General features: G+C 58.0%; 56 protein-coding genes and 3 tRNA genes (2 of these 59 running past the window's edge). 19 read left to right on the top strand and 40 right to left on the bottom strand.

Annotated features, from left to right (window positions below):
• Positions 1–1,162, top strand: the 3' portion of a protein-coding gene (locus GS630_RS12950; protein ID WP_171712044.1) for a DUF3179 domain-containing protein. It extends 206 nt beyond the left edge of the window; the window shows 1,162 of its 1,368 coding nt (coding positions 207–1,368); the start codon falls outside the window, past its left edge; its stop codon occupies positions 1,160–1,162.
• Positions 1,163–1,165: 3 nt separating this feature from the next.
• On the opposite strand, the gene GS630_RS12945 is transcribed toward GS630_RS12950, so the two are convergent.
• From GS630_RS12945 to ftsW, 16 genes are all read right to left on the bottom strand, one after another.
• On the bottom strand, positions 1,166–2,851 hold the full coding sequence (locus GS630_RS12945) for a chloride channel protein (RefSeq protein ID WP_171175288.1): 1,686 nt from the start codon (positions 2,849–2,851) through the stop codon (positions 1,166–1,168).
• A 100-nt stretch (positions 2,852–2,951) separates the two neighbouring features.
• Positions 2,952–4,601 (bottom strand): DNA repair protein RecN, encoded by a 1,650-nt coding sequence (gene recN / locus GS630_RS12940; RefSeq protein WP_171237250.1) that lies wholly within the window; start codon positions 4,599–4,601, stop codon positions 2,952–2,954.
• A gap of 36 nt (positions 4,602–4,637) precedes the next feature.
• Positions 4,638–5,501, bottom strand: coding sequence for an outer membrane protein assembly factor BamD (locus GS630_RS12935; protein WP_171175292.1), 864 nt, complete (start codon positions 5,499–5,501; stop codon positions 4,638–4,640).
• A gap of 126 nt (positions 5,502–5,627) precedes the next feature.
• A complete protein-coding gene (gene lpxC, locus GS630_RS12930; RefSeq protein ID WP_171175294.1) occupies positions 5,628–6,548 on the bottom strand; it encodes a UDP-3-O-acyl-N-acetylglucosamine deacetylase in 921 nt (306 codons plus the stop codon).
• Positions 6,549–6,761: 213 nt separating this feature from the next.
• On the bottom strand, positions 6,762–8,366 hold the full coding sequence (gene ftsZ / locus GS630_RS12925; RefSeq protein WP_171620623.1) for a cell division protein FtsZ: 1,605 nt from the start codon (positions 8,364–8,366) through the stop codon (positions 6,762–6,764).
• 347 nt (positions 8,367–8,713) lie between these two features.
• Complete coding sequence (locus GS630_RS12920) at positions 8,714–9,133, bottom strand: hypothetical protein (protein ID WP_171175298.1); 420 nt, start codon at positions 9,131–9,133, stop codon at positions 8,714–8,716.
• Positions 9,120–10,454: a cell division protein FtsA gene (ftsA, locus tag GS630_RS12915; RefSeq protein WP_171235604.1), complete on the bottom strand. Its 1,335-nt coding sequence runs from the start codon at positions 10,452–10,454 to the stop codon at positions 9,120–9,122. Before ftsA ends, GS630_RS12920 begins: the two co-directional genes overlap by 14 nt.
• 8 nt (positions 10,455–10,462) lie before the next feature.
• On the bottom strand, positions 10,463–11,470 hold the full coding sequence (locus tag GS630_RS12910; RefSeq protein WP_171235529.1) for a cell division protein FtsQ/DivIB: 1,008 nt from the start codon (positions 11,468–11,470) through the stop codon (positions 10,463–10,465).
• The gene (locus GS630_RS12905) at positions 11,458–12,375 is read right to left on the bottom strand and encodes a D-alanine--D-alanine ligase (protein ID WP_171175301.1); all 918 of its coding nucleotides are present in this window, start codon (positions 12,373–12,375) and stop codon (positions 11,458–11,460) included. Before GS630_RS12905 ends, GS630_RS12910 begins: the two co-directional genes overlap by 13 nt.
• A 109-nt stretch (positions 12,376–12,484) precedes the next feature.
• Positions 12,485–13,411 (bottom strand): UDP-N-acetylmuramate dehydrogenase, encoded by a 927-nt coding sequence (gene murB, locus GS630_RS12900; protein ID WP_171175303.1) that lies wholly within the window; start codon positions 13,409–13,411, stop codon positions 12,485–12,487.
• A complete protein-coding gene (locus GS630_RS12895) occupies positions 13,408–13,701 on the bottom strand; it encodes a hypothetical protein (protein WP_171237248.1) in 294 nt (97 codons plus the stop codon). Before GS630_RS12895 ends, murB begins: the two co-directional genes overlap by 4 nt.
• Positions 13,702–13,722: 21 nt before the next feature.
• A complete protein-coding gene (locus GS630_RS12890; protein ID WP_171175312.1) occupies positions 13,723–13,989 on the bottom strand; it encodes a DUF2484 family protein in 267 nt (88 codons plus the stop codon).
• Positions 13,986–14,234, bottom strand: a complete 249-nt coding sequence (locus tag GS630_RS12885; protein WP_171175314.1) for a DUF2484 family protein — start codon at positions 14,232–14,234, stop codon at positions 13,986–13,988. The genes GS630_RS12890 and GS630_RS12885 overlap by 4 nt, the downstream gene beginning before the upstream one ends.
• A 75-nt stretch (positions 14,235–14,309) precedes the next feature.
• Positions 14,310–15,719, bottom strand: coding sequence for a UDP-N-acetylmuramate--L-alanine ligase (gene murC / locus GS630_RS12880; protein ID WP_171175316.1), 1,410 nt, complete (start codon positions 15,717–15,719; stop codon positions 14,310–14,312).
• Complete coding sequence (locus GS630_RS12875) at positions 15,716–16,813, bottom strand: UDP-N-acetylglucosamine--N-acetylmuramyl-(pentapeptide) pyrophosphoryl-undecaprenol N-acetylglucosamine transferase (RefSeq protein WP_171620621.1); 1,098 nt, start codon at positions 16,811–16,813, stop codon at positions 15,716–15,718. Before GS630_RS12875 ends, murC begins: the two co-directional genes overlap by 4 nt.
• Positions 16,813–17,976: a putative lipid II flippase FtsW gene (ftsW, locus tag GS630_RS12870; protein ID WP_171175320.1), complete on the bottom strand. Its 1,164-nt coding sequence runs from the start codon at positions 17,974–17,976 to the stop codon at positions 16,813–16,815. Before ftsW ends, GS630_RS12875 begins: the two co-directional genes overlap by 1 nt.
• A 300-nt stretch (positions 17,977–18,276) precedes the next feature.
• Here ftsW and GS630_RS12865 point away from each other — a divergent pair, with 300 nt between their 5' ends.
• Positions 18,277–19,458: an NAD(P)/FAD-dependent oxidoreductase gene (locus tag GS630_RS12865; RefSeq protein WP_171620619.1), complete on the top strand. Its 1,182-nt coding sequence runs from the start codon at positions 18,277–18,279 to the stop codon at positions 19,456–19,458.
• Here GS630_RS12865 and GS630_RS12860 read toward each other — a convergent pair.
• The 10 genes from GS630_RS12860 to mraZ all read right to left on the bottom strand — a co-directional run bounded on the left by GS630_RS12860 (position 19,455) and on the right by mraZ (position 29,546).
• Positions 19,455–19,829: a glycine zipper family protein gene (locus GS630_RS12860; RefSeq protein WP_171092324.1), complete on the bottom strand. Its 375-nt coding sequence runs from the start codon at positions 19,827–19,829 to the stop codon at positions 19,455–19,457. The genes GS630_RS12865 and GS630_RS12860 overlap by 4 nt on opposite strands.
• Positions 19,830–19,928: 99 nt before the next feature.
• Positions 19,929–21,326, bottom strand: a complete 1,398-nt coding sequence (gene murD / locus GS630_RS12855; RefSeq protein WP_171620617.1) for a UDP-N-acetylmuramoyl-L-alanine--D-glutamate ligase — start codon at positions 21,324–21,326, stop codon at positions 19,929–19,931.
• The gene (locus GS630_RS12850) at positions 21,323–21,868 is read right to left on the bottom strand and encodes an AAA family ATPase (protein ID WP_171235518.1); all 546 of its coding nucleotides are present in this window, start codon (positions 21,866–21,868) and stop codon (positions 21,323–21,325) included. The genes murD and GS630_RS12850 overlap by 4 nt, the downstream gene beginning before the upstream one ends.
• Positions 21,865–22,947, bottom strand: a complete 1,083-nt coding sequence (mraY, locus tag GS630_RS12845; protein ID WP_171175328.1) for a phospho-N-acetylmuramoyl-pentapeptide-transferase — start codon at positions 22,945–22,947, stop codon at positions 21,865–21,867. The genes GS630_RS12850 and mraY overlap by 4 nt, the downstream gene beginning before the upstream one ends.
• 36 nt (positions 22,948–22,983) lie before the next feature.
• Positions 22,984–24,378: a UDP-N-acetylmuramoyl-tripeptide--D-alanyl-D-alanine ligase gene (gene murF / locus GS630_RS12840; RefSeq protein WP_171175330.1), complete on the bottom strand. Its 1,395-nt coding sequence runs from the start codon at positions 24,376–24,378 to the stop codon at positions 22,984–22,986.
• Entirely contained in the window at positions 24,375–25,874 is a 1,500-nt protein-coding gene (locus tag GS630_RS12835; protein WP_171620615.1) for a UDP-N-acetylmuramoyl-L-alanyl-D-glutamate--2,6-diaminopimelate ligase, read from the bottom strand. The genes murF and GS630_RS12835 overlap by 4 nt, the downstream gene beginning before the upstream one ends.
• 22 nt (positions 25,875–25,896) lie before the next feature.
• A complete protein-coding gene (locus GS630_RS12830) occupies positions 25,897–27,684 on the bottom strand; it encodes a penicillin-binding protein 2 (protein WP_171175334.1) in 1,788 nt (595 codons plus the stop codon).
• Positions 27,681–28,049: a cell division protein FtsL gene (locus tag GS630_RS12825; protein ID WP_171175337.1), complete on the bottom strand. Its 369-nt coding sequence runs from the start codon at positions 28,047–28,049 to the stop codon at positions 27,681–27,683. Before GS630_RS12825 ends, GS630_RS12830 begins: the two co-directional genes overlap by 4 nt.
• Positions 28,046–29,038 (bottom strand): 16S rRNA (cytosine(1402)-N(4))-methyltransferase RsmH, encoded by a 993-nt coding sequence (gene rsmH / locus GS630_RS12820; RefSeq protein WP_171176228.1) that lies wholly within the window; start codon positions 29,036–29,038, stop codon positions 28,046–28,048. Before rsmH ends, GS630_RS12825 begins: the two co-directional genes overlap by 4 nt.
• 4 nt (positions 29,039–29,042) lie before the next feature.
• Positions 29,043–29,546: a division/cell wall cluster transcriptional repressor MraZ gene (gene mraZ, locus GS630_RS12815; protein ID WP_171175340.1), complete on the bottom strand. Its 504-nt coding sequence runs from the start codon at positions 29,544–29,546 to the stop codon at positions 29,043–29,045.
• 992 nt (positions 29,547–30,538) lie between these two features.
• Here mraZ and GS630_RS12810 point away from each other — a divergent pair.
• Both GS630_RS12810 and GS630_RS12805 read left to right on the top strand, forming a co-directional pair.
• Positions 30,539–30,763, top strand: a complete 225-nt coding sequence (locus GS630_RS12810; protein WP_171175342.1) for a DUF1127 domain-containing protein — start codon at positions 30,539–30,541, stop codon at positions 30,761–30,763.
• A 371-nt stretch (positions 30,764–31,134) separates the two neighbouring features.
• Positions 31,135–31,425 (top strand): DUF1330 domain-containing protein, encoded by a 291-nt coding sequence (locus GS630_RS12805; protein WP_171235512.1) that lies wholly within the window; start codon positions 31,135–31,137, stop codon positions 31,423–31,425.
• Between the two features lie 4 nt (positions 31,426–31,429).
• Here the strand turns inward: GS630_RS12805 and GS630_RS12800 are convergent, their stop codons facing one another.
• Positions 31,430–33,832, bottom strand: a complete 2,403-nt coding sequence (locus tag GS630_RS12800) for an ATP-dependent helicase (RefSeq protein ID WP_171620613.1) — start codon at positions 33,830–33,832, stop codon at positions 31,430–31,432.
• Between the two features lie 180 nt (positions 33,833–34,012).
• Here GS630_RS12800 and GS630_RS12795 point away from each other — a divergent pair, with 180 nt between their 5' ends.
• From GS630_RS12795 to GS630_RS12780, 4 genes are all read left to right on the top strand, one after another.
• Positions 34,013–35,788 (top strand): sensor domain-containing diguanylate cyclase, encoded by a 1,776-nt coding sequence (locus tag GS630_RS12795; RefSeq protein WP_171712042.1) that lies wholly within the window; start codon positions 34,013–34,015, stop codon positions 35,786–35,788.
• A 39-nt stretch (positions 35,789–35,827) separates the two neighbouring features.
• Positions 35,828–36,949 carry an alpha-hydroxy acid oxidase gene (locus tag GS630_RS12790; RefSeq protein WP_171620609.1) on the top strand — a complete coding sequence of 374 codons (1,122 nt, stop codon included), beginning with the start codon at positions 35,828–35,830 and terminating at the stop codon, positions 36,947–36,949.
• Between the two features lie 161 nt (positions 36,950–37,110).
• Positions 37,111–40,548 carry a pyruvate carboxylase gene (locus GS630_RS12785; protein WP_171175358.1) on the top strand — a complete coding sequence of 1,146 codons (3,438 nt, stop codon included), beginning with the start codon at positions 37,111–37,113 and terminating at the stop codon, positions 40,546–40,548.
• Positions 40,549–40,626: 78 nt separating this feature from the next.
• Positions 40,627–41,010, top strand: coding sequence for an MAPEG family protein (locus GS630_RS12780; protein ID WP_171175360.1), 384 nt, complete (start codon positions 40,627–40,629; stop codon positions 41,008–41,010).
• A gap of 13 nt (positions 41,011–41,023) precedes the next feature.
• Here GS630_RS12780 and GS630_RS12775 read toward each other — a convergent pair whose 3' ends face one another.
• A complete protein-coding gene (locus tag GS630_RS12775; RefSeq protein WP_171175362.1) occupies positions 41,024–41,176 on the bottom strand; it encodes a hypothetical protein in 153 nt (50 codons plus the stop codon).
• A 148-nt stretch (positions 41,177–41,324) separates the two neighbouring features.
• On the opposite strand from GS630_RS12775, the gene GS630_RS12770 reads away from it, so the two are divergent.
• The 3 genes from GS630_RS12770 (at position 41,325) to GS630_RS12760 (ending at position 42,455) form a co-directional block, all read left to right on the top strand.
• Positions 41,325–41,399: transfer RNA gene (locus tag GS630_RS12770), tRNA-Gly, on the top strand.
• Positions 41,400–41,432: 33 nt separating this feature from the next.
• Positions 41,433–41,507: transfer RNA gene (locus GS630_RS12765), tRNA-Gly, on the top strand.
• An 81-nt stretch (positions 41,508–41,588) separates the two neighbouring features.
• Positions 41,589–42,455, top strand: a complete 867-nt coding sequence (locus GS630_RS12760) for a GNAT family N-acetyltransferase (protein ID WP_216599796.1) — start codon at positions 41,589–41,591, stop codon at positions 42,453–42,455.
• On the opposite strand, the gene GS630_RS12755 is transcribed toward GS630_RS12760, so the two are convergent.
• Complete coding sequence (locus GS630_RS12755; protein ID WP_050602861.1) at positions 42,452–42,691, bottom strand: Lrp/AsnC family transcriptional regulator; 240 nt, start codon at positions 42,689–42,691, stop codon at positions 42,452–42,454. The two genes, GS630_RS12760 and GS630_RS12755, sit on opposite strands and share 4 nt — an antisense overlap.
• Positions 42,692–42,845: 154 nt before the next feature.
• On the opposite strand from GS630_RS12755, the gene hisB reads away from it, so the two are divergent.
• On the top strand, positions 42,846–43,433 hold the full coding sequence (gene hisB / locus GS630_RS12750) for an imidazoleglycerol-phosphate dehydratase HisB (RefSeq protein WP_171175366.1): 588 nt from the start codon (positions 42,846–42,848) through the stop codon (positions 43,431–43,433).
• An 85-nt stretch (positions 43,434–43,518) separates the two neighbouring features.
• The gene (gene hisH / locus GS630_RS12745; RefSeq protein WP_171175368.1) at positions 43,519–44,157 is read left to right on the top strand and encodes an imidazole glycerol phosphate synthase subunit HisH; all 639 of its coding nucleotides are present in this window, start codon (positions 43,519–43,521) and stop codon (positions 44,155–44,157) included.
• A 3-nt stretch (positions 44,158–44,160) separates the two neighbouring features.
• Here the strand turns inward: hisH and GS630_RS12740 are convergent, their stop codons facing one another.
• The gene (locus GS630_RS12740; protein ID WP_171175370.1) at positions 44,161–44,562 is read right to left on the bottom strand and encodes a DUF2147 domain-containing protein; all 402 of its coding nucleotides are present in this window, start codon (positions 44,560–44,562) and stop codon (positions 44,161–44,163) included.
• Between the two features lie 134 nt (positions 44,563–44,696).
• Between GS630_RS12740 and hisA the strand changes: the two genes are divergently transcribed.
• Positions 44,697–45,416, top strand: a complete 720-nt coding sequence (gene hisA / locus GS630_RS12735; RefSeq protein WP_171175372.1) for a 1-(5-phosphoribosyl)-5-[(5-phosphoribosylamino)methylideneamino]imidazole-4-carboxamide isomerase — start codon at positions 44,697–44,699, stop codon at positions 45,414–45,416.
• A gap of 1 nt (position 45,417) precedes the next feature.
• On the opposite strand, the gene GS630_RS12730 is transcribed toward hisA, so the two are convergent.
• A complete protein-coding gene (locus tag GS630_RS12730) occupies positions 45,418–45,864 on the bottom strand; it encodes a DUF302 domain-containing protein (RefSeq protein WP_245223227.1) in 447 nt (148 codons plus the stop codon).
• Between the two features lie 120 nt (positions 45,865–45,984).
• Here GS630_RS12730 and hisF point away from each other — a divergent pair, with 120 nt between their 5' ends.
• The 3 genes from hisF (at position 45,985) to GS630_RS12715 (ending at position 47,701) form a co-directional block, all read left to right on the top strand.
• Complete coding sequence (hisF, locus tag GS630_RS12725) at positions 45,985–46,746, top strand: imidazole glycerol phosphate synthase subunit HisF (protein ID WP_171620605.1); 762 nt, start codon at positions 45,985–45,987, stop codon at positions 46,744–46,746.
• Complete coding sequence (locus GS630_RS12720) at positions 46,743–47,060, top strand: phosphoribosyl-ATP diphosphatase (protein ID WP_171175376.1); 318 nt, start codon at positions 46,743–46,745, stop codon at positions 47,058–47,060. Before hisF ends, GS630_RS12720 begins: the two co-directional genes overlap by 4 nt.
• A 68-nt stretch (positions 47,061–47,128) precedes the next feature.
• On the top strand, positions 47,129–47,701 hold the full coding sequence (locus tag GS630_RS12715) for a hypothetical protein (RefSeq protein ID WP_171175378.1): 573 nt from the start codon (positions 47,129–47,131) through the stop codon (positions 47,699–47,701).
• Here GS630_RS12715 and GS630_RS12710 read toward each other — a convergent pair.
• From GS630_RS12710 to rlmB, 4 genes are all read right to left on the bottom strand, one after another.
• Positions 47,698–48,168: a CoA-binding protein gene (locus GS630_RS12710; protein ID WP_171175380.1), complete on the bottom strand. Its 471-nt coding sequence runs from the start codon at positions 48,166–48,168 to the stop codon at positions 47,698–47,700. The genes GS630_RS12715 and GS630_RS12710 overlap by 4 nt on opposite strands.
• 196 nt (positions 48,169–48,364) lie before the next feature.
• The gene (locus tag GS630_RS12705; protein ID WP_174836676.1) at positions 48,365–48,817 is read right to left on the bottom strand and encodes a YHS domain-containing (seleno)protein; all 453 of its coding nucleotides are present in this window, start codon (positions 48,815–48,817) and stop codon (positions 48,365–48,367) included.
• 103 nt (positions 48,818–48,920) lie between these two features.
• Positions 48,921–49,202 carry a hypothetical protein gene (locus tag GS630_RS12700; protein ID WP_171176233.1) on the bottom strand — a complete coding sequence of 94 codons (282 nt, stop codon included), beginning with the start codon at positions 49,200–49,202 and terminating at the stop codon, positions 48,921–48,923.
• Positions 49,203–49,217: 15 nt separating this feature from the next.
• Complete coding sequence (rlmB, locus tag GS630_RS12695; RefSeq protein WP_171175384.1) at positions 49,218–49,988, bottom strand: 23S rRNA (guanosine(2251)-2'-O)-methyltransferase RlmB; 771 nt, start codon at positions 49,986–49,988, stop codon at positions 49,218–49,220.
• Positions 49,989–50,104: 116 nt separating this feature from the next.
• Between rlmB and GS630_RS12690 the strand changes: the two genes are divergently transcribed.
• Positions 50,105–50,188, top strand: a tRNA-Tyr gene (locus tag GS630_RS12690).
• 319 nt (positions 50,189–50,507) lie between these two features.
• On the opposite strand, the gene GS630_RS12685 is transcribed toward GS630_RS12690, so the two are convergent.
• From GS630_RS12685 to GS630_RS12665, 5 genes are all read right to left on the bottom strand, one after another.
• Positions 50,508–51,029 (bottom strand): DUF2478 domain-containing protein, encoded by a 522-nt coding sequence (locus GS630_RS12685; RefSeq protein WP_171175386.1) that lies wholly within the window; start codon positions 51,027–51,029, stop codon positions 50,508–50,510.
• A 69-nt stretch (positions 51,030–51,098) separates the two neighbouring features.
• A complete protein-coding gene (locus GS630_RS12680) occupies positions 51,099–51,764 on the bottom strand; it encodes an NnrU family protein (RefSeq protein ID WP_171620603.1) in 666 nt (221 codons plus the stop codon).
• 105 nt (positions 51,765–51,869) lie between these two features.
• Complete coding sequence (locus tag GS630_RS12675) at positions 51,870–53,936, bottom strand: proline/glycine betaine ABC transporter permease (RefSeq protein ID WP_171620601.1); 2,067 nt, start codon at positions 53,934–53,936, stop codon at positions 51,870–51,872.
• Entirely contained in the window at positions 53,933–54,982 is a 1,050-nt protein-coding gene (locus tag GS630_RS12670) for a glycine betaine/L-proline ABC transporter ATP-binding protein (RefSeq protein ID WP_171175391.1), read from the bottom strand. The genes GS630_RS12675 and GS630_RS12670 overlap by 4 nt, the downstream gene beginning before the upstream one ends.
• 8 nt (positions 54,983–54,990) lie before the next feature.
• Positions 54,991–55,941, bottom strand: a complete 951-nt coding sequence (locus tag GS630_RS12665) for an ABC transporter substrate-binding protein (protein ID WP_171237229.1) — start codon at positions 55,939–55,941, stop codon at positions 54,991–54,993.
• A 417-nt stretch (positions 55,942–56,358) separates the two neighbouring features.
• Between GS630_RS12665 and GS630_RS12660 the strand changes: the two genes are divergently transcribed.
• A protein-coding gene (locus GS630_RS12660; RefSeq protein WP_171175397.1) for a DNA-3-methyladenine glycosylase I crosses the window boundary here: on the top strand, positions 56,359–56,671 show its 5' portion. The gene runs 350 nt beyond the window's last position; 313 of the gene's 663 nt are visible here — the first part of the coding sequence; it begins with the start codon at positions 56,359–56,361; its stop codon lies off the right edge, out of view.

Raw genomic sequence — 56,671 nt, 5'->3', positions numbered from 1 at the left:
TGCAGATCGACGACGGGACGAGATTGTCGAGGTGATAGAGGCCCTGACCGGGCAGCGATATGGGAATGACTGGTTCGAGTGGATGCTGTGGCAAGAACGAAACCCGCAGATTGTCCCCCACCCTTCGCTGATCCCATTCAAACGCGAGGTTCTGCTGCGGATCGATCCGAATTTCGATGTGTTCCTACAGCCAGAATACCTGCAACGCGACCGGATGAAGATTCGGTTGGAAGAAATCGCATGGGGCGGGGTGCATAAGGATGGCATCCCATCTTTGGACAACCCTACCCTGATCTCGCCATCGAATGCCGGTTATCTGAAGGGCGACGATCTTGTGTTTGGCGTGGCCATCAACGGAGATGAACGCGCCTATCCGTTGCGGATCATGGGCTGGCACGAGATGTTTAACGAAGTGATCGGTGGCGTACCCGTAGCGCTGGCATATTGCACGCTCTGCGGGTCCGGCATTCTTTTTGAAACGCAAGTGGCGGGATGGCGAAAGCCGTTCATTTTCGGTTCGTCAGGGTTCCTCTATCGGTCGAACAAGCTGATGTTTGACCGCGAGACACATTCGCTGTGGAACCAATATACCGGCAAACCTGTTGTGGGTTACTTGGTAAATAGCGGGATCACATTGAAACAGCGCCCGGTTGTGATCACTACGTGGGACAGCTGGAAGACCTCGCACCCTAAAACGCGCGTCCTTTCGCTGAACACCGGGCATCGGCGCAACTATGGGTCGGGCGTTGTCTATCGAGACTACTTCGCCTCAAGCGAGTTGATGTTCCCGGCTGTGGTGGACCAGTCCAGACATCGGCAAAAGGACTACATTTTTGCCGTCCGTCAGTTCGGGGCAGCGCGGGCCTGGCCGCTGAGTGCGTTCAAGAGCAAACCGGTGATCAACGACGCCATCGCCCAAACGCGGCTGGTTCTGATCGGAGATCCAAAGGAACGCAGCGTGCGCGCCTATGAGCGTAAAAGCCATGCTTTCAAAGCAACGCAAAGCGGTTTGCAGGATAGCGCAGGACAAAGCTGGACCGTGACTGAAGACGCGTTGATCGGACCAGATGGCACGCGCCTGTCTCGTGTTGCAGGCCATATCTCGTACTGGTTTGCATGGGACAACTACCTGGGCGATGCTGCCAGTATTTATGGCGGGTAACGCCTAGGAGTGCTCCTCGGCGGCCGTGGCGGCAAGCGCTCTGTTGTAAGCCTTGAGCGCGTCAACGTGATACAGCGCCCCGACGGGTGTTTCAGTGCCATCGTCTTCCAGAACAATGACTGGAATGCAGGGGATGTCGTCGCGGTCGAAATAAGGCATTGCAGCTTCCAGCGTTGCGCTTGCCTGAACGCACAAGCCTTGTTCAATCAGCCCTTGGGCCTCTTCCTTGGTGATCGAGCGCGGGTCGCCTATGGGGCGCATCACGACCCCGGCGCGTAACATTGCCAAAAGATACGCCTGCGGTCCGGCGGCAAGGTGGACATCACGGCGCTCTAACTGTGTAAGGAAGAAAGACCGGTCCACCAGACGCGAGGCCAATGCCGTGGACATGGACACAGTTACCATAACTGCAAGACCAATCTGCCAGTCCCCGGTCAGTTCAAAGACGATCAAGGTGGTCGAGATCGGCGCGCCCAATACCGCCGCGGCCACGGCCCCCATTCCCGCAAAGGCATAAAGCGTGTGTGTACCGGACACATCCGGCAGCAACCCGGTGGCAATCAGACCAAAAGCCAGCCCGGTCAGCGCCCCAATCATCAACGAAGGTGAGAACACGCCCCCACCCATACGACCACCCATCGTGATCGCGACGGCCACCGTTTTCAGGACGGCGAACAGTATCGCGGTGGTCAGAACCAAATCACCAGTCAGCGCGCGGATCGTGGTTTCGTACCCCACGCCGATGATGTGCGGAAACCAAATCGCCAAAAGACCCAGCATCGCACCAGATACTGCTGGGCGCAGCCAACCGGGAATGGAAAGACGGTTCTGAATATGGCTGCCGATATCCTCGGCAAAAAAGATCGACCGCATCAGCAACAATGCGACAAAGCCGCAGATAAGGCCCAGGATCAGGAAAGCCGGAAGCTCGACATAAAATTGCAGCGACCCCGGCGTATCCAGAGTGAACTCTGTAACATCGCCATATTCCAACCGGTTGATCACAGTCCCCGCGACCGAGGCGATGACGATCGGAGCAAACGCGTGCACGGCGAAATGGCGCAACACAACCTCAAGCGCGAACAAAGCACCGGCGATGGGGGCGTTAAAGCTGGCTGAAACAGCGGCGGCAACGGCACAGCCCAACAGGTCGCGACCCGTGATCCCATCGGCGTGGATGCGATTGCTGACCCATGTGGAAATCACCCCGGCCATATGCACCACCGGACCTTCGCGGCCCGTTGATCCGCCCGAGCTGAGCGTGATCAGCGACGCGAAGAACGAGGCGATGCCCGCCTTGACCTCGACCCGTCCGTCGGTGACCGCAGAGCCTTCGATCACATCGGCCACCGACCTTACACGCCCGTCATTGGTGAACCGGTTCAGGATAACACCCACAACCAGACCACCGATGATGGGAATAATCAGAACCATGAACCACGGCAGTTTCTCGGCATGACTGTGCAGCAGCAGAATGTCATCGGTGTCATAGAGGTAAGCCTGCAAAGCCCGGATGGCTTTACGGAAGCCAAGCGCCATGAACCCTGCCGCGATACCGATGGCCAGTGCGATGAACCAAAACTGGATCTGGCTTGGCCCCCGGCGCAGCATCACCCGCCACGCATCCTTGATCGCGGCCAGAGCCTGATTGAACTGGTTGCGCAGAACGGTGCGGGTCGATTGGGTCATTGGCCCTCGGGGATCATCTCTTAACCCTTAGTAAGCCACGGAGCGTCCATATAAAAGTGAGATAGCGACAGTGTGAGCACCGTTTCGCGCCATAGGCGTGTTAAGCCTGCAGCAAAGCCCGGGCAGCGGCGCGGGCTTCCTCGGTGATTGTATCGCCTGCCACCATGCGCGCGATCTCATCCACTCGGTCCGGTTCGGCCAAGGGAATAACAGTGGATAGTGTTTGTCCCTCTGTCACCTGTTTCTGCACGCGCCAATGATGCGCGGCACGGGCGGCGACCTGGGGGGAATGGGTGACAACCAGCACCTGCCCGCCCTGCGCCAAGGACGCCAGCCTGCGCCCGACCGCATCGGCTGTGGCGCCGCCAACACCCCTGTCAATCTCGTCAAAGATCATCGTGCGCGCGCTGTCATCGCCAGTTAGACAAACCTTGAGCGCCAGCAAAAAGCGGCTGAGTTCACCGCCCGATGCAATCTTGTTCAAAGGACCGGCCGGAGCGCCGGGATTGGTGGCCACAGTGAACGCCACTGCGTCAGTTCCTTCGGGGCCCGGCTCTGCCAAAGTGAGCTCGGTTTGGAACACGGCGCGTTCCATCTTGAGCGGGGCCAGCTCAGTCATGACGGCAGCATCAAGCCGCCCGGCAGCCGCCTTGCGGGCTGCGCTCAGCTCGGCAGCGGCGGTGTCATAAGCGTCCTGCGCCGCGTTCACGGCTACACGTTTGTCCGCCAGATCGGCGTCACCCGCCTCCAGCCGATTCAACCGGTCGCGCAAAGTGTCGGCAAATGTTCCAAGATCATCCGGCGATACATCATGCTTTCGCGCCTGTGCGCGGATGGCGAACAGGCGTTCTTCAGCCCGCTCCAGTTCCGCCGGGTTGAAATCCAGCGCCTGAAGGCAGGCATTCACACCATCCTGAGCCTCGCCCAGTTCGATCATTGCCCGCCCCAGTGCCGCAATCGGATTCTCCAATTGACCACCCGCGTTGTCGGAAACGCCCTCCAGCCAGCGGATAGCGTCGGACATCGCCCCTTCGGCCCCATCGCTGGACAGCAATTCAAAGGCGCGGGCGACATCATCACGGATACGCTCGGCCCCTTGCATCATCCGTCGACGGGCATCCAGTTCGGCGTCCTCGCCCGGTTGCGGATCAAGCTGGTCCAATTCGGCCACGGCATGGCGGAGGAATTCTTCTTCGCTGCGGACAGCGGCCAGTGCGGCCTCGGTTTCGGCTAGTGCCTTGCGTGTGCGTGACATCTCGGTCCAGGCCGCACGCACTTTGGCCAGTTGAACCGAAACCCCTGCGAAGTCGTCCAGCATCGCCCGATGGCCGCGCGGATTCAGCAACCCACGATCGTCATGCTGGCCGTGCAATTCGATCAGGGTTTCGGACAATGCGCGCAGTACTTCGCCTGAACATCGCCGATCATTGACCCAAGCTGTCTTGCGCCCTTCAGCAGTGTTTACCCGGCGCAAGATCAGGTCTTCGCCGCCCGGCAAACCAGCTTCGGCCAGAATCGCATGAGCGGGATGGTCGGCGGATAGTTCAAACTCGGCGACGACCTCGCCCTGTGCCGCACCCTGCCGCACCAATTCGGCCCGTCCGCGCCAGCCCAACACGAAACCCAACGAGTCCAGAAGGATCGACTTGCCCGCCCCGGTTTCCCCCGTCAATGCATTCAGGCCCGGCTGGAATGTCAGTTCCAACCGGTCAATGATCAGCATGTCGCGGATATCTAGGGCGCGCAGCATCGGGTCTTTAACATCCCACGCCAGAAGCCATGGCGATTACAACCACTCACCCTTGATGGTTTGACGATAGATCGTGCTGAGCCAGTTGTTACCACGGCTCTTGAGATCGAGACCGCGAGACGTCAGCAGCTTATATGCGTCGTCATACCATTCCGAAGACTGGTAGTTGTATCCAAGAATGGCACCAGCCGTCTGCGCTTCGTCCAACAGACCAAGGGACAGGTAGGCTTCGACTAGACGATAGAGTGCTTCGGCAGTGTGAGAGGTGGTCTGGAAGTCTTCAACGACCACACGGAATCGGTTGATTGCCGCGATGTAATGATCCTGACGCAGGTAATAGCGTCCGATCTCCATTTCTTTGCCTGCCAGATGGTCGAAGGCAAGGTCAAACTTCAGAACGGCCGATGTGGCGTATTCGCTGTCAGGATAAACCTCGATCACAGTGCGCAAGGATTGCAGCGCCTGGAACGTCAAACCCTGATCGCGGCCAACCTCATCGATTTGGTCATAATAGCTGAGCGCCAGCAGGTATTGCGCGTAGGCTGCATCTTCATCCGTGGGGTAGAAGTCGATATATCGCTGCGCAGCGGCCCGGCTTTCTTCATAGTTCTTATCCGTATGGAAGGAAAACGCCTGCATGATCAGCGCGCGTTTGGCCCAATCGGAATAAGGATACAGGCGTTCGACTTCCGAGAAATACCACGCGGCATCGTCCGAGCGATTCTGCGACAGTTCATATTCACCACGGGTGTAGATCTGTTCCGGCGTGAACCCTTCAAGGTTCTGGCTCCGGTCAGCGCCCCTGTTGCCGAAAAGGCCGCCCCCGTTACCACACGCCGCCAAAACTGCTGTCAGAAGAATCGCGCCTGCGAATCTGACTGCCGCTTTGCTGCCAACCATACCGCCCATCCTTGTCGTCTTACTTAATGGGGATCGCCCCGAATTGAGCCATGGTCTAGCACAGAAAATTCCGGTGCAAAACGCCTTATGCAACATCTGGCGCAAATGTCGTCAGAGTTGATCAGCCTAGGCGACTTCGGGAATTTCGTTTACGATCAACCCCTGCCCTGGCAAACGCGCGGCTTGTTGCGGTGTACACAGCACCGGACGCACCGCACCCGGCGTTTCGAACAGGTTGCGCAGCAAGGTGTTGGTCAAAGAATGGCCTGACTTGTTACCAGTGAAGTGGCCCAGAATCGGACCACCTGCCAGATAGAGATCGCCCAGAGCATCCAGCATCTTGTGACGCACAGCTTCGTCGGCGCGGCGGAAACCACCCGGGGTCAGAACTTCGTCGCCCTGAACTACAACGGCATTGTCCAGCGTACCGCCCAAGGCCAGCCCGTTGGCACGCATGGCTTCGACATCCGTGCGGCGGCAGAATGTACGGCAATCGCTGAGCTCGCGTGCAAAAGAACCGTTGCGCATATCCAGCGTTTTTGTCTGGCTTCCGATAGCGGTGTCTTCAAAATCGATATGGAAGTCGATGATCAGGCCGTCCGCAGGTACGATGCTGGCATCCGCGCCTTCGCGCGACGCGGTCACGGGCTTTAGAACCTCATAGGCCAGAACCGGGCTGGCCTGACGGCGCACGCCTTTTGCCATTATGCCGCGCACGAAGTCGATCGAAGACCCGTCCATGATCGGCACTTCGGGACCGTCAATCTCGATCAACGCGTTATGAACACCACATCCGGCCAATGCGGCCATGATATGTTCGATAGTCGAGACTGATACGCCTGAGTCATTCACAAGGCGAGTGCAAAGCGGGGAACGCTCGACTGCATGGTAGATTGCAGGGATCATTGCATCGCCCAGATGAATATCCGTCCGCTTGAACCAAATTCCATGCCCCGCCGCAGCAGGTTTGAGAACCATGGTTGCAGGTTGGCCGCCATGCAGTCCAACGCCTTTGAACGTGACCGGAGATTTGAGCGTATGTTGCAAAATGGGCCTCAGTGAGCAGTGTCCAGCCTGCGAGGGCTGTGTTGGACACTCAGTTAAGGAAGCCTGCGTCAAGGCTCAACTCACTCTTTGCAACCGAATGAAACATGTATGTAACAGATCGGCAAAACCCTGCTTACATATTCGTAAACCACTATTTTTAAACGATAAAGGGCCGCTAAGAAGCGGCCCTGTGAGTGGATTTTGTTACCGCGATCAGTTGGCTTGACGGCGCAGGAAGGCAGGAATTTCAATGCGATCCTGTTCCGGGTCGGCCTCATCCTGGGCCAGTGCGGTGGCTTCGGACTGACGCATAACGGGCTGCTGACGCGCTGCTTGCGCCGGTGTATCCGAGGCATGGCCAGTCATTCGGTCGATCAGGCGATTGAAGCCAAAACGCGAGCGTTCTTCAGTTTCAGGCTGCGAAACAGCCTCGGGCTGACGCGGTGCAGCCGGACGCTGCGGTGCGGATGGAACCTTTTGTACAGCCGCCTGTAGACGCTGCAGCGCCTCGGGCGACGGAGTACCAGCGGCATGGCCACGCGGGGCGACAAAGCTTTCGGGTGCGGGTTCGACATGTTCGGGCTGCGGCTCGAACTCAGCGACGCGCGGCTGGTAGGCTGGCGGCGGCAAGTCGTCCTCCTCGCGTTCGTCACGCGGTTGGAACTGAGGTTGCGCAGGCTCTTCTGCGGCCTCGAACAGCGAAGGTTCGCGGGTTTCTTCCATCTGAGGTGCGGCGTCCGCTACTTCGGCTGCAACAGGCGCTTCTTCCTGAACGTGCTCTTCCGCCGAAACGGTGCGGGTCAGCGGCTCGGACATAGAGCGGCGCGCAACCGGGACATCTGCGGACTTTTCGCTGGCGTCGATGCCGGTGGCAACAACCGATACGCGCATTCCACCTTCCATCGCAGTGTCCAAAGTCGACCCGACGATGATGTTCGCTTCGGGGTCCACCTCTTCGCGAATGCGGTTGGCCGCTTCGTCCAGTTCGAAGAGGGTCAGGTCGTGGCTGCCGGTAATGTTGATCAGCACGCCCTTTGCACCTTTGAGGCTGATTTCGTCCAGCAGCGGGTTTGCAATGGCTTTTTCTGCCGCTTGAACCGCACGATCTTCGCCGGTTGCCTCGCCGGTTCCCATCATCGCCTTGCCCATTTCGTCCATCACGGCGCGAACGTCGGCAAAATCGAGGTTGATTAGGCCGGGACGAACCATCAGGTCCGTCACGCCCTTAACACCTTGATACAGTACGTCGTCTGCCATCGAGAAAGCCTCGGTAAAGGTGGTTTTCTCATTGGCCAGGCGAAACAGGTTCTGGTTGGGGATAATGATCAGCGTGTCGACAACCTGCTGCAGCGCTTCAACACCGTCTTCGGCCTGACGCATCCGCTTCGCCCCTTCGAACTGGAAGGGTTTGGTGACAACACCCACCGTCAGCACGCCCAGCTCTCGGGCGGCTTGTGCGATGATCGGTGCGGCGCCGGTGCCAGTGCCCCCGCCCATGCCGGCGGTGATAAAGCACATATGCGCGCCCGCCAGATGATCGACGATTTGTTCGATGCTTTCTTCGGCGGCTGCGGCCCCTACAGTCGGTCGAGCCCCTGCCCCCAGACCTTCGGTGACCTTTACGCCCAATTGTACGCGTGCCGACGATTGGCTTTGCTGCAGCGCTTGCGCGTCGGTGTTGGCTACCACAAAGTCGACACCGTCCAGCTGTTTCTCAATCATGTTATTTACGGCGTTCCCGCCTGCGCCGCCAACGCCAAATACTGTAATCCGAGGCTTCAGTTCGTCGTGCCCGGGCATCGAAAGATTCAATGTCATGCTCTGTCCGCCTGTATTTATGTCCCGCCAAAGCGGTGTTTTTCTTACCTATCCTTTGTCGATTCTAGCCGGATGATGCGAAAAGGTCACGTCAAAAATCGCGTTTTGCCACAAAATATGGAGAAAATAAGGCATCAACCGGCGGCATTTCGCAGGCTGTGCCAGATATAGCGAAAACGTTGGCGACCATCACAAGACACCCAGCAGGCCGCGAAGGTTTATTCCCCCTTCACGCTCTGACTAGCCGTCAATTACACTGCGGAAAACTGCTCAGGTCCTGCCGCAAGACCTCTGACGGGCCCTGTGGATATCTTGAGGGATAAATCAGCGCACCGCAACCGGATTTTTCAACTGGTCGGGGCATTTGGACAGTTCAGGCTGCTTTCCGTGATGCTGCCCACCTCTTGGATTTCTCCGTCAGCGAACGAGGCGAGCCTGACCATCAGGCGACCTTCGTGCAAAAAGGGCCACCAACACACAGGAATCCCATCCGGGTCGTTGTCATAGAGAAAACAGATTTGACCGTGTGGCGTGGTAATCTGTCCATAGACACAGCCCTGCCCTTCTTCACGCCAGACCGAGACGCGGCGGTTCAGAAATTGCTCGGTCCCGACAAGATCACCGCTGCGAATCTCGTAGAATGTAAGCGTTTTGCCGACTGCAGCGTCCAGAAACGCGTCCGGTGTGATGATGTTTTGGGCCATGACCCCACCGGGCAGCAGGGCAGCGCACAGCGCGGCCCTTCGCAAGTGCTTACCAGTTGTCACGGAACCACCGCACTGCGCGTTTGAACGGGCGCGCGGCATAGGTGTCGACAGGGATCTCGAAATCCCACCACTCATCCTGAGGATGGGCCGCAAACAGGCTGAGACCCACAGCAGAAGAGAAAGCAGGGCCTGTCGCTGATTGCGGCAAGCCATGCACACGCAAAGGCCGTCCCAGGCGCACGCGCTGCCCAAGAATGCGGGTGGCAAGCCCGTCCAGCCCCATGATCTGGCTACCGCCCCCGGTCAGAACAATCTGTTGGCTTGGCATATGATCGAACCCGGCGGCGTCTAGACGAACGCGGACCTCTTCCAGAATCTCTTCGACGCGCGGGCGCATGATACCGATCAGTTCGGCCCGGCTGACAGTGCGACGGTCATGTTCCCAGTCGCCCGTATCGCCACCGATATCAATCATATCACGGTCATCGGCCCCGGTTGCATGCACGCCCCCATTAAAGGTCTTGATCCGTTCAGCCACGGCTGCTGGAACGCCCAGACCCATCGAGATATCGCTGGTTACATGATCTCCACCCATACCGACGCAATCCGCGTAGATCATGTGCTTCTTCATGAAGATCGACACGCTGGTTGTACCACCGCCCATGTCGATACAAGCCGCGCCCAGTTCCTGCTCATCCTCAACCAATGCCGAGATGCCCGAGACATAGGCTGAGTTGGCAATACCCGCCAGCTCCAAATCACAGCGCTTGATACAACGCACAATGTTCTGGATCGCCATCGCGTCGACGGTCAGCATATGCATATCGACCGCAAGGCTCTGGCCCAGTTGCCCACGCGGATCAATCAGGCCCGAACGGTTGTCCAGCGCAAAGTTCACCGGTTGCGCGTGCAGCACCTCGCGCCCTTCGCCGTAATCGGGCACGTCACAGGCATTCAAAACGCGGCCGACCTCGGCTTCGGTCACAAGCTGACCGTCAAGGTCTACCTGCGCGTCCAACCCGTAAGACCGTGGGTTGGCCCCCGAGAAACACGCAATGACGTGATCGACACGAATATCCGCCATCTTCTGCGCTGCCTGCAGTGCGGTACGGATGGCGCGTTCAGTTTCCTGCATGGCGGTGACTTCACCGAATTGCACACCGCGAGAGCGCGTGGTCGCCGCGCCAATGACGCGGAACCCGGTTTGACCGGCCATCGAGCCGATAGTGTTGTCTTCACTCAGCCGACCCGTGCCATCAAAACGCAAAACAAGGCAAGCAATCTTGGAGCTGCCTACATCCAGAATTGCGATGACACCGCGTTGCAATGCCTGCCGCCGCATCTGACGCATGGCGCGTTGGGACTGATAAAGATCGGTCATCATGGTCGTTACTGCCCGTTACTCACGTTCACTTTTGTATTCCACCAGTCTTCGCTGGCGGCTTTGCTCATTCGTATGGTTGGACGCTGGCCAAGGCGCATATCGACCACGGCCACGTCGCGCTCCAGAAGGTCCTGCACTTCGTTGACAGCCAGCACGCGTTCCAGCGCACGCACCGGCCGGTCGGTCGGCAGCATGATGCGCTGGCCGCGGTCCAGAACCAGATCCCAGCGCCGCTCGCCCACGCGCACAAGCCCGCGCACGCGATTGCCCAGACTGCGCGAGGTTTGGAAAAGCTCAAGCGCTTCCGCCACATGAACATCAGCGCCCTTGCCCGCGATCAGCGGAAGACCGATATGGTCCTTGCGCGATGGCGTTTCCTTGACATGAGCGCCGGTCTCATCAAGCAGCTCCAGCCCATCACGGGTGCGCCAAACGATCACGGGTTGTCGTTCGACCACATCCACCTGCAAAATGCCGCCCGGTCGGATACGCACGGTTGCGGATTTCACCGGGTCCAATCCGGTAATCGTGTCGCGCATGTGTTCGACATCCAGATCCCAGGAACTGATCGGGAAATCCAAAGGTACGACCTCGCGAATATCCTCGGACAAACTGGTGCCCGCTCCATCAATGGCCATCAGGTTGACCATGAACTCGGGGCGTTCCTGAATAGAAGTTCGAATGTCAGCGACAAAGGCAGTGACAGCCTCGCGCCGATCTTCCGAGGCGAAGTAAAGCCCAACAGCTGCTGCCGCGGCGCAGATTGGCAGACCCACCTTGACACCCATGCGAATGCCCGGCGTGAGCATCCAGCGCTGAAGCCGGTAGCTCAGGCGCGACGGTGCAGGATCGCTGCGGCGCGCGGTGCGCGAAAACACCCGCGCCCCACGCAGCCGCAAAAGCGGCTCTGCTTCATGTGTTTCGGTGTCAGCCGATGCGAAATCAGCATCAGGCCCCGCAAGGGGTTTACTGCGATGGATTTCCAGCGAACGGCTGGCGGTCAACGGTCGCATGAGGCGTCCTCCACCATCCAGGCACAAAGCTGGCCGAATGTCATGCCTAGATGGGCGGCCTGTTCGGGGGCCAGCGAGGTTGGCGTCATGCCAGGCTGGGTGTTGGTTTCCAACAGAAAAAGCCCGTCGGGTCCCTTGCTGTCATCCCAGCGAAAATCCGTACGGCTGACGCCCTTGCAACCCAAAACATCATGCGCGCGCAGAGCGTGATCCATGCAGCGGTCAAAGATGTCCTGCGGGATGTCAGCAGGTAGCACGTGCCACGATCCGCCCGGCTTGTACTTGGCGTCATAGTCGTACCAGCCATCGTCGGTCATGATCTCGGTCACGGTCAGGGCGCGGTCGCCCATCACCGTTACCGTCAACTCGCGCCCTGGCACATATTTCTCGATCATCACATGGTCGGGCATCGCCTCGTCCAGCTGCGGCGGACCATTGGCGTCTTCATGGACGATATAGATACCAACACTGGAGCCTTCGTTGTTGGGCTTGGCAACGTAAGGCGGCTCCATCACGTGAACCTCAATCACCTCGACCTTGGGTGCGATCACGCTGGGCACAACAGGCAGGCCTTCGGACTGGTAAATCTCTTTGCTGCGTTGTTTGTCCATCGCAAGGGCCGAGGCCAGAACGCCGGAATGCGTGTACGGAATCCGCATCCATTCCAGCAGGCCCTGCACACAGCCATCTTCACCCCAGCGGCCATGCAGGGCGTTGAAAACCACATCCGGCTTAATATCCAAAAGGCGCGCATAAAGGTCGGGACCTGCGTCCAGTTCGACCACTTCAAAGCCTTCTCCCACAAGGGCGGCTGCGCATTCGCGCCCAGAGCTGAGAGACACCTCGCGTTCCGCCGAGGGTCCACCCATCAATACCGCCACTTTGGGGTTTGTCCTGCTCGACATTCCCAACGTGCGCCTCAATGTCCCCGGACCTTATGTGGTGGTCCGTACTGCGTTTATGCCTTTGATCCGTCGCCTGAATTAGCCTGTTATTGGTCTGACGGTTGGGGCTTTATTCTTTCAGCGGATCACCGACCCGCATGATTTCCCACTCTAGCGTGATGCCGCTTGTTTCGTAAACCTTTTTTCGCACCTCTTCGCCCAACCCTTCAAGGTCAGCAGCGGTGGCCGCACCGGTATTGATCAGGAAATTCGAGTGCTTGGGGCTCATCTGTGCACCCCCCAGCGTCGCGCCACGCATTCCGGCGTCATCGATCACTTTCCACGCCTTGAGGTCATGCACATCATCCGCCTGCCCTGTCGAAGAAAACCCTGCCGGGTTGCGGAAAGTCGACCCGGCGCTGCGATCTTTGGTCGGCTGAGTTTCATCGCGCTTCTTAAGCTGCGCTTCCATGCGGGCGTGAAGCTCTGCGGGGTCGCCAGAAGGCCCTTGGAACGTCGCCGAAACCAGAACTGCGCCTTCGGGCAAATCGGACTGACGATAGCGAAAGTTCAAGTCTTCGGGTGTCAGGTGCTGCACCTGGCCTTGCCGCGTGACGATTGTGGCTTTGCGCAAAACATCCGCCGTATAACTGCCATAGCACCCTGCGTTCATCCGCACAGCCCCGCCGATTGAACCAGGAATGGTTCGCAAAAACGTCAGGTCAACCCCAGCATCCGCCGCCTTTCGTGCTACATGAGCATCCAGCGCTGCAGCCCCGGCGATCACAGTGGTGCCGGCGACTTCGATACCGTTGAACCCCCGCCCCAAACGGATCACCACCGCGCGCAAGCCACCATCCCGCACGATCAAGTTCGAACCGACTCCCATTGGGAAGACTGGCACATCTGACGGAAGATCGCGCAAAAACGCTTGCAGGTCTTCGAGGTCGGCGGGTTGAAACAGGTGGTCCGCCGGACCGCCGACACGCAGCCAGGTCAGGTCGTTCAGCGGGCGTGCCGGGGTCAGACGGCCCCGAACTTCGGGCAGACCACTCATGCGTTCGACTTTGCCGCCAGCCCACGCCCGCCGACACCCCCTACGATAACAGCAAGAAGGAAGGGCAGAACCGAGCCGGTCAGCCAGATGAACGGGCCGAATGCCTGTTCTTCTTCACCTGTTCCGACGCCTGCCAACATCACGATCAGGACCAACGCAACAGCTGAAGTCAGACCGATGAGCCAGAGCAACCCTTTCATCCCAATCCAGAGCCCGGCAACGAATCCGGCAACCGCGCCCAGGACCAGCGAGATAAGCGGTAAGTAGGCAAAAGTGGCGATGTCGACCATGGGGCCTCCTGAAAATGGCCGTTACTTGTTGGCCGCCTTCATGCCCTGCATTTTCGCCTTTGTCCAACGGGTGAGGTAAATCACCGGCCAGCGCAGCATCGACATGCCTGCAACAAGAACAAGCAACCCGATCCAGGGGCCGTTTTCATATGTGACAAAACCCAAAATGGGGATGCCCACTGCGATTAGATAATAGGCGCGGGTCCAATGGTTGTCCTTGCTGGGCAGCATTGCCAGAATATTGGCGGTAAGCCCCCAGAGGGCCGCGAGGGCAAGAGAAAGACTCATTCCATCACCTCACCACGCACCCATTTGCGCCAGTAATACCGGATCGGATTACGAAACATTGAAGCGAACCCACCCAACGCCAAAACCGACCAAACCCAACCATGAACATAGCCCAACCATATGATCAAACCCGGCGCACAGATCAGCAAAAGGATCCCCGGCGGAAATTGCAGGCGCATCGGCAGCATCGCCACAACGGTGGCGCAGATCACCCATAAGGCAGCCATGATCACGGAATAATCCATTTCCCCCTCCGAGGGCAGGCGATAGAAACAACTACGTCAACACACCTTATGGTTGCGCATTAACACGCTGAGATGTCAAACAGCTTGTTTCCTCTGCAACCGCTCTGGAAGCCCGTTAGCCCAGGCACTGATTGTCCCTGCCCCAAGGCAGACGACCATGTCGCCGGGGCGGGCCTGCTCGCGCACCAGACGTTCCAAATCGTTTTCGTCAAAAAGCGCGCGGGCATGGCGGTGGCCGTGGCGGATCAGCCCCTGCACCAGATCATCGCGGCTGGCCCCTTCAATCGGATCTTCACCGGCGGCAAAAACCTCGGCGATGGCCACGACATCCGCATCGTTGAAGCAGGTGCAGAAGTCGTCGAACAGGTTGGACAGACGTGAGTAGCGGTGAGGTTGGTGTACAGCGATGACGCGGCCTTCAGTCGCTTGGCGCGCAGCCTTGAGGACAGCAGCGATTTCGACCGGGTGATGGCCGTAATCGTCGATTATGGTGACACCGTCGACTTCTCCGACCTTGGTGAAGCGGCGGTTGACGCCGCCAAAATTGGCAAGCGCGTCGCGAATCTCAGTCGCTTTCATACCCAGATGGCGGGCAACAGCCACAGCGGACAATGCGTTCGAGACGTTATGGTCGCCAGGCATCGGCAGGGTGCAACCTTCGATCACTTTGTCTTCGTATTGCAGGTGAATGTCGAAATGCGCAACGCCGCTTTTGTAGGTCAGATTCTCGGCCCGCACGTCTGCCTGAGCATTGAAGCCATAGGTGCGCACACGGCGATCCGTGATGCGCCCGACCAAAGCCTGCACCTCGGCATGATCCGTGCAGCAAACGGCCAGACCATAGAAAGGCAGGTTCGAGACGAATTCGTGAAAGCCATCACGCAATTTGTCGAAATCCCCCCAATGCTCCATATGCTCGGGGTCGATATTGGTAACGATGGCGATGGTCGCGGGCAGACGATTGAACGAGCCATCGGATTCATCCGCCTCAACCACCATCCATTCGCCCTGCCCCATGCGCGCATTCGAACCATAGGCGTGGATGATGCCGCCATTGATCACGGTCGGGTCGAAATCACCCGCCACCATTAGCTCAGCCATCATCGTGGTCGTGGTGGTCTTGCCATGTGTGCCCGCAATCGCGATGTTCGAGCGCAGGCGCATCAACTCGGCCAGCATGTCAGCACGTCGGACAACGGGCAGCCCTTTTGCGCGTGCCTCATCCAATTCCGGATTGCCGGGTTTAATTGCAGTCGAAACAACCACAACCGCAGCGTTTTCAAGGTTTTCAGCCCGCTGCCCGACGAAGATTTCAGCCCCCAAACCCGCCAGCCGATCAGTGATCTTCGATGCCTTCAGGTCCGAGCCCTGCACCCGATACCCGAGATTTAAAAGCACCTCGGCGATCCCGGACATCCCGATCCCTCCGATCCCTACAAAGTGGATCGGTCCTACGTCTTGCGGCAGTTTGGTTGCAGGATTCATGCGGTCTCCTTCTGCGCCAATTGTTCGACAAGGTGCACCAGACGCTCGGTCGCGTCGGGGGCACCGGTCGAAAGGGCGGCATGGGCCATTTTCTGTGCGGCTTCGGGGTTGGTCAGAACCGTGATGATTTGCTGCGTCAAGGCGCGAACGTCAAGCGCATTTTCGGGGATCATGATCGCACCGCCCGCCTGCACCAATCCACGCGCATTGGCGGTTTGGTGGTCTCCGGCAGCGGCGGCAAACGGGACCAGGATCGAGGGTCGCCCAATAACCGAGATATCGGCCACGCTGGATGCACCCGAACGCGAAATGACCAATTGGGCGTCCGACATGCGACGGGGCACGTCTGCAAAAAAGGTCTGAACTTCGGCGCGGATGCCATAATCATTGTAGAACGCTGTCACACGCGCGCTGTCCTCATCCCGGGCCTGATGTGAAACGCGGATGTGGTTACGGATGTTTTCAGGCAAGGCGGCAAGGGCCTCGGGCACCACATCGCTCAGGATACGCGCGCCTTGTGAGCCGCCCATGACCAAAATCGACATCGGATAATCGCCGGGTGGAATGTATCCCGCGGCGGCGCGGTCCAGAACGGCGGCGCGTACCGGATTGCCGGTGTGGACGCCCTGTGCGCCCTGGGGCAGATCGGTTGGCCAGACACCGCATGCAACCTGTGCAACGCGAGTGGCGAACAGCTTGTTCACACGGCCCAACACACCGTTCTGTTCATGGATCATGCGCGGGATTTTCAGCAGCGTTGCCGCGCCCAGCGCCGGGATCGACGGATAGCCACCAAACCCGACAACCACGTCGGGCTTATCACGCATCATCTGGAACGCCATGCTGGTCACGCCGCCCACGATCTTGGGGCCGACCAGCGCCTTGGCTGCTAAACCGCCGCGCGCAAAGGTGGCCGAGGACACCTCGGTAATCTCGGTCGCATCCGGGAAGGCGCCGGTATAGCGCGCACCGCGTGCATCGGTGGACAGGCGCACGCGCCAGCCCTTGTGCAGCAATGCCTCGGCCAGGGCCTGAGCGGGGAACATGTGGCCCCCGGTTCCGCCAGCCGCAATCAACAAGTAAGGGTTCCCCATTATCCTCGTCCGCGCAGAATATCGCCAAGCTCGCCCTGCGGACGGGTTCGGGTGAAAGCCAACAACATCCCGATGGCAATACCGCCCGCAATCAGCGACGAACCGCCATAGCTGACAAAAGGCAACGTCATGCCCTTGGCGGGCAACAGGCGCACGGCGACGCCCATGTTGATCATCGCCTGAACGCCAAACATACAGGCCAATCCGGTGCCTGCCAGGCGAATGAACATGTCCCGTTCACGCATTAGCCGCAGCAGCGACCGCACGACAATCAGCGCATAGAGCGCGATGATAATCAGCACCAGGATCAAGCCGTATTCCTCAGCCGCGACAGCAATGATGAAATCGGTATGGGCATCGGGAAGCGACCATTTCACCTGCCCTTCCCCGACACCAACGCCGAACAACCCGCCTTCGCGAATGGCGTTGGTGGCATAGCCCAGCTGGGTGGTCGGATCGACCTCTTGGTTCAGAAAGCCATCGATGCGGCGGGCAAAGTGTTCGGAATTTGAATAGGCAAACATACCTGCCAACACCACCGCGCCAGCCATTCCGACCAGTAAAAGCATCGGGGCACCGGCCACGAAATACATCACGCCCCAGCCGAACAGGATCAGGCAGGCCTGACCGAAATCGGGCTGCATCACCAACATCCCTACGATCGACATGCACAGCGCAAAGGACCAGATACGCCCCGGAGGGCCATTGATCTCTTGCGAGGCCGCCAGCAACCATGCGGCCACGACAATGAAACCGGGCTTCAAGAATTCGGACGGTTGCAGAGAGGCAAAGCCCAACGAATACCAGCGGACAGCACCTTTGCCAAAATCGGTTCCGAAGACCGGCAGAAAAACCAGCGCCACAAATGACACCAAAAACCCAAGAACGGCCAGACGCCGCACCAAGGTCGGTGACATCATCGATGTCAGCAGCATCGCAATCAGCGCCAATCCGCCGAAGATGGCCTGACGTTCGACATAATGGAAAGGATCGAACCCGTTGCGTCCGGCCAGCGGCGGCGATGAGGCCAAGCCCAGCAGCAACCCAATGGTAAAAAGGATCAGAACGCAGGACATCGTCCAGCGATCAATTGTACGCCACCACTTCGGTAGAATCGGTTCTCCGCGCTGGTCCTGGACCGCGCCATACACCATCTCAGTCATGAGATACCGCCACTCTCTGCCTCGTTCACGTCCCGTTTTCGGGATCTGTTTGAGAGTCTACAGGGATTTTGGCGTTTGGGCTAGTAGGATGAAGAGCAGCTTTGAAAATCGGTGCAGCAAATAATGGTTCCGTGGTCCTGGGCTGCGCCCAATCGTGAAATAGAGAACCAGAAGGAACACGATTTGATGAGCTGTTGGCACGCACAGGCAAGAGTGGAAAGACGATGGAGCTTAAGAATAATTTAGCGATTGATTGTTCCGCCACTTGCTATCCTATCCAAACAACGCCATCCCCCGCCCATGACCTTCGATACGATCATCCTTGGGGCCGGTGCGGCCGGTATGATGTGCGCAGCCCATTGCGGCGGGCGCGTATTGGTGATCGATCACGCCAAGGCAGCGGGCGAAAAGATCCGCATTTCGGGCGGCGGGCGCTGCAACTTCACCAACATGTATGCAGGACCGGGTAACTTTCTGTCGCAGAACCCGCATTTCTGCAAATCCGCACTGGCGCGCTATACCCAGTGGGATTTCATCGATTTGGTCGGTCGGCACGGCATCGCGTGGCACGAGAAAACACTGGGGCAGCTGTTTTGTGATGGGTCATCGAAGCAGATCATACAGATGCTGCTGGACGAGATACGCGATGCAGGAGCAGAGCTGTGGGTGCAAACGTCTCTGCGCGATCTGAGCAAGACCGAAAGCGGGTTTGCACTGGAGGTCGAACGCGACGGGCAGCGTCAGCACCTGACCTGCGCCAATCTGGTGCTGGCCACCGGCGGCAAGTCGATCCCGAAAATGGGCGCGACCGGGTTGGCCTATGACATCGCCGGGCAATTCGGCTTGCGCGTGACCGACACGCGCGCCGCGCTGGTACCGTTCACCTTCTCGGATGGTCGATTCAAAGACTTGTCCGGTGTTTCCCTGCCCGCTCGGCTGTCGAACGACCGCACCAGCTTTGACGAGGCGCTGCTGTTCACGCATCGCGGGCTTAGCGGGCCGTCGGTGTTGCAGTTGTCATCCTACTGGTCCGAGGGTGAGGCGATCCGGGTAAACCTTATCCCCGATTTGCCGCTGTTCGATCTGTTGCGGACACAGCGTCAGAGCGGTGGGCGAAAGGCTTTGACAACCGAACTGGCGCGCCATCTGCCGGCCCGGTTGGTAGACTATCTGAGCAAGGTTATTCAGATGTCCGGGAACCTTGCGGATCAGTCAGATGCGAAACTTTCTGAGCTGACCACAGCCTTATCCGAGTGGTTGCTGGTGCCATCGGGAACCGAAGGGTATCGCACGGCCGAAGTCACGCTGGGCGGGATCGATACCGAAGATTTGTCTTCTAAAACCATGGAGGCCAAGGATGTCCCTGGCCTCTACGCGATTGGCGAAGCGGTGGATGTCACCGGCTGGTTGGGTGGCTACAATTTCCAGTGGGCATGGTCGTCAGGCCATGCCGCTGGTGTTGCCATTGCCGCCAAGGATTAACCGACGACGTTATACCCGCGCCCGCGCATACAGTTTCGCACGATCACTTCCTGATTCTGAGTGTTGTTGATCGCGCTTGCACCAGCACCGATCAGCGCACCGGCTGCTGCTGCCCGACCCAGATCACTGGCGCTGTTGTCAATGATTGCAGTGGTTGCCGCAGCACCGGCCGCGCCGATGGCAGCGGCGCCTGCAGTGTTGCTGTCGAGCGTCGGCTGAGATCGCGCCAGCGCCTGACAATTGGCCAGATCGGACTGATAATTAGGCCCTACCGCCCCGTCGATGATCGGGACATAGTTCGCCCCGCTATTGGCGCAGGCTCCGGCCAGCGCAACGACAGGAAGGGCGAAGAAAATTTTGCGTGCAGACATATCCGCTACCTCTTTGTGAACTGAAGGTGACGCAACCTTACTTCCCACAAAGTGTCAATCTGATTGGGAAAAGTCCAGATCAACCGGCAGAGCGTCGCCTTACGTCAGCCGCTTACGCACTTGTTCGGTAAAGTCATCGCCGCGTCGCTCGAAATTGTCATATTGATCGAAACTGGCAGCCGCCGGTGCCAACAACACCGTGTCACCCTCTTCCGCGTCTTCGATAGCTTGCGCTACGGCGGCCTCCATCGTGGTACAAACCAGGGCGTCCGCTTCCAGTTGCATCGCAAAACCAGCCGCTTCGCGACCGATCACGTAAGCTTTGCGCACCTGATCCGCTGCCGTGTTCAGAGCTGCGATACCGCCCTCTTTCTCAAGTCCACCGCAAATCCAGCGGATATTCTTGAACGCGCTCAACGCCTTCAAGGCACTGTCGACATTGGTCGCCTTCGAATCGTTGACGTAAGTAACCCCACCCGCTTCGGCAATGATCTGGCTGCGGTGCGGCAGGCCCGGATAGGACTGCAGCGCATCCTCGATCACGCGCGGGGCAAGTCCCAGCGACCGGCAGGCAGCGTAAGCCGCGCAGGCGTTTTGGTGGTTATGGGCACCGGGCAGACCTTTGATCGCGCGCAGGTCGATGGACCCTGCCTGACGCCCCTTGCGGTATTCCGACAAGAAACCTTTGCGTGCAAAAACCTGCCACCCTGGACCTGTCAGTTTGCGCGCAACCGAGATACGGATCACCCGGTCATCCGTTGGCCCTTCGGCCAGTTGCCCGGCCAGAAACGCACCTTCGATCTCATCAATGCCAATGATTGCGCGGTCTGGCCCGCCTTCGGCAAACAGGCGTCGTTTGGCCGCGAAATAGCCGCCCATGCCGCCGTGGCGGTCCAGATGATCGGGTGAAAGGTTGGTGAATACAGCCACGTCGGGTGTCAATGCACGGGCCAACTCGGTCTGATAGCTGCTGAGTTCCAGCACCACGACCGAACCATCACCACCCGGATCGATATCCAGAACCCCGCGCCCGATATTGCCTGCCAATTGCGCCTCGCGCCCGGCCTCGGTCAAGATGTGATGGATCAGCGCCGCCGTAGTGGATTTCCCATTCGATCCCGTCACCGCAATCACGCGCGGCGGCGTGTCGTAGTTGTTCCATTCCGACCCCGCGAAGGAAAGGAAGAACAGGCCGATGTCGTTGTCCACCGGCACGCCAGCGTCCAAAGCCGCGGAAACGACCGGGTTCGGTTCAGGATAAAGATGCGGAATGCCCGGTGAGACGATCAGCGACGCAATGCCGTCAAACGCGCCGTGTTTATGCAGATCGGCGCAAGTGAACCCTTCGCCTTCGGCAGTTTCACGAGCTGCCGGGTTGTCGTCCCAGCACACAGGCTCAGCCTTGCCAGCACGCAAGGCGCGTGCTGTCGCCAAGCCCGACCGGCCCAGCCCCAGAACTGCGACTTTCTGCCCTGAAAAGCCTTTGACCGGGATCATGTCTTATTTCCTTCGTCTAGCTGTGCCTCAAGCCAATCCGCCCGTTCTTCGACAGGCCGCTTTGGAACAAGGGTGGTCTTGAAACCAAGTTTGGGCAAGCGGTCGCACAAACCCTCATATTCCGCAAGAGCGTCAAACAGATCGTGCTTACGCTGACTGTCTTTCACATAGATTTCAGGCCATGGCGGGAACAGAAAAATCTGACGGTCATAGTCAAGCCGGACAATCCGATCTTTCAAGGCTTTGTCCAGATCAGTGTCAGTACGCTCAAACCAGATCAAGGCGTCCAGTGCCGATCGGTCGAATAGAACCAAACCGTCCGGGGCTTGGGTCATGTCGTTGAAAGCCGTCTCGATGACTTTCCGGCAAAACGCTTCGGTATTTGACCAGGGCAAGGCGGTTCCACCGACCTGCTGTTCCGCGATTACGACTCGGCGGCCGGGTTCTATGACAGTCGCATAGCCGCGCCGCGCCATCTCTTGCAGGAGGGTGGATTTACCGCCTCCTGAACAGCCTGACAGCACAATGCGACGTTTGCTCACCGTACCTTCAGCGTTGCCAGTCCGATCATCGCCAGGATCAGCGAGATGATCCAGAAACGGATGACGATGGTCGGTTCAGCCCAGCCTTTTTTCTCATAGTGGTGATGGATTGGGGCCATGAGGAAAACCCGCTTGCCGGTGCGTTTGAAGTAGAGGACCTGAATGATGACGCTCAACGCCTCGACCACGAACAGACCGCCAACCACGGCCAGAACAAGCTCGTGCTTGGTGGCGACGGCAATCGCACCCAGTGCACCACCTAGAGCCAATGAACCGGTGTCACCCATGAAGACCGCCGCGGGTGGTGCGTTGTACCACAAAAAGCCCAAACCGCCGCCGAACAAAGCAGCCGTAAAGATCAATATCTCACCGGTTCCGGGCACGTAGTGCACGTCCAGATACTCGGTAAAGTCCACACGTCCGACCGCATAGGCAATGATTCCAAGGGTCGTGGCGGCAATCATTGCGGGCATGATGGCCAGCCCATCCAGGCCGTCTGTCAGGTTTACTGCATTGGCAGCACCAACGATCACAACGACCGCGAACGGAATATAGAACAGGCCAAGATTGACCAGAGTGTCCTTGAAAACTGGCACCGCCAGTTGGTTCTGCAACGCCTCGGGATGGTGCAAAGATGCCCAGAGCGAGGCCAGAACCGCAATGATAATGCCCAGCGCCAGACGCATCTTGCCCGAAACACCCTTGGTGTTCTGCTTCGACACCTTGGCGTAGTCATCCGCGAACCCGATGGCCGCATAGGCCAAAGTCACAAACAACACCATCCAGACATAGGGATTGTCCCACCGTGCCCAGATCAGGGTCGACGTCACAAGGGCACCTACAATCAGCAACCCACCCATGGTGGGCGTGCCTGCCTTGGAAAAATGTCCCTCGGGGCCGTCATCGCGGATCGGTTGACCTTTGCCCTGTCGCTTGCGCAGAACATTGATCAGGGGTTTTCCGAACAGAAACCCAAAGATCAGCGCCGTCATAAAGGCACCGCCCGCGCGGAAGGTGATATAGCGGAAGAGGTTCCAGAAATCCCCTCCGTCCGACAGGGCGGTCAACCAATACAGCATGACAATACCTTTCTCACACGCGACGTCTGGGCGCGATCACCCATCAAGCGCGCTCCCTTGCCCCATTTTGCGCAGACCGTCAACAATCGTAGCCAGCGCCATGCTGAGAGAGCCCTTTGCCAACACCGTGTCGCCATCGCAGATCAATGAGGGCAAGTGTTCGGCCATCTCAGCACTGGTTTCGAACCAGAGCCCGCGCTTGTCATCGGGTAGCGCCTTGTGCAGGGCTTGCATCAAGGGGCCGATGCAATGCACCTGATTTATTTTCTCCATGGCTGCAACATTCGCCATTTCGGCGTGCATCGCCACTTCCTGCGAGCCCAGTTCCTTCATGTCGCCCAAAAACGCGATGCGGCGGGTACCTTGCGAGGCGGCCAACACGTCCAGCGCGGCCTCCATCGAGGTCGGATTGGCGTTGTAGCTGTCGTCCAATAGTTCGATTTGGCCACCACCAGACAACGGCAAGTTTTCGCGTACGCCGCGCCCCTTGACCGGCGACCACGCTCGCAGTCCCGCGACCGCTTGATCCAGATCGACACCCAGCTCCACGCAGGCCGCCAGAGCCCCAAGCGCGTTCATGGCAAAATGGGTGCCGGCAGAGTTGATCTCAAAGCGGATGAGTTGATCACCAACAGTGGCCTGAGCGTTCACGGCGTTGGACGCTTGCTGCACATCGGTCAAACGATAATCCGAAGCCTTGCGGCCAAAATCGACGATCCCCGCCCCGCAGTCCCGTGCACTTTGACGCAGAATTTCAGCGTGCTCGATGTCTGCATTGACAATCGCGGCCCCGCCGGGCTCCAACCCTTCGAAGATCGCCGCTTTTTCATGGGCGATGCCTGCGACCGAAGCAAAAGCTTCCAGATGCACCGCCGCGACAGTCGTGACCAACGCCACGTGCGGACGGGCCTGTTTGGCCAGAGGGGCAATCTCGCCCGGGTGGTTCATGCCGATCTCAATCACGGCATACTCAGTATCGCGCGGCATCCGCGCCAAAGTCAGCGGTACACCCCAATGGTTGTTGTAGCTGGCCACGCTGGCATGGGTCTTGCCTTGGGCTTCAAGAATTTTCGCCAGCATTTCTTTGGTCGAGGTCTTGCCGACGCTGCCCGTGACACCCACTATGCGCGCATCCGTTCGCGCACGGGCCGCCTGCCCCAAGGCTTCGAGACCTGCCTGCACGTCGTCAACGACCAGCAACGGTGCCCCTTCGGGGACACCTTCGGGAATGTGAGAAACCAGCGCAGCCCCGGCGCCTTTTTCCAACGCCTGCGCGACAAAATCATGACCGTCCCGCGCGGCTTTAAGCGCCACGAACAGATCGCCGGGCTGAAGGGTGCGAGTGTCGATCGATACACCATTTGCGATCCAGTCACGCGTGACCTGACCGCCTGTCGCTTCAACGGCCTCGGATGCTGTCCAGAGTGTCATGCAACCCTCCCGTCAAGCGCGGCCACAGAAATACTGGCCTGTTCAACGTCATCAAAAGGCAGAACCTGATCCCCGACGATCTGGCCGGTTTCGTGTCCCTTGCCAGCAATCAGCAGCGCATCGCCCGGTTGCAGCGCGTCGATGCCACGCAGGATGGCTTCGGCACGGTCGCCGACTTCGGTCACACTGGCCTGACCTGCGGCCTCAAGCGCACCTGCCATGACGGCCGCACGGATAGTGGCCGGGTCTTCGCTGCGTGGGTTGTCGTCGGTGATAAACACCACATCAGCATGGTTCGCCGCCGCCTTGCCCATCAGAGGGCGTTTCGTGGCGTCGCGATCACCGCCTGCTCCAACGATGGCGATCAGACGCCCCATCACGTGCGGGCGCAGCGCTTTGAGGGCAGTAGCCACCGCATCGGGCGTATGCGCGTAGTCCACAAAAACCGTTGCGCCGTTGTCGCGTGTTGCGGCCAGTTGCATCCGTCCCCGTACCGTCGTCAGATGCGGCAGAGTTTCAAAAACCCGCTCAGGGCTGTCGCCGGCGGCGATGACCAATCCGCAGGCCAGCAAGATATTTTCAGCCTGAAACCCGCCGATCAGATTCAGACGCGTCTGGAAAGTTCGGCCTCGCCAGGAAAAGCGCAGGTCCTGTCCTGTGGCGTCAAACCGCTGATTGATTAGGCATAAATCGGCATCGCCAAGACCAACGGTCAGCACCGATTGGCCTCGCGACTTTGCGATCCGCTGGACCTGCGCGCCCTTAGGGTCACTCAGATTGATCACCGCTGTACCGTCTTGCGGCAACACGCGGTCGAACAGCCCAGCCTTGGCGGCAAAATACGCCTCGAAGGTTTCGTGATAGTCCAGATGGTCCTGAGTGAAGTTTGAAAACCCTGCGGCTGTCAGGTGCACGCCATCCAGGCGGCGTTGCTCCAGGCCGTGGGACGATGCTTCCATCGCGGCATGGGTCACACTATTTTCAGCTGCCTCTGCCAGACAGCGATGCAGGGTGATTGGTTCAGGGGTGGTGTGGGCCAGCGGTGCGGTCCATGCACCCTCGACCCCGGTCGTACCGAGGTTGACAGCGGCGTGGCCCAGCTCAGTCCAGATCTGGCGCACAAAGGTGGCAACAGATGTTTTGCCGTTGGTACCGGTGACGGCGACGATGGTCTGCGGTTGTGCTCCAAACCACAACGCGGCTGCACCGGCCAGCGCCTGACGCGGGTCTTCGACCACAATAAGTGCCGCGCCTGATTCAGAAAGCTCGGCTTCGGCGATCTGGGCCCCTTCGGCATCTGTCAGGATCGCGGATGCTCCCATTCGAAGGGCGTATTGGGTGAACTCCCCTCCATGCACCCGCGTGCCGGGAAGGGCCGCGAACAGGAAGCCGTCTTTCACTTCACGGCTGTCAACAGCCAAACCTGTGATGTCGGGGTTTGCGCCCCCGCGCGCGGTCAGGGCCAGTTGGTTGAGTTTCTTTGTCCTTGTGCCCATGACCCACCTCTTGCCGGACAGCCTAGTTTGAGGTCAGCGTTATAGCAGCGCCCGCCTCAGGCTCAAGCCGAGGACGCAGGCCCAGCAAGGGTGCGACGCGACCAATAAGTTCGGCGGCAACAGGCACGGCGGTCCAGCCCGCAGTGCGGCGCTTTTCGCCATATGCCAGGATCGAAGGTTCGTCCAATGTGACGATCAGAACGTATTTCGGATCATAGGCCGGAAAGATCGTCGCGAAGGTCGCTATGACCTTGTCATCGTAATACCCGCCACGCGGCTTTGGCTTGTCCGCTGTGCCGGTTTTGCCAGCCACGTCATAGCCTTTGACCTCAGCAAAGCTGGCGGTGCCGTCTGTCACCACTTTACGCAACATTTTCTGGGCCTGGCTTGCGGTGTTTTCCGACATGACCCGAGGGCCGTATTGCGGGCCGTTTTTCCGCAGAATGGTCGGGCTGACATAATGCCCGCCATTGGCAATGGCCGCATAACCGGCCGCCAGATGCATCGGGCTGGTCGACAGACCATGACCGTAGGAAATGGTTACAGTGCTCAGTTCACCCCATTTTTTGGGCTTGAGCGGTACGCCACCTTTGGCCTCGACAATTTCAAACGGTGTTGGATCGAACATGCCCAACGTGTTCAGGAAATCCTGCTGTCGCTGCGCACCGATCTGCAACGCCAAACGGCCCGTACCCCGGTTCGAGCTGTGTACGATCACGTCCGCAACGCTGATCTTGCCGTAATTCTTGCCGTTGAACTCTCCGATCGGAAAACGACCGATCTTCATAGGGCCCGACGTGTCGATGATGGTATTGGAATTCACAAGCCCCAGTTGCACGGCCTGCGCTGCAGTGAAAATCTTGAAGACCGAGCCCAGTTCATAGACACCTTGTACATAGCGGTTGAACAGTGGGCTGTCTGATGGATCAAACCCCGAGGTCGGCGGGCGCGGGCGGTCATTTGGATCAAACGAGGGCAGCGACGCGGCTGAGACAACCTCACCCGTGTGTGCGTTCATCAGAACGGCCGAGGCCCCCTTGGCGTTCATGATCTTCATACCGCCATAGAGCACCTGTTCCACAGCCGCCTGAATGGTCAGGTCCAGCGACAATTGCAGCGGCTTGTTGCCGTTGGCCGGGTCACGCAGATAGTCGTCGAACTGTTTCTCGACACCTGCAACACCAATTACTTCGGCGGCACTGACGCCCTCACGACCAAAGCCGGACCCGCCCAGAATATGCGCGGCAAGCTTGCCGTTGGGATAAAGGCGCATTTCGCGTGGGCCAAACAGAATGCCCGGATCGCCGATGTCGTGTACGGCTTGCTTCTGTTCGGGTGAGATGCGTTTTTTAATCCACAGAAACTTACGCTTGCCCGTGAAGTCCTTGACCAGACGCTCTTTGTCCAGATCCGGGAAGATTGCCACCAACTGATCTGCGGCGGCAATCGGGTCGATCATCAGGGGCGGCTGCGCGTATACCGAATAGGTGTCCAGATTTGTTGCCAGGATGCGCCCTTCGCGGTCAACGATATTGGCGCGCTGCATGGCAATGGTCGCACCCGGCGCACTTGCTACTGGCTCCTGCGCCTCGGACGTGGCCAGCATACCCATGCGGGCACCAACAACCGAGAAAGCGCAGAAGAAGAAGAAGCCCAGCACCAACAGGCGCCCTTCGGCGCGGGCGCGGGCGCGGTCTTTCATATCCTCGTGGCGTTTGCGGATGTTTTCCCGTTCAATCGCCTTTGGATTTTCACCTCGGGCGCGAGCATCAAGAATTCGGGCCAGGGGGCGCAGAGGCGTGCGTGTCATGGAATCTGCACCTCGCCCAACGCCTTAATGTCAGTGATGGCCTGCAACTCAATCGGATCAACGATGGGCAGATCGGGGTCTTCGGCATAGGCAATCTGATCGGCACGCCCAAACTGCTCCGCTCGCAGCGGCAACAGTCCCAGACGCTCAAAGTTCAAATCTGCCAATTCGCGCAGTCGGTCAGGGCGGTTCAGATAGGCCCATTCCGCGTTCAAAACGGCCAGCCGAACCTGTGCCATGCCAATCTCGCGCTGGAGTTTCTGCGTTTCTTTAACCACCTGCTGGGTGCGGTAGTTTTCCTGATAGGCCCACAGCGCCAATCCAAAAACGGACAGAGCGGTCAACACATACAAAATACTCTTCATTTTGCCCTTCCCCCCAGTTGCGGCATCCCTATGGCGCGGGCCTCAATTTCCCCTGCCGGTGCCTCAGTTCGGATTGCCACGCGCAGTTTGGCCGAGCGCGCACGCGGGTTTTCCTGCAATTCCAGCTCATCCGGGCCTACGGCCTTACGGGTCTTCAGCGTGAATTGCGGCTGATCCTGCTCGATTTCAGGCGCGTAACGGTTCGCACGCCCTGTCTTACCCGCGCGGGATTGAAAGAACCGCTTGACCATCCGATCCTCGATGGAATGGAAGGTCACAACGGCCAGTTGCCCGCCAGGCTTTAATGCCCTTTCCGCGGCCATCAATCCCTGAAACAGCTCTTCATATTCGGCATTGACCGCGATCCGCAGCCCTTGAAAGCTGCGTGTCGCCGGGTGCGATTGCCCGGGCTTGGGGCGCGGCAGGCAGGACTCGATGATCTCGGCCAAACGCAGGGTCGTAGTGATTGGTTCTTCGCTTCGCGCCTTCACGATGGCCTTGGCGATCCGACGGCTCGCGCGTTCCTCACCGAAATGGAACAGAATATCCGCCAATTGCGCCTCGGTCGCCTCATTCACCAGATCGGCGGCGCTTTCGCCTTCCTGACTCATGCGCATGTCCAAGGGGCCGTCTTTCATGAAAGAAAACCCACGCTCGGCCTGATCCAGCTGCATCGAAGACACACCAAGATCCAGCACCACACCATCCAGATCCTGCGCGTATTCGTCCATCCGCGAGAACACACCGGGCTGCATCACCAACCGGTCGCCATACTCTCCTGCCCAATCAGCGGCCATTTCAAAGGCCAGCGGATCACGGTCGACGCCAATCACCTTGTCTGCCCCTGCATCCAGCAACCCGCGCGTATATCCGCCTGCCCCAAAGGTGCCATCCAGCCAAACACCCGATACCGGAGACACTGCGGCCAGCAGTGGGCGCAGCAGAACAGGGATATGGGGTTTATCGGAGGGAGGGACAGCGCCGGACATGCCGTCACGCGTCCCCGATGCCATCGAGGTAGACCATCGGGTCGAAATCGTCGGGCAGATCGTCCATCCACTCTTCAGCCTTGGCCAGTTCTTCAACATTGTAGGTTTCGGGCTTCCAGATCTGGAAGGTGTCACCCGCGGCGATAAAGAAGGCCTCATTCTCAAGGTCAATCTTGTTGCGCAGCTTGGCAGGCAAGACCAGACGTCCGGTTTCATCCACGTTTGTCGGGAAGGACTGACCGTGGAACATGCGTTGCAGCATCTTACGCTCCATCGACCCACGTGGCAGAGCGTCGATTTTGGCGTCAACCTCGTCAATCGCCTGCATCGTATAACATTCAAGGTATTTGCGGCGGTGGTCGCCGTAGACGATCACAAGCTCTGGATTGTCACCGGGCTGCCAGTTGGGATCGGACGCTTCAAGCACACGGCGAAACGAGGCCGGGATCGAGACCCTGCCCTTCGTATCCACCTTATGGTGGCTTTCACCTCTAAACCTGCGCGCCAAGACGACTGTCCCTTTCGCTTGCGCCCCACCTCAAAATTCACGTTCCCCCCGATGAAAAACGGCGAGTTGATCTGCTGCCACTGATCAACCCGCCGCATTGACCCGCTTTGCGGGATGTCCAGCTGCACGCGCCACCTGGGGGGATGTCTGCTCGCCCGCGCGCCGGATCTCTTGGTTGATGAAAGCGAGATGCCTGTATGAAACCTGATTAGTATTTTTGGTTCGGGGTCGTTTGGTGCCCCTGCTGCCTCGTCCTCATCGGATGTACAAGGGATGCCATGGGAATTCATGGAAATCAACAGGAATTTTTCCAACCGTGTTGCATGAAACACGGCTTCGACATGACCAAATGTGGAAGATTCGCCACCAAGGCACTACAAATAGAAAATTTTAAATTTGAACATCAATATATAGACAAATGCTCGATGGAAAAAATTTCCCACGTTTTCCCGTTTTTTCTGAATTTTTCGCTTAGGCTGGATTTTTTGGCTCGCTGCGGACAGTCGTCACATCGAATCGTAACTCAAAAAAACTAGAGATTTAGGCCGCGATTCCCCGCTCAAACCAGAACCGCCCATAAATTCCCGTAAGCTGACCCAGCTCAAGCAAGGAAGCGGGGCTTGGGTCCCGCTCCACCCCAGAAACCCGGAATCATCAAGACGACGCCACCTCGCTAAATGTCATTCCAGGGATCCACCGAAACGTCAGGCACTGGCTGTCCACGATATAAGTCGCACAAATTCGCGCCGAATGCGCTCAATTCAAAGGCAGGCCACAGCAGCGCCTTTTTCAGGCCTTCAAAGGCACCCCATGGTAAAACCTATATTTTAAAGGTGTATATCTCTGTGTCGGGAAAAACCAAACCAATCTATGCATTTGCTGCATAGCAGCATTGATGAAGTGACCCATTGTGCAATTGCAGCATTTGCCTATCTTCAGGCTCAAGCAAACGCCGAATGACATCGGTAACGCAAGACAGACGGATGATGAAAATGGCAATCGCAAGCACACATACAGCCCCCAAGAGCGCACCGGCGTTCGGATTGAGCACACTGGTCGAAACCGCCAAGACCCGCTTTGCACGCTATCGCATGTACCGTCAGACTGTGAATGAACTGTCCAGCCTGTCGAACCGCGAACTGGCCGACCTGGGCCTGCACCGTTCGATTATCCGCCGGGTCGCAATGCAGGCGGCAGAAGACAACACCGCGCGTTAAGCGCACCAGAGATACCGAGATCAGGCCCTTCCTCCTCCCTTTAGGGTCTGTAATCAGCGGCAACGTCTTTCCTCCTCCCTGACGTTGCCGCACCCTATACCGGCCTCAAGATGCCGGAACGTGATACATCGAGGCTCTCCTCCTCCCTGCCTTGATGTTGAAAGCGCGCGGCGACGTCGTCCTCCTCCCTGACGTCGCCGCGTCTTACCCATACCGGGCTCAAACCCGGGTTCGTATACATCAGGGCTCTCCTCCTCCCTGCTCTGATGTTGACAAGACGGCGGTTCCCTCCTCCTCCCTGGGAACCGCCGTTTTTTGTTTTTCTGACACTGGTGTAAGATGGCCCTCTGATTTCGGATCCGGAGGACGCCATGGCCGCCTATTTCATCGCGCAGATCGACATCCACGACCCGGATGGGTATCAGGAGTATCTGGCGGGCTTCATGCCGATCTTTGATCGCCATGGCGGCCGTTTGCTCACCGTTTCTTCCAAACCGGTCGAACGTATCGAAGGCGATTGGCCGGAAGGTGGAATTGTGCTGATGGAGTTTCCGGACCTTGCCGCAGCGAAAGCCTGGAAAGATGACCCCGACTACATCGCACTGGCAACGATCCGACAGGCCACGGCATCGACCAATCTGGTTCTTGTTGAAGGATTATGATGCCTTAGAACGGAACGTCATCTTTGTTGGTCAGGAATCGTGACACCACTTTCTTGGTGCCCGCCTTATCGAAATCGACCTCGACCTTGTCGCCCTCGATACCGATGACCGCGCCATAGCCGAACTTCTGGTGGAAAACGCGTTCACCCAGCGTGAAGCTGGCCAAAGCGGTGGCGTCGATCACCGTGTTCCGACTTTCGCGGGGTTGTGACGTGCCATATTGCCCCTGCCGCGCTTGCATCCGTTTCCAGCCCGGTGAGTTATAGACATTGGCTTCGGCTGCGCGGGATTCGATTCCCGCTGTCTGGTGCCCGCCGCCATAGAGGCCGGGAGGAGTCAGAACCTCTACATGCTCTCCCGGCAATTCGTCGATGAAACGCGAAGGCATGGAGTTCTGCCATTGCCCAAAAACCCGCCGGTTGGCGGCAAAGGAAATCGTACAAACCTCTTCCGCGCGGGTGATGCCGACATAGGCCAGGCGACGCTCTTCCTCGAGCCCCTTGAGCCCGGATTCGTCCATCGACCGCTGCGAGGGGAACAACCCGTCCTCCCATCCTGGCAGGAAAACAACCGGAAACTCGAGCCCCTTGGCTGCATGTAGAGTCATGATCGACACCTTGGCCCCATCCGAATCCTGTTCGTTGTCTATGACAAGGCTGACGTGTTCCAAAAACCCCTGAAGGTTTTCGAAATTGTCCAGTTGGTTGACCAGTTCCTTAAGGTTTTCCAAACGCCCCGGCGCTTCAGGGGTCTTGTCGTTCTGCCAATGAGCAGTGTAGCCGGATTCGTCGAGGATGATCTGGGCCAGTTCGATATGCGTATGCTCGGGCGCACCGAACCGCAGGGGTGATCCGTCATCAATCACCGAGTCGTCGTCTACCTCGATCCGCGGGCCGCGCGTCATCGCGTTCCACCGCGCCAGCCCATCAATCAACTCGCGCAGGGCTTTGCCACCCTTCCCCTTGATCAGCCCATTGTCGACGGCGATCCGTGCCCCATCAACCAGAGAAACACCGTTTTCACGTGCAGTCATCTGAATGGTCAGCTGCGCCTTGTCGCCAAGGCCGCGTTTTGGAGTGTTCACTATACGCTCAAAGGCCAGATCGTCTTCGGGGCTGATCACCAGCCGGAAATAGGCCATGGCATCGCGAATCTCCATCCGTTCATAGAATCGCGGGCCGCCGATCACTTTGTAAGGCAGACCAATGGTCAGGAAGCGGTCTTCGAACGCGCGCATCTGGTGCGAGGCGCGGACGAGGATGGAGATTTCATCCAGGTTCACCGGGCGGATACCGCGCGTACCGCCTTGCATTGCGTCGATTTCCTCGCCAATCCAGCGGGCCTCTTCCTCGCCATCCCAATGGCCGATCAGGTTGACCTTGTGACCTTCCTCAGCATCGGTCCAGAGCTCTTTGCCCAGCCGGTTTTCGTTGCCTCGAATGACGTTCGATGCAGCTGCTAGAATATGCGGGGTCGAGCGGTAGTTCTGCTCCAGCCGCACCACATAAGCGCCCGGGAAATCCTTTTCGAACCGCAAGATGTTGCCCACTTCGGCCCCGCGCCAGCCGTAAATCGACTGATCGTCGTCCCCCACACAACATATATTTTTGTGCCCACCGGCCAGCAATCGCAGCCAAAGGTATTGGGCGACGTTGGTATCCTGATACTCGTCCACCAGAATGTAGCGGAACCAGCGTTGGTATTGCTCCAAAACGTCCGGATGGGTTTGGAAGATCGTGACCATATGCAGCAGAAGGTCGCCGAAATCTACCGCATTCAACTCTCGCAGGCGCGTCTGGTACTGAGCGTAAAGCTCGATACCCTTGTTGTTGTAGGCCCCAGCATCGGCAGAAGGCACCTTGTCCGGTGTCAGCGCGCGGTTCTTCCAATCGTCAATAATCCCCAGCAAGTGCCGCGGCGGCCAACGCTTCTCATCAATGTTATTCACTTTCAGCAACTGCTTTATAAGCCGCAGTTGGTCGTCCGCATCCAAAATAGTGAAGTTTGATTTAAGATCGACCAACTCTGCGTGACGTCGAAGCAATTTAGCGCTAATTGAATGAAAAGTACCAAGCCAACGCACAGGTTCTTGGACCGAATAAGGAGTATTCTCCAAACGAACTTGCATCTCTTTCGCGGCCTTGTTGGTGAAGGTCACTGCTAAAATTTCGTTCGCCCTGACCCCGTGTTGCTCTATCAGATGCGCAACACGTGCCATCAACGTCCTTGTTTTTCCTGTACCCGCACCGGCCAATATCAAAAGGGGGCCGTCGACTTTTTCGACCGCATCTCCCTGTGCAGGGTTAAGACCCTTCTTGTACTCGCCTTTCGGCTCTGAAAACCGAGCCATAGCCCGCGCCGACAGCGATGCGCCCTCGAAGGCGTCCATTTCGTCAAAACTGCTCATGGATCCAAACTACGCTGGATCAGCCCGAAGGGAAAGAGTTTGTTCACGGCTTGTTCACAGGCTTTTAACACTTCTTTTTGCATTAATTCGAAACAAAGAAACGACCATCGCCGCTCAAAAGTTAACCCACTGTCAAACTCAGGGCCGGATGCTGATCCCATTGCTGTGGGAGCGGGAAAGATGGAACAGACGAATCCGACGACAGGATCATCGCGTTTGAAAATGGTGGGTGCGGGCCTGATGCTGGTCGTTCTGACGGTAGCAGCCGGTTGGGGCATCTACGCGGTCCCGGCACCGGTGGTGGATCGCATGCTGGAAGCAGACCTGCGCAAAAGCGCCGTGCGGCTGAGCCGTCAGGTCGAAAGCAATTTAAGCAGTCTGGAGGCGACATTCCGCGATCATTCGCTCAGCCCGCATGACCAGGATTTTCTGAATCTGTTGCCAGAAACCTCGGACATCTACCGGTTCAAACTGTTCGATGCATCAGGCAACGTATTTTGGTCGACCCGCAGCAGTGACGTTGGCTCGGTGAACACAAAACCTTACTTTAAGTCTGTCGTTGCCGCCGGCGGCCTTTATTACAAACACGAAGAGAAACCTATCACGGAAATTGACTCCTTTGACCCCGATCCCCGCGGGAATAAGGGGCTGAACAGCCGTCATGTCGCCGAGGTCTATACACCGATTATCAAAGATGCGACGTTTCTGGGGGCAATCGAATTCTATTCGGACATCTCGGACCTAAGGAATCTGTTCATCACTCGGGTGCGCTTGTCTCTGGCTATCCTCAGCGGAGTGGCGTTGCTGGCCCTGACAACTGTGATCCTGATTGTCCACCGCACCAACCTGCGTCAAGTGCGCGACCTTCGCAAACGAGCCGTGAAAGAGCGGGAATTGATGGACGAACAGCTGCGCTTGGCCCGCGAAGTACGCTTGCTGGGTGAGTTGAATGAATGGCTGCAATCCAGTCGATCGCTGGATGAGCTGTTCGATATGGTGTCACGCTTCATGACCCACATCCTGCCCGAGGCGGAGGGCAGCGTTTATGTCTATTCCAACTCTCGCGATGTTCTGGACGGTTGCGCCAGCTGGAATGGCGGCACGCACAAGTCGCATATTCACCCCGAAGGCTGCTGGGGATTGCGGCGTGGACGCACCTATGAATTCGGCGCATCCGAGATCGACTTTGTCTGTGAACACGCCGAACCGCATGATGGGCGACCCTATTTCTGTTTTCCCATCCTCGCGCATGGCGAAACCGTCGGCCTGCTGCATCTTAGGGCGCTTGCCGGGCGTGACGCATGTTTTCACAAAAGTCGTAAACTCGCGCAGCTGTGCGCCGAGCAGATCAGCATGGCCATTGCCAACGTCAGAATGCGCGATCAATTGCATGACCAATCGGTACGCGACCCTCTGACTGGCCTATTCAATCGTCGTCACTTGACGGAAACGCTACGCAAGTCGATCAGCCGCAGCCAAAAGACCGGAGCGGCGCTGAGTCTGATCGCCGTGGACGTGGATCATTTCAAAAAGTTCAACGACACGCATGGGCACGACGCAGGTGACATGGTCTTGCGTGCGGTTGGGGCCGCGCTGGAACAGGGCTGCGACCGCGACGAGGTGGCCTGCCGCATCGGCGGTGAAGAATTTATGTTGATCCTACCCGACAACACCCCCGAAGACGCTGTGACCCGCGCAGAGCAGCTGAGACAGGCAGTCGAAGCCGTCACCGTCCGCTATGGCGAAAAGGCCTTGCCCCGCATCACCATCTCGGTCGGGGTGGCGCATTACCCGAAGCACGGAACCATGCCACAGGATCTGATGCGCGCGGCCGACGATGCGCTTTATGCGGCCAACGACAAAGGGCGCAACCAGGTTGAGGTAGCCAGCGAAACCCAGAATCAGGTCAAGCGACCCCTCGCCAAAGGCAAGCAGACCCACCCGGACGCGGCCTAATACCCTTGCCGAATCACGCAGCGGGTCGGATCAATGTGCATGGACCTGCACAGCACCTTTCCCGGCATACCGGATTTGAAACGTCACGCGCGCCGCCGCCTGCCGCATTTCGTATGGGAATATATCGAAAGCGGTACAGGGGCAGAAACGACTCTGATACGAAATCGAAAGGCGCTGGATGACGTCCGCCTTTCGCCCTCGATCCTGCACGGCGAACTGGAATTTGATACGTCGAGAACCTTACTGGGCCGTGATTACCCTTTGCCCTTTGGAATAGCGCCGATCGGGATGTCCGGGTTGGTCTGGCCCGACGCGGAACGCCTGTTGGCTCAGGCAGCCGCGGAGGAAGGGATTCCATATGCGCTGTCCACCGTGGCCAGCCAAAGCCCTGAGGACCTGGCACCACACCTGGGACCAAACGCCTGGTTTCAGCTTTACCCGCCGCGCGACCCAGACATTCGCAAGGATATGTTGGGTCGGGCGCATCAGGCCGGGTTTCGAACCCTTGTGCTGACTGTGGATGTCCCAGTAGCCTCACGCAGGGAACGACAAACCCGCTCGGGCCTGAGGCAGCCACCAAAGCTGACGCCGCGTTTGCTGGCACAGATTGCGACAAAGCCCGCTTGGGCCATGGGTATGCTGCGCAATGGCGTGCCGCATATGCGCACTCTGGACAAGTATATCGAAGATCCGGGCGATCTGCCGCCGACGGCCCATATTGGGTACCTGTTGAGGACATCACCGGGGTTGGACTATGTATCGTGGCTGCGCGATCATTGGGACGGAGGCTTTGTGGTCAAAGGCATCTTGCGTCCCGAAGATTCTGACAGACTGGAACGGGTGGGTGTGGACGCCCTGTGGGTCTCGAATCACGGAGGTCGCCAATTTGACGCAGCCCCGGCCAGCATTGAAGCTCTTCCAGCTATTCGCGACGCCACCAATTTACCGCTAATATTTGACAGCGGTATCGAAAGTGGCCTGGATGTACTGCGCGCGCTTTCCCTAGGCGCCGATTTTGTCATGCTTGGGCGCGCTTTTTTGTACGGGTTGGCGGCACTTGGCCCTTGCGGCCCCGCGCATGTCATCGATGTTCTGAGACAGGATCTGCACGCAAATATGGGTCAGATGGGTCTGGCGGCACTGTCTCAAATTGAGAGATGATGTTAATAATTTGATGCTGCAGCGCGGCATGCGTATAAGGCTACAGCGGCCAAAGGGCGTTTGCGAGCGGTAACATGCCGGTTCTACCCAGAAGAACGGATATACCTGCGCGTATTGTTCGCCCAATAACACGCCCAAACACATAAAGACCGGGACTTAATATGACAGACTTCACCAAGATCCTGATCGCCAACCGCGGCGAGATTGCCATTCGCGTTATGCGCGCAGCGAACGAGATGGGCAAACGCACTGTTGCTGTCTTTGCCGAAGAGGACAAGCTTGGCCTGCATCGTTTCAAGGCCGATGAGGCCTATCGCATTGGCGAAGGCATGGGCCCGGTTGCTGCATATCTGAGCATTGACGAGATTATCCGCGTGGCCAAGGAGTGTGGCGCGGACGCGATCCATCCGGGCTATGGCCTGCTGTCCGAGAACCCGGATTTCGTGGATGCCTGTGTGCAGAACGGGATCACCTTTATTGGCCCCAAAGCCGAAACCATGCGCGCTCTGGGCGATAAAGCCAGTGCGCGGCGTGTGGCGATTGAGGCTGGCGTTCCGGTCATCCCCGCAACCGAAGTGTTAGGTGATGACATGGACGCGATCCGGGCCGAGGCCGCCGAGATCGGTTATCCGCTGATGCTCAAGGCCAGCTGGGGCGGTGGTGGTCGGGGTATGCGCCCGATTGAGTCCGAGGACGAATTGGAAGAAAAGGTGCTGGAAGGCCGTCGCGAGGCCGAAGCCGCCTTTGGCAATGGTGAGGGCTATCTGGAAAAGATGATCACCCGCGCCCGCCACGTCGAGGTTCAGATACTGGGCGACAAGCATGGTGAGATTTATCACCTTTATGAGCGTGACTGCTCGGTCCAGCGCCGCAACCAGAAGGTGGTCGAACGCGCCCCTGCCCCATACCTGTCCGAAGAGCAGCGCGCTGAGATCTGTGAACTGGGGCGTAAAATCTGCGCCCATGTGAACTATGAGTGCGCGGGCACTGTCGAGTTCCTGATGGATATGGAAACCGGCAAGTTCTACTTCATCGAAGTGAACCCGCGCGTGCAGGTGGAACACACTGTCACCGAGGAAGTCACCGGTATCGACATCGTTCAAGCACAGATTCTGATCGCTGAAGGCAAGACCCTGGCCGAAGCCACCGGCGCTGCCAGCCAGGCGGATGTGCATCTGAACGGCCATGCGCTGCAGACCCGGATTACGACCGAAGACCCACAGAACAACTTCATCCCCGACTATGGCCGCATCACCGCCTATCGCTCGGCCACCGGCATGGGCATTCGTCTGGATGGCGGCACCGCCTATGCGGGCGGGGTGATCACGCGGTATTACGACTCGCTGCTGACCAAGGTGACGGCCAAGGCCCCGACGCCTGAGGCCGCAATTGCCCGCATGGACCGCGCCCTGCGTGAATTCCGCATTCGCGGTGTCAGCACCAATATCGACTTTGTCATCAACCTGCTGAAACACCCAACTTTCCTGTCGAATGAATACACCACCAAGTTCATCGACACGACACCCGATCTGTTCGCGTTCAAGCGCCGCCGCGACCGGGGCACCAAGGTTCTGACCTATATCGCGGACATTACGGTGAACGGGCACCCCGAGACCAAGGATCGCCCCGAACCGCGCGCCGACTTGAAAGAGGCCAAACCCCCCGCGCAAAAGGCCGAACCACAAATGGGCACCCGCAACCTGCTGGAGCAAAAGGGCCCGCAGGCTGTGGCCGACTGGATGAAGGCGCAGCGTCAACTGCTGATCACCGACACCACCATGCGCGACGGGCATCAGTCACTGCTGGCGACCCGGATGCGGTCGATCGACATGATCAAGGTTGCTCCGACTTATGCGGCCAACCTGCCGCAGTTGTTCAGTGTAGAATGTTGGGGCGGCGCAACGTTCGACGTCGCCTATCGGTTCCTGCAGGAATGCCCGTGGCAGCGTTTGCGCGACCTGCGCGAAGCGATGCCGAACCTGATGACCCAGATGCTTCTGCGTGGAGCAAACGGGGTCGGCTACACCAACTACCCCGACAACGTGGTGCAGGAATTCGTACGCCAGGCGTCCAAGAACATTGATGTCTTCCGCGTGTTCGACTCGCTGAACTGGGTTGAGAACATGCGTGTGGCGATGGACGCTGTCGTCGAGAACGGCAAGATCTGCGAAGGCACGGTTTGCTACACGGGCGACATCCTTGACCCGGATCGGGCCAAGTACGACCTGAAGTATTATGTCGGCATGGCGAAAGAGCTGCGCGACGCAGGTGCGCATATCCTTGGCCTGAAAGACATGGCGGGTCTGTTGAAACCAGCCTCGGCCAAGATCCTGATCCGCGCGCTGAAAGAAGAGGTCGGCCTGCCGATCCATTTCCACACCCATGACACCGCCGGTATCGCCAGCGCGACCATTCTGGCCGCGTCCGATGCGGGTGTGGACGCCGTGGACTGCGCGATGGACAGCTTCTCGGGCAACACGTCACAGGCAACGCTGGGCACCGTGGTCGAGGCCCTGCGCCACACCGACCGCGACACCGGGCTGGACATCAAGGCAATCCGCGAGATCAGCGACTACTTCGAAGCGGTTCGCGGTCAGTATGCGGCCTTCGAATCCAGCCTGCAGGCCCCGGCGTCCGAGGTCTATCTGCACGAGATGCCCGGGGGTCAGTTCACCAACCTCAAGGCGCAGGCGCGTAGCCTGGGTCTGGAAGAGCGCTGGCACGAGGTCGCCCAGATGTATGCCGACGTAAACCAGATGTTCGGTGACATCGTGAAAGTGACGCCGTCGTCGAAGGTTGTTGGCGACATGGCGCTGATGATGGTCAGCCAAAACATGACCCGCGAACAGGTCGAGGACCCGGCAACTGACGTCGCCTTCCCCGACTCGGTCGTGGACATGATGCGTGGCAATCTGGGTCAGCCTCCGGGTGGGTTCCCCGACACCATCATCAAGAAGGTGCTGAAGGACGAGGCCCCCAACACAGAACGCCCCGGCAAGGACGTGCCTGCGGTTGATCTGGAAGCCACCCGCGCCGAACTGTCCAAGCAGCTGGAAGGCAAAGACGTCGATGACGAGGACCTGAACGGCTACCTGATGTATCCCAAGGTGTTCCTGGACTACATGGGACGTCATCGGATCTATGGCCCTGTCCGAACTCTGCCTACACGCACCTTCTTCTACGGCATGGAGCCGAGCGAAGAGATCACGGCCGAGATTGACCCGGGCAAGACGCTGGAGATCCGCTGTCAGGCGATTGGCGAGACCGATGAAAACGGCGAAGTCCGCGTGTTCTTTGAACTGAACGGCCAACCCCGTGTCATCCGGGTACCGAACCGGATGGTCACATCAAGCACTCAGGCCCGGCCCAAGGCTGAAACCGGCAACCCCGATCACGTCGGCGCACCAATGCCGGGGGTCGTGGCAACGGTTGCCGTAACTGCGGGACAAGAGGTCAAGGAAGGCGACATGCTGTTGACCATCGAGGCGATGAAAATGGAAACCGGCATCCACGCCGAACGCGACGCAACCGTCAAAGCTGTTCACGTGCAACCAGGCGGCCAGATCGACGCAAAAGACCTGCTCGTCGAACTGGAATAAGCCGTCGAACCAGCTAAAGTTCAAAGGGCCGTGCGGGAAACCGTGCGGCCCTTTTCAATGCTGGAACGGAGACAGACCATGCTTGCAATCACACCGATCTACGCGGCCCTGATCGCAATCCTGTACGTAGCGCTCAGCGTCAAAGTGATTCTACAGCGCCGTAGCGACAAAATTTCGGTCGGCGATGGCGGCAGCAAACTTATGATCAAGGCGATACGCACGCATTCCAATTGCGCCGAATACGCACCCATCGGCCTTTTGCTGATCGCAATGGTAGAGTTGCAAGGCGCAGGTAGCCTGACGTTACACGTGTTGGGCCTGATGCTGTTGGCCGGGCGTCTGTTGCACGCATACGGTTTTGGCAGAACGCCGCAGATCGTCATTCTGCGACAGCTTGGAATGGGGCTGACGTTCACAGCAATATTGGTAACCGCGATCGCGAATCTGGTCCTGGCCCTCTGACTGTAGGCGGGGTTTATCCCGCCAACACCAGCGTTTCGACCAGTGGCGCGCGCATCAGGACTGGGTCGACCTCGACCACCTTGTCCTCAACCCGTGCGCATAGCATCGTGGTCAATATGATCAGCGCGGCCAACAGCGCCATTTTCATATCAGCTATACGTGCCATTTTCATTCTTCAGCCCCTCTTATTTTTTCACGCTCTAGATTTTCAACGAGCTGGGCTCGGATTTCCGTCGAAAGATTTTTCCTCTTTTTTGCGTTTTTCCGCTTGCAGCCTCGCGTGGGAATTTATACATCCCTCCTCACTCAACGGCGCGGGCGTAGCTCAGGGGTAGAGCATAACCTTGCCAAGGTTAGGGTCGGGCGTTCGAATCGCCTCGCCCGCTCCATTGAGAGGTCTTTGGACCACATATGTATCTGATGCGGGCGTAGCTCAGGGGTAGAGCATAACCTTGCCAAGGTTAGGGTCGGGCGTTCGAATCGCCTCGCCCGCTCCAGATACCAACCGATCCGAACATGCTGGTTCTTTGCAGCGCGTTGCGCCATTCTGGTCGCATTACGCAATGCAGGATTACCCGATGTCTGATTATATCATTCGCCCACTCACTGCTGCCGAAGTCCAGCACGCTGTGGATTGGGCCGGTCGCGAAGGATGGAACCCCGGCGTACACGACGCCGAGTGCTTTCGCCCAACGGACCCGGACGGGTTTCTGGGCGGATTTCTGGATGGAGAGATGATTTCCTCGGTCTCGGCGGTGAATTACAACGCCGATTTCGCGTTTCTGGGCTTTTACATCGTTAAACCCGAGTTCCGGCACCATGGTCATGGGCTTGAGATAGCGCAACATGCGCTTGCTCATTGCGGCAGTCGTAACATGGGTCTGGATGGCGTTGTCGAGCAGCAGGAAAATTATCGCAAATCCGGCTTTACCTTCGCGTATAACAACTACCGATTTGCCGGAACAAAAACGCGGATGCTGGCGAAGCTGGGTACATCTTCGAATGATTGCGTAGCGGATCTGAGCAGTGCGTCAGATGAATTGAAAGCCTATGACCGCGACATGTTTCCCGCTGCACGCGATCTGTTCCTTGAAAGCTGGCTCAGCGCTTACAATCACGTATCAAAGGTCTATTCCGACAATGGCAGAATCCAAGGCTACGCAACGCTGCGCCCTTGCATCACCGGATACAAGGTTGGTCCGCTGTTTGCAGACAATACCGACATTGCAAGGGCTCTGTTAGCAGCTCTGCTGACGGCGATTCCCGAAGACCACAACGAGCATGAGGTTTTTGTGGACATGCCACGGCCCAACACATCAGCCTTCGCTTTGGCCGACGCGCTTGGACTGGACAAAGTGTTTGAAACCGCCCGGATGTATTCCAGCCATCAGCCGGATATCGATCTGGACCGAATCTTTGGCGTGACGACGTTCGAACTGGGCTAGAACGCCTTGAATGTCATGGTGGTCAGCGAGCGTTCGATGTTAGGGATCACTAGCAAGTGTTCGTTGATGAAGTGGCCCACATCCTCGGTCTCGGGGATATATAGCTTCAGAAGCAGGTCATATTCGCCGCTGGTGGAATACAGTTCGGAATGAATTTCGCGCAGGGCGATTTCTTCGGCCACCTTATAAGTGGTGCCGGGTTTGCAGCGGATCTGGATAAAAACGCAGGTGGACATAGTGTGACCCTATCGGTTCGTGTTGCTTGCAAGCTGACACGGGGCACAGCCGGGTGCAATCCCCTGCAACAGTTTGGCCTGAATGCCACCTATGGTCTGGATAAGGCAGCCCAACCCCGTCTATAAGCGCGCCTGTAGCAAAAGGAATTCGCCCATGCGCAGCGCTTCGATCAGCCGCAAGACCGCCGAGACCGAGATCACGGTTCAGGTCAATCTGGATGGCACCGGCACCTATGACAACCAGACCGGTGTTGGCTTCTTTGACCACATGCTGGATCAGCTGGCGCGCCACTCGCTGATCGACATGACGATCAGTGCCAAGGGTGATTATCACATCGACGACCATCACACGGTCGAAGATACCGGCATCGCGCTGGGTCAGGCACTGACGCAGGCTCTGGGCGATAAGAAAGGCATCCGCCGTTATGGCGAATGTCATCTGCCTATGGACGACGCACAAGTGCGCTGCGCGCTGGACTTGTCGGGCCGTCCGTTCCTGATCTGGAATGTAGACTTGCCCACGCAGAAGATCGGCACGTTCGACACAGAGCTTGTGCGAGAGTTTTTTCAGGCGCTCAGCACACATGGCGGCATCACCCTGCACATCGACCAGTTGCACGGCTTCAACAGCCATCACATTGCCGAGGCGGCTTTCAAAGCTGTCGCGCGCGCTTTGCGTGATGCAGTCGAAACCGATCCACGCAAGGCGGATGCGATTCCATCGACCAAGGGTGCTTTGTAGGCGGTGGTAAGGGGCGCCGCCCCTCTTGGCCTTTGGCCAATTCACCCCGCCGTATTTGGAACAAGAAGAAGAACAGGTCCGTATCATGTTGACTGCGATCATTGATTATGAGTCGGGCAATCTGCACTCGGCCGAGAAGGCTTTTCAGCGCATGGCGCGTGAATTGGATGCCGGTGAGGTTGTTGTGACCTCGGACGCAGACGTCGTGGCGCGTGCGGATCGTTTGGTGTTGCCGGGTGATGGGGCCTTTCCGGCCTGTGCCGCCGAGCTGCGGGGACACAGAGGCATCTATGATGCGATGGTCGAGGCAGTCGAGCAAAAGGGACGACCGTTTCTGGGCATCTGCGTTGGGATGCAACTGATGGCCACCAAGGGCCATGAATACAGCGAAACCGATGGTTTGGGCTGGGTTGCAGGTGATGTTGTCCGAATTGAGCCTTCGGATGCAGCCCTAAAAGTCCCCCATATGGGCTGGAATGATCTGGTCCTGGAAAGCGATCATCCAGTGTTCGATGGGGTGAAATCCGGTGATCACACGTATTTCGTCCACTCCTACCATTTTCGTGTGAGCGACCCAGCACAGCGGCTGGCTTACGTTGATTATGGGCAAGAGGTCACGGCCGTGATTGGCCGCGACACGATGGTTGGGATGCAGTTCCACCCCGAGAAAAGTCAGGACGTTGGGCTGCGTATGCTGGGCAACTTCCTGACCTGGAACCCCTGAGGGTTACTGGACGCGCGTCCAGGTTTGGCCGCGACAGATCAAACCACCCGCCACACAACCCTTGACGGTCAGCTTGTTCTGCCCGTCCAGCGACATTTTCGAATTGTAGGTCTTGTCGCGGTCCGGGGCCCAGATCTTGCCGCTGTCATAGCTGCCGCTACCTTCGGGCACCATGTCCCAGATGATCTGTTTGCCCAGATTTTCGTATTCCAGCTGCTGGTTCCCATCCGCATCAAAGGCGCTGTCGATTGTGCCGCAAATCGCGCTCCCGCATTCGGAAATCGTGACATGCAGGTAACCACCCGTGTCACCCGGCGCAGTCTTCCATAGCCCGTCAACAGGATCTGCTGCCAAAGCACTGGTCGCAAGAAGCGACAAACCCGCTGCAAACGTAAATTTCTTCATGATTTTCTCCCTGTTTTGAGGGCAGTCTGACCCGCCAAGGACCGACGGGCAAGAATGACCCAGCGTCGCGTTGCATCCCCTGCCCTGCCTGTGCGATATCCCGCGCGTGTAACAAAGATATAGGGCCGCCCGACATGATCCTCTACCCCGCCATCGACCTCAAAGACGGCAATGCCGTACGCCTGCTGCGCGGTGAAATGGACAAGGCCACCGTGTTCAATGAAGACCCTGCCGCACAGGCCCGCGCCTTTGTCGAGGCGGGATGCGAGTGGCTTCATCTGGTCGATCTGAACGGCGCGTTTGCGGGTGAACCGGTTAACGCCGCCCCGGTCGAGGCGATACTGAAAGCCTGCGACGTGCCCGCTCAGTTGGGTGGCGGTATCCGCGACATGGCCACGATCGAAACATGGATCGGCAAGGGTTTGGCGCGGGTCATTTTGGGCACAGTTGCGGTCGAAAACCCTGATCTGGTGCGCGAAGCGGCGAAAGCTTTTCCCGGCAAAGTCGCTGTGGGCATTGATGCGCGCAACGGTATGGTGGCGACTAAAGGCTGGGCCGAAGAGACTGACGTGCAGGTCACCGATCTGGCCCGCAGTTTCGAAGACGCAGGCGTGGCCGCAATCATCTATACTGACATCAACCGTGATGGCGCGATGCAGGGCCCGAACATCGAGGCGACAGCAGCCCTCGCTCAGGCGGTTTCTATCCCCGTGATTGCGTCGGGTGGCGTCAGCTCTTTGGAAGACCTGATCGCCCTGCGCGACTGTGGTGTCGAACTGGACGGCGCGATCTCGGGTCGGGCGCTGTATGATGGCGCGATTGACCTGGCCGAGGCCATTCGCGCCCTTAACTGAGCTACTGCGCGGCAGCGGCAGTCAGTTTCGCCAAAGCGCCGCGCATCTTTTCGATGACGGGTGACTTTTCGACCTCATCCAGCTCATCCATCGTTTCCTTGGGGTCTTCATAGGCCAGCCAGACCTGACCGCTGGCGTCCTCATAGGCTTGCACCTTGAGCGGCAGGAACAACCCAGCACGCGGGTCGATCTGCATGGCTGGCGTGCCCAGCGCAGGGTTACCGAAAATCAGCACCTGATTGGCAGGAATGGGCGTACCGACCTTTTCCGCTCCGGCCGCATGGTCAATTCGCGCAAACACGGTGGCCCCGGCATTGCCAACTGCTGCTTCCAACGCATCCAGCGCCTCAGCCACGGATTTACTTGTTTGAACTTTGATGATGTCGTCAGCCATGGCGGATAGAGCGCCCCCGAATGTTAGAATTGAAGCCAGAAGAAGATGTTTCATCTCGATAATCCTTTTCATGAATTTCACCCCTAATTTCCATGGCTTCACGATGGATCACAATCACAAGTCTGGCATCAGCGGTGCTTTGCCGGTAAAGGTCCGGCAACGAAGGACACCCAGATGCTGAAAACCCGGATCATTCCCTGTCTTGATGTCGCCGATGGCCGCGTGGTCAAAGGCGTGAATTTCGTTGGCCTGCGCGACGCGGGCGACCCGGTGGAATCGGCCAAGGCCTATGACGCCGCCGGCGCTGACGAGATATGTTTTCTGGACATCCATGCGACCCACGAAAACCGCGGAACGATGTTTGATGTGGTGCAGCGCACGGCTGAGCAGTGCTTTGTCCCACTGACAGTGGGTGGCGGTGTACGCACCAAGGAAGATGTGCGCGCCCTGCTGCTGGCTGGGGCGGACAAGGTCAGTTTCAACTCGGCCGCCGTCGCCAACCCGAACGTGATCGCGGAATCGGCTGACCAGTTTGGCAGTCAATGCATCGTTTGCGCCATAGACGCCAAGTCCGTCAGCCCCGGAAAGTGGGAAATTTTCACCCATGGTGGGCGAAAGCCTACCGGTATTGATGCGGTCGATTTTGCCAAAACAGTTGTTGCCAAAGGGGCCGGAGAAATCCTTCTGACCTCGATGGATCGTGACGGCACAAAAGCCGGGTTCAACTTGCCCCTGACCCGCGCCATTTCCGACGCGGTGAATGTACCGGTGATCGCCAGCGGAGGTGTCGGCAATCTGGACCATCTGGTGGAAGGTGTCACCAAAGGCGGCGCAAGCGCCGTGCTGGCGGCCTCGATCTTTCATTTCGGCGAATACACCATCCGCGAAGCCAAGGAACACATGGCCGCTGCGGGCATTCCGATGAGGCTAACATGAGCATCCTGCACGATCTGGCCTTCACGATTGAGGCCCGCAAAGACGCAGACCCGGACTCCAGTTGGACAGCCAAGCTGCTGGCCAAAGGTCCCGAGAAATGTGCAGAGAAGTTTGGCGAAGAAGCTGTTGAGGCGATCATCGAGGCCGTCAAGGATGACAAAACCAGGCTGACCTCTGAGGCGGCTGATGTTCTGTATCACCTTCTGGTCATGCTGGCCTCGCGGAACGTGGCACTGGATGATGTCCTGACCGAACTGGCACGTCGTCAGGGCGTCAGCGGTATCGCGGAAAAGGCTTCCCGCCCTAAGAGGTAACACCTGGGTTCCGCGTCGCTGTTTGGACCGCTATACTTGGACGTCAGATTGGCAGCCGAGGGCGCGACATGATCCGAGTTTTGATGCTTGTGGCAACGCTTGCCATCGTCGCGGGCTGCTCTGCGCCACCGCCCTCGACCGGGGACCAGGTTCAACGCCTGGCAACTGAAATTCAAAGTTTGGGTCCTGACATAGATCCCGAAGAAGCCCAACGAGCGGCGCAGGTTGCCTACGCCTACACCGCACAGCTGGTCGATGAATACCAGATCACTGACCCGCCATTGATCCACAACGCAAAGGTCAACAAAGGCGTGCGCCCACGCGGGCTCTGCTGGCACTGGGCCGAGGACATTGAGCGTCGTCTGAAGCAGGAAAATTTCCAAACGCTTGAGATGCATCGCGCCATAGCCAATGCCGATAATCCGCTGAGAATCGACCACTCCACAGCGATCATCAGCCGCAAGGGGGAATCGTTGTATGACGGTGTCGTACTGGACCCGTGGCGCTATGGCGGGGTGTTGTTCTGGTCTCCGCTGGTCGAGGACACCCGTTACGAATGGGTGCCGCGCGACGTGGTGCTAGAGAAGCGGCGACAGGAACAGGTGGCCCGGCTGAAACCCTATCAGCCAGCAACGCCCTAAAGTTTGGACGAGATGATTCCGGTCGAAAATCCGCCCATGCGCAGCTCGCCAAACAGGCGCTGATACTCGATCTTGGGACAGCGGTTCATCACTACGTCAACGCCCCGTGCTTCGGCCTTTGCCTCCGCTTCGGCATGTTCAACCCCGATCTGCATCCAAATCGTGCTGAGAGAGGGAAAAACGTCCAGAGCTTCGTCAACGATAGGCGGCACAGCTTCGGACCGCCGAAAAATATCCACCATATCCACAGGCTCGGTTATGTCCGAAAGACTACCTCGCACTGTCTGACCGAATAGGTCTTTGCCTGCATGGCCCGGATTGACCGGGATCACATCAAATCCCTTCAAGGTTAGATAGCGCGCCACGTAGAAACTGGGTCGCACAGGGTTCAACGACACTCCTACAACGGCAACCGTCTTGGTGCGTTGCAGAATGGTCTTGAGGTGCTGATCGGGATAATTTGACATGCCCTATCCTTAACAGGGTTATCAAAAGAAAAAAGCGCCCAAGACAGCTTGGGCGCCAGTTGTTGGAACGAGGGACAGTGAAATGACCCGCGGCAGTTCCGTTCCGCGGTCACTGTGACATTTAGGCATGAGTTGGTGAAAAAAAAGAGGGGGCGCGCATTTTTGTGATGACTTTTCACAATTAGCTGATTCTTGCCTAGTTGTGGTACAAGATCACCGGCCAGTTTTCTTCTGCCATTTCAATGAATTCCGCCCTATCCTGCTGCCACATCATCTCAATCTGCTTTGAGTGCGTCAGATACAGGCGGCCATCGACCACCTGCCACGCATTGGGATCGGTGCTTTTCAGAACCCCTTTGGCCATCGCGTAAGAACAATACCCGCCAAACTGCGGAGCAAAGGCCCGGGGGTTGCTTTCAAAGCGCTCTCGGTTTTCCGCAGATGAAAAATGCCATTTTGCCCCTTTCCACATCACAGCGTTTTCCGGGGCACCCATAACGGGCGTCGCGCCTTCGAAGTAGGTCACGGGATCATACCCGGCCATCGCCACACCTTCGGTGGCGAAATAGACGGGATTGTCCTGCGCGGAAACGGCAGAAGAAAGGAATACAGCGCTTAGCGCGCCAAGGATGGAACGTTGGATCAGCATCGCCACGTCAGAATCTGGAGTCTTGAGGTATCAACATGCAAGTTTTCGGCGGTAACGGAAGCCCCGTTGACAAGGATGTGATCGAGTTTCAACGCAAGGGCGCCTAGTCGAAAATATCCTCAATCACGTCCCAGGCTTCGTCAAACACACGTGAGAACACGCTCTTTTTCTTCTTTTTACGTTTTGCCCTTGAATGCACCATATGAGACACGGCAGGTCGCGCCTGTTTTTCTTTCACGGCCTTACGCTTTGGAATCATCTTGAGATCATGTAGCGGAGCACCGCAGCTTGAACAGCTAAGCTCATGCCGCTCTTTTCCCTTCAGGACCAGGGCCGCACGAGTGCCGCAATAACAGCAGGTGGCGATTTTGGATGGACCGGAAATGGCGCTCTCCTTTGCTCAGGAACGAGATGCATATAAGGCGATTGCCGCCGCGTTTGAGACATTCAGTGACCCAAACCCGCCTGCTGCGTCAATTTTCACCAACTGATCGACGGTTTCTTTGGTCTTCTGCCGCAAGCCCGGGCCTTCGGCACCAAGCACAAGCGCCACGGGGCGATCATGCCCCTCGACCAACGCACCTTCGATCGTCATATCGGCTTCGCCGTCCAGTCCAAGAACCAGAAACCCCATGCCCTGAAGCTCGATGATCGCGTCTGCAAGGTTGCGCACCCGCAAATATGGTTGGCGTTCCAGCGCACCGCTGGCGGTTTTGGCCAGCGCCCCTGTTTCAGGTGCAGAGTGATGCCGCGTACCTATCACAGCGCTGGCCCCCAAAACTTCGGCTGAGCGCAGAATCGCCCCAACGTTATGTGGATCAGTCACTCGGTCCAGCAGAATGACTCTTGGGTTTTCCCGTCCAATACAGTTTTCGGCCAGACCGCCCCAATCCAACGGCTTGACCTCAAGCGCAGCACCCTGGTGAACCGAACCAGCATCAATAGGCGCGGTGAACTTGCGTGGATCAACCATCTCGGCTTCAATCCCAGCAAATTCAATGGCTTCCGCCAGCTTGTCACGGGCGTTACGTGTCACGATCAGGCGCAATTTCTGACGATTTGGGTTCATCAAAGCATCCCGCACCGCATGCAAGCCGAACAGCCAGACGGTTTCGGCCGCAGCGGCTTTACGCGCCTGTTCCTTTTCGACGACCCATTTGGGTTTCTTCATTTTATGGGCCTCCGGGCCGAGAATTCGGTTTCCTGCGCCAAAGCGAAATTTTCCTGTTGACGCTCCTTTGGTGCGCTAGTAATCACGCCTCCACGTCAGGTGCAACGCCTGACAGTGGGCGACAGGCCGCAAGGTGTGGCAGGGGACTGTAACTCCCTCGCGGAGACGCACGCCTGGTTCGATTCCAGGGTCGCCCACCATCTTTCCAACTGAGCGTGAAGATGTGCAGAGTGTGTTTTTGGCACGCTGTGATCGGGTTGGTTGGCGTTGTGCGCGGTTGAAAAAAACCAAGGTTTAAGAACCAACCGTTTGATCTGATTACACTGTTGCGAAGCACTTCCCGGTGCCCTTGATCATTTTCGTTTCCAGAGGGGTATTGAAGCCGCGACAGCATCACCGCCTGTAAGACGCAGTCCAAGTCTGTCTGGTTTTTTCCGGGCTGAAGCCCCTGCAATATCGAAAAAAGGCGCTGAATGCGCTTCGGCGCCTTTTTTACCCTGTTTTTAGGGGTTTACTACCTTACTCTGCCGCCGTGCGCAGTTCTGAAACCTTGTTGAACCACGCCTCGATTGCATCTAGGTCCGCCGGGAGGGCTTCCGCAGCGCCGTCCGCGAACGCCTGAAACTTTTCTTCGTTCAACCCGTTCACGCCGACCAGCACCGGGATGTCCATCGCCAATGCTTCGCCGATCACAGGGCGGAATCCTCGGCCATCCGATTCGTGCTTGCCGAATTTGTTGATGATCAGCAACTGGGGTGCTTTTTCAAGCGAAGCAGTCACATACCCAACCGCCTGTTCCAGCGCTGCGGGGTCTAGGCGGCAACCGCGCGACTGTGTTCCTAGAGATTGCGAAATGCGGATGGTCTCACCCTTTGGCAGCACGCGCACATCCATATCGCATTTGCTGCTGTCCGCGCATTCGGTGTTGGTCTGAACAACGCCCGCCAGTTTCGCGCCCGAAGCCAGCAGGTGTTCTGCAACAGCGCTTAACAGGCGATCAGTGGCGCCGCGATCGGTAGTGGTGACATAGGCCAGATTCATCTTGGACCTCTTGTTTTTCATTTCGACACTTCAAATAGCACGCTCAGGCGTATCCGACCACTCCCCCAGCTACGGAAACGGAGACAGACCGATCACAGGAGCGTGCAGGTGAAGAAGAACCGCATAGGCGGCAAGTGCGGTCATCCATACCCAGGGACGTGGCCAAGAGCGCGGCGCACGGAGTGAAAAGCGCGCAGTATTTCGAGACAACCGGACCCATTCAATCCCCATTTCGCTAAGTTTGCGACGGTCGATCAAAGACATGCCCATGGCTGCGAAACCGGCAAACAGGCCAAACAGGATGACATGTGACAGGCTGCCATTGGCCAGCAAATGTGCCAATGCCCACAACATCAACGCGGCAAGGACCGGGTGGCGGGTGGTGCGCAGGATACCGGGCTGCTCTGGGTCAAAGGCCCGGTTGCCTAGCCCGCCAAACGAGAACGGATTTTGAATGGCCAGCCCCGCAAGGGCCAGCCAACAGACGACCGGCATGATCAGTACTGGCACCCAGCGCAATACTGGAAACGGTGGAATGACCTCCACATAAGGTGCGTTTGCGGCTGCAATGATCAGCCAGACCAACACAGCCAGCGACAGGATCGAATACCCTGCAAAATACCCGCGATGCCCCAGCGTTCCGATTAGCCACCCTCGCACCGCCGGCCGCACGGGAATTGCGTGGCTGAGAAGGAACGTGACAAGCGCTGCGAGAAATAGAACCCAACCGGTCATGGTGATCTCCGAACGTATTGGGATCGGTCTAGATCAGGATGGCGGCGACTTCCTTGTCCGAAATCAAGTTTTGCGCAGGGGCAGACATGCCGCCCCTGCCCTGTGTTATAAGCCAAGTGCCGCGCGGCGTTCTTCGGCAAAGCCCTGCACAATGCGGTCTGCGATCAGTGCCAGAATCGCCATCGCGGCCCCGGCCGAAATTCCCAGCCCGACATCCGCCTGACCCAGCGCCAGATAGATCGACTGACCCAAGCCGGTGGTCCCGATCAACGCCGCGATGACCAGCATCGCAAAGGCATAAAGGATGGTTTGGTTCAGCCCCAGCAGTATGGTCGGTGCAGCATAAGGTGCACGTACATCCCGCATGATCTGCCACTCGGTCGCACCGCTGGAGACAGCGGCCTCCATCATTTCTTCTGGCGTGTTGACCAGCCCATGCCGCGTATAGCGGATCATGGGGACGATGGCGTAGGCACAGATTGCGAGAAAGGCCGAGAACTCACCGATCTGGAACACCATCAGCACGGGGATCAGGAACACAAACAATGGAATCGTCTGCAGCATATCGCAGATCGGGCGGACCACTTTCCACACAGGCTCCCATACCGCGCTGGCAAGGCCGATCAGACCGCCGACAACTGCGCAGGAAAACACTGCTGCACCACTGAGGTAGAGCGACAGAAGCGCCCTTTCCCAAAGACCTGAAACAAGAATGGTGCACAGCAGACCCACGCATAGCGCGGCAAGACGCCAACCGCCCGCAACCCAGCCCAGAGCAGCCGCTCCGGTCAAGACAAAAGGCCATGGCAGGTTCGCGATGCCGGTTTCCAGCATTCCGATCAGGATCAAAACAATCAAGCCACCCGTCAGCCGCCCACGCCATGCCATCAGCAGCGTAATCACAGCACCAACGGTGAACAGGCCGTAGCTCATGCCCGCTGTCCACTGAAAGCCCCAGGTGAAAGGCAGAACTGCCTGATCCAGCCCGATCCGCAAAGGCAGCAGCACATAGAACAGCGAATTGTTCTTCAGCGCATCCAGCCAGGGGCCATTGTTTTGCGTAAACGCCGTCAGGCCGCTGTCTACGGCTTCGGCCATGGGGTCCAGAAGGGTCAGTTCGGACGGGTTCGGCAGCCACGCCCAGAAGGCGGCCGTGAAGATAATAGCAAAGCCCAGCATGGCCCAGACAACGCGGCTGTCATAGCGCTTGCGCTCGGTTGCCAGCGTGCCGCTCATCCGGTCGATCACCACGGCAAAGACCACGATGACCAGACCAGCCATCAGCGATTCACCGAACTGCGCCTTGCGCATGGTCAGCAGAACCTCCCAGCCGATATCGTTGAAACCTCCGATAACGGCGGCAATGATGACCATCGACAAGGCGGCCATCAGACATTGGTTCACACCGACCATGATCTGCGTTGTGGCAGCAGGGATTTCGACCTGAAACAATTGCTGGAACCGAGTGCCACCAGACATGATGGCGGCTTCTTTGATCTCGGGCTCGACCCGCTCCAACCCCAGCATCACATTGCGCGCCATAGGCGGCGCAGCGTAGATGGCCGAGGCGATCAGGCCAACAACAGGCCCAAAGCCGAACAGCAGCAAAAGCGGTGTCAGATACGCAAAGGTCGGCACCGTCTGCATCACATCCAGAACGGCTTGAACAAAGGTTTTAACCTTCGGCACTTCATTGGCAAGGATGCCGATACCACCCCCCAAAATAAGTGCCACCGGGACCGACACGGCAACAAGGGCCAGCGTATTCATGCTCTCAGCCCAATAGCCGGACGCCAGTACAAAACTGAGCCCCAGAAAACCCAACGCGGCCATGGGCATTCCGCCCAGATACCAGCCCAGCGCGGTCACAATCCCGATCAGAATGGGCCATGGCGTATTGCCTAACACGAAATTCGCCCAGTTCATTGGATAGGTCATCATGTCCGAGAACAGCCGCATCGCCGGTTTGATCAGGTTGAGAAACCAGTCAAGAAATGCCCCAACCCATTGGGTTGCAGGCAGTTCCCATGCGGCAGGCCATTTGGCCAGCCACGGGGCGATGCCCTCAAACGCAAGGCAAACCGCACCGACGATGACCGTGATCAAAGCAGCCTTCGCACCCGCCGTCAGGTGCGCGCTGTGTTGCGTCGGAAGATCAGTGACAGCGGTCATGCTTCGTCCACCTGCAATGCGGAGGCCAGATCCGAGGGATGAACCGTGCCGACGACATTGCCGCTGGCATCCCGCACCGGCACGGGCTCGTACAGTTCCATGCAATGCGCAAGGGCGGCATCCAGCGTCATCGAAGTGGTCAGGCCGGGATCGTCCGGACCACATTCCGCCTCGCTCCGCATGACCGAAGCGACCTTGGCGTGCTGACCCTTGGCCACGTCCTTGGAAAACTCGCGCACATAATCATCAACCGGTCGCAGCACGATATCAGTTGGGGTACCGATCTGAACGATCTTGCCGTCGCGCATGATCGCGATGCGATCGGCCAGTTTCAGCGCCTCTTGAATATCGTGTGTGATGAAGACGATAGACTTCTTCAATGTCGCCTGAATGCGCAGAAATTCGTCCTGCAACTGGCGACGGATCAACGGGTCGAGGGCCGAAAACGGCTCGTCCAGAAACCAGATATCGGGGTTCACGGCCAAGGACCGCGCGATGCCTACTCGCTGACGCTGACCACCTGAAAGCTGGCGAGGAAAGCTGTCTTCGCGCCCTTCCAGACCGACGAGTGAGATGACTTCCTGCGCCCTTGCCAGACGTTCTTTTTTGCTCACGCCCTGCACGCGCAGCGGATAAGCGACGTTTTCGGCAACGGTCATGTGTGGGAACAGGCCAAAGTGCTGGAACACCATACCCAGCTTTTTGCGGCGCAACTCGGTCAAGGCCTTCTTTGAGGCTCCGATGACATTTGCGCCGTCGACCCGAATCTCGCCACCCGTGCCGGGCAACAGTTGCGAGATACAACGGATCAACGTGGATTTACCCGAGCCTGACAGGCCCATGATGACGAACAGTTCGCCTTCTTTGACCTCGAAATTGGCATCCTGCACCGCCGGGATGAATCCGTTTTCCCGCAGATCGGAGGCGGCCTTATCAGCGTCATTCCCTGACCGAGACAGCGCGTCGGTCAGGGCCTTTTCAGCGCCGGGGCCAAAGACCTGCCAGAGGTTCTGGCAGGCAATGGCTGGCATAGTCGCGTCAGTCACTTACGTGCTCACTGCGTCGCTGCGTCAACAACCGGACGCCACTTGCCTTCGTTTTCGGCCATCCACGCAGCGACAACTTCTTCGACCTGACCGCCATCAACGTCGATCGCACCCATCATCGGTTGCTGGTCTTCGACCGCCAGTTGATAGTTTGACAGGATTTCATAAGCGGCGGGCCACTTGTCTTCCATACCGCTCCAGCTGGCCTTGAAGATGCGAGACGGCGAGAAATCGCAGTCATTCACTGCATTGGGATTCGGGCCCCAGGCCGGATCATTAAAGCACGCCTCTTCTCCCGCAGGCAGGTCGACGAACTGAACGTCGTAGGCCGACATCGCCCAATGCGGCTGCCAGAAGGTGATCAGCAGCGGTGATTTACGCTCGGTCGAGGCGCGCAGCTCGGCGATCAGGGCACCCTCGGACCCCGCAGGCACGGCTTTAAAAGGCAGTTCCAGGCCGGTCATGCGGTCTGCGCCGGGTGTGCCCCAATCGGCCGGATAGTCGACAAGACGGCCACCGGGCAGAGTTTCAGCGGTTGCGAAAACCTGCGCACAATCCTTCAGTGCCTCCCACGCGGGCAGGCCCGGGCACAGATCCGCCACGTGTGCCGGGTACGCAATGCCCTCTTTGGCATCCAAGCCCAAATCACCGATTTCAACCACGGTGCCTTCGTCGATCTTCTTGGCGTATTCGTCTGACACGTTGGACGACCAGATTTCCAGTGTCGCGTCGATGTCGCCATCGGCCAGCGCCTGGAACTGGTTCATCATACCCGCTGTCACATATTCGACGTTGTACCCAGCTGCCTTGAGCATCTCACCCGCCACATGTGTGGTCACGTGCTGACCGGTCCATTCATTGATCGCCAGTTTGATCGGTTCATCCACAGCGCCCATGTCCGCCGCCTGCGCCGCACCTGCAACGCTCAGAGCCATTAGGCTTACACTCAGTTTCTTCATGGACTTTCTCCCAGTCTTAATTGTTTTCCTGAACCCGGTTATGACCTTCCTGCCGGGTCTCTTGTTTGACGACACCATCATGTCGCAACATGCACAAACTTTGTCGGAAAAGGAAAGTGTGGCGATTGTGAAAAGCAAAGTCTTTCGCCCTACTCTTTCTTTTTCGCTCCACTTAAGCGCACTTGCGGCGCTCAACCCGACCTGTCCCATGCCCCTGTTTTTCACACGGGACATTGACTGACGAGTCAATCAAAACCAAATTTCGACCGTTTGTCGAGAAATACTTTGCAAAAGCCCGTTTTTTCATCGTCAAGGTCAAAGCCCGTTATCCACCGATTCAACGCGCAAGAACTGATTCCCCATTGCAAAACCGGAACAAACGATAAACATTTTCAGCATAACCTTGAGATTGAACAAATGCGCACCTTTGACGAAATCTTCGACATCTCAGCATCACGGCACGGCGGGCCGGATGCATTGCAAGCCATGCTGCACAAACCCAAAAGCCCTGAGGAACTGGCAGCAATACCCGAAGATCGTTGGCTTGCCATGTTAACCAAATGTGTTTTTCAGGCCGGGTTCAACTGGAAGGTCATCGAGAACAAATGGGATGGTTTCGAGGTGGCATTTGACGGGTTCGACGTGGGTCGATGCGCGTTTATGGATGACGAAAAATTCGATGCGTTGCTGCAAGACAAACGAATCGTTCGCAACGGCACCAAGATCGCAG

The sequence above is a fragment of the Ruegeria sp. HKCCD7303 genome, assembly GCF_013111185.1.
Classification (GTDB): domain Bacteria; phylum Pseudomonadota; class Alphaproteobacteria; order Rhodobacterales; family Rhodobacteraceae; genus Ruegeria.
The sequence above is the reverse complement of the archived record's forward strand: the minus strand, read 5'-3'. Positions and strand labels throughout refer to the sequence as shown.

Excerpts from the sequence above, each read along its gene's own strand:
- GS630_RS12945 (WP_171175288.1), bottom strand. The coding sequence starts at position 2,851 with ATGACCCAATCGACCCGCACCGTTCTGCGCAACCAGTTCAATCAGGCT.
- recN (WP_171237250.1), bottom strand. The coding sequence starts at position 4,601 with ATGCTGCGCGCCCTAGATATCCGCGACATGCTGATCATTGACCGGTTG.
- GS630_RS12935 (WP_171175292.1), bottom strand. The coding sequence starts at position 5,501 with ATGGTTGGCAGCAAAGCGGCAGTCAGATTCGCAGGCGCGATTCTTCTG.
- ftsZ (WP_171620623.1), bottom strand. The coding sequence starts at position 8,366 with ATGACATTGAATCTTTCGATGCCCGGGCACGACGAACTGAAGCCTCGG.
- ftsA (WP_171235604.1), bottom strand. The coding sequence starts at position 10,454 with ATGACCGATCTTTATCAGTCCCAACGCGCCATGCGTCAGATGCGGCGG.
- GS630_RS12910 (WP_171235529.1), bottom strand. The coding sequence starts at position 11,470 with ATGCGACCGTTGACCGCCAGCCGTTCGCTGGAAATCCATCGCAGTAAA.
- GS630_RS12905 (WP_171175301.1), bottom strand. The coding sequence starts at position 12,375 with ATGTCGAGCAGGACAAACCCCAAAGTGGCGGTATTGATGGGTGGACCC.
- murB (WP_171175303.1), bottom strand. The coding sequence starts at position 13,411 with ATGAGTGGTCTGCCCGAAGTTCGGGGCCGTCTGACCCCGGCACGCCCG.
- GS630_RS12895 (WP_171237248.1), bottom strand. The coding sequence starts at position 13,701 with ATGGTCGACATCGCCACTTTTGCCTACTTACCGCTTATCTCGCTGGTC.
- GS630_RS12890 (WP_171175312.1), bottom strand. The coding sequence starts at position 13,989 with ATGAGTCTTTCTCTTGCCCTCGCGGCCCTCTGGGGGCTTACCGCCAAT.
- GS630_RS12885 (WP_171175314.1), bottom strand. The coding sequence starts at position 14,234 with ATGGATTATTCCGTGATCATGGCTGCCTTATGGGTGATCTGCGCCACC.
- murC (WP_171175316.1), bottom strand. The coding sequence starts at position 15,719 with ATGAATCCTGCAACCAAACTGCCGCAAGACGTAGGACCGATCCACTTT.
- GS630_RS12875 (WP_171620621.1), bottom strand. The coding sequence starts at position 16,813 with ATGGGGAACCCTTACTTGTTGATTGCGGCTGGCGGAACCGGGGGCCAC.
- ftsW (WP_171175320.1), bottom strand. The coding sequence starts at position 17,976 with ATGACTGAGATGGTGTATGGCGCGGTCCAGGACCAGCGCGGAGAACCG.
- GS630_RS12865 (WP_171620619.1), top strand. The coding sequence starts at position 18,277 with ATGACCTTCGATACGATCATCCTTGGGGCCGGTGCGGCCGGTATGATG.
- GS630_RS12860 (WP_171092324.1), bottom strand. The coding sequence starts at position 19,829 with ATGTCTGCACGCAAAATTTTCTTCGCCCTTCCTGTCGTTGCGCTGGCC.
- murD (WP_171620617.1), bottom strand. The coding sequence starts at position 21,326 with ATGATCCCGGTCAAAGGCTTTTCAGGGCAGAAAGTCGCAGTTCTGGGG.
- mraY (WP_171175328.1), bottom strand. The coding sequence starts at position 22,947 with ATGCTGTATTGGTTGACCGCCCTGTCGGACGGAGGGGATTTCTGGAAC.
- murF (WP_171175330.1), bottom strand. The coding sequence starts at position 24,378 with ATGACACTCTGGACAGCATCCGAGGCCGTTGAAGCGACAGGCGGTCAG.
- GS630_RS12835 (WP_171620615.1), bottom strand. The coding sequence starts at position 25,874 with ATGGGCACAAGGACAAAGAAACTCAACCAACTGGCCCTGACCGCGCGC.
- GS630_RS12830 (WP_171175334.1), bottom strand. The coding sequence starts at position 27,684 with ATGACACGCACGCCTCTGCGCCCCCTGGCCCGAATTCTTGATGCTCGC.
- GS630_RS12825 (WP_171175337.1), bottom strand. The coding sequence starts at position 28,049 with ATGAAGAGTATTTTGTATGTGTTGACCGCTCTGTCCGTTTTTGGATTG.
- rsmH (WP_171176228.1), bottom strand. The coding sequence starts at position 29,038 with ATGTCCGGCGCTGTCCCTCCCTCCGATAAACCCCATATCCCTGTTCTG.
- GS630_RS12810 (WP_171175342.1), top strand. The coding sequence starts at position 30,539 with ATGGCAATCGCAAGCACACATACAGCCCCCAAGAGCGCACCGGCGTTC.
- GS630_RS12805 (WP_171235512.1), top strand. The coding sequence starts at position 31,135 with ATGGCCGCCTATTTCATCGCGCAGATCGACATCCACGACCCGGATGGG.
- GS630_RS12800 (WP_171620613.1), bottom strand. The coding sequence starts at position 33,832 with ATGAGCAGTTTTGACGAAATGGACGCCTTCGAGGGCGCATCGCTGTCG.
- GS630_RS12795 (WP_171712042.1), top strand. The coding sequence starts at position 34,013 with ATGGAACAGACGAATCCGACGACAGGATCATCGCGTTTGAAAATGGTG.
- GS630_RS12790 (WP_171620609.1), top strand. The coding sequence starts at position 35,828 with ATGGACCTGCACAGCACCTTTCCCGGCATACCGGATTTGAAACGTCAC.
- GS630_RS12785 (WP_171175358.1), top strand. The coding sequence starts at position 37,111 with ATGACAGACTTCACCAAGATCCTGATCGCCAACCGCGGCGAGATTGCC.
- GS630_RS12780 (WP_171175360.1), top strand. The coding sequence starts at position 40,627 with ATGCTTGCAATCACACCGATCTACGCGGCCCTGATCGCAATCCTGTAC.
- GS630_RS12775 (WP_171175362.1), bottom strand. The coding sequence starts at position 41,176 with ATGGCACGTATAGCTGATATGAAAATGGCGCTGTTGGCCGCGCTGATC.
- GS630_RS12760 (WP_216599796.1), top strand. The coding sequence starts at position 41,589 with ATGTCTGATTATATCATTCGCCCACTCACTGCTGCCGAAGTCCAGCAC.
- GS630_RS12755 (WP_050602861.1), bottom strand. The coding sequence starts at position 42,691 with ATGTCCACCTGCGTTTTTATCCAGATCCGCTGCAAACCCGGCACCACT.
- hisB (WP_171175366.1), top strand. The coding sequence starts at position 42,846 with ATGCGCAGCGCTTCGATCAGCCGCAAGACCGCCGAGACCGAGATCACG.
- hisH (WP_171175368.1), top strand. The coding sequence starts at position 43,519 with ATGTTGACTGCGATCATTGATTATGAGTCGGGCAATCTGCACTCGGCC.
- GS630_RS12740 (WP_171175370.1), bottom strand. The coding sequence starts at position 44,562 with ATGAAGAAATTTACGTTTGCAGCGGGTTTGTCGCTTCTTGCGACCAGT.
- hisA (WP_171175372.1), top strand. The coding sequence starts at position 44,697 with ATGATCCTCTACCCCGCCATCGACCTCAAAGACGGCAATGCCGTACGC.
- GS630_RS12730 (WP_245223227.1), bottom strand. The coding sequence starts at position 45,864 with ATGAAACATCTTCTTCTGGCTTCAATTCTAACATTCGGGGGCGCTCTA.
- hisF (WP_171620605.1), top strand. The coding sequence starts at position 45,985 with ATGCTGAAAACCCGGATCATTCCCTGTCTTGATGTCGCCGATGGCCGC.
- GS630_RS12720 (WP_171175376.1), top strand. The coding sequence starts at position 46,743 with ATGAGCATCCTGCACGATCTGGCCTTCACGATTGAGGCCCGCAAAGAC.
- GS630_RS12715 (WP_171175378.1), top strand. The coding sequence starts at position 47,129 with ATGATCCGAGTTTTGATGCTTGTGGCAACGCTTGCCATCGTCGCGGGC.
- GS630_RS12710 (WP_171175380.1), bottom strand. The coding sequence starts at position 48,168 with ATGTCAAATTATCCCGATCAGCACCTCAAGACCATTCTGCAACGCACC.
- GS630_RS12705 (WP_174836676.1), bottom strand. The coding sequence starts at position 48,817 with ATGCTGATCCAACGTTCCATCCTTGGCGCGCTAAGCGCTGTATTCCTT.
- rlmB (WP_171175384.1), bottom strand. The coding sequence starts at position 49,988 with ATGAAGAAACCCAAATGGGTCGTCGAAAAGGAACAGGCGCGTAAAGCC.
- GS630_RS12685 (WP_171175386.1), bottom strand. The coding sequence starts at position 51,029 with ATGAATCTGGCCTATGTCACCACTACCGATCGCGGCGCCACTGATCGC.
- GS630_RS12680 (WP_171620603.1), bottom strand. The coding sequence starts at position 51,764 with ATGACCGGTTGGGTTCTATTTCTCGCAGCGCTTGTCACGTTCCTTCTC.
- GS630_RS12675 (WP_171620601.1), bottom strand. The coding sequence starts at position 53,936 with ATGACCGCTGTCACTGATCTTCCGACGCAACACAGCGCGCACCTGACG.
- GS630_RS12665 (WP_171237229.1), bottom strand. The coding sequence starts at position 55,941 with ATGAAGAAACTGAGTGTAAGCCTAATGGCTCTGAGCGTTGCAGGTGCG.